General features: G+C 36.3%; 56 protein-coding genes (1 of these 56 running past the window's edge). 34 read left to right on the top strand and 22 right to left on the bottom strand.

What is annotated here, in order from left to right; translation table 11 throughout:
- The 6 genes from mutL to C8N46_RS07070 all read left to right on the top strand — a co-directional run.
- Nucleotides 1–1,659: the 3' portion of a DNA mismatch repair endonuclease MutL gene (mutL, locus tag C8N46_RS07095; protein WP_108114194.1), read on the top strand. It extends 204 nt beyond the left edge of the window; only the last 1,659 of its 1,863 coding nucleotides appear in the window; the start codon falls outside the window, past its left edge; the stop codon is at nt 1,657–1,659.
- A 3-nt stretch (nt 1,660–1,662) separates the two neighbouring features.
- The gene (locus tag C8N46_RS07090) at nt 1,663–2,451 is read left to right on the top strand and encodes a rhomboid family intramembrane serine protease (protein ID WP_211314478.1); all 789 of its coding nucleotides are present in this window, start codon (nt 1,663–1,665) and stop codon (nt 2,449–2,451) included.
- The gene (locus tag C8N46_RS07085) at nt 2,451–3,347 is read left to right on the top strand and encodes a rhomboid family intramembrane serine protease (protein ID WP_108114193.1); all 897 of its coding nucleotides are present in this window, start codon (nt 2,451–2,453) and stop codon (nt 3,345–3,347) included. The genes C8N46_RS07090 and C8N46_RS07085 overlap by 1 nt, the downstream gene beginning before the upstream one ends.
- 3 nt (nt 3,348–3,350) lie before the next feature.
- Nucleotides 3,351–4,388 carry an endonuclease/exonuclease/phosphatase family protein gene (locus tag C8N46_RS07080; protein ID WP_108114192.1) on the top strand — a complete coding sequence of 346 codons (1,038 nt, stop codon included), beginning with the start codon at nt 3,351–3,353 and terminating at the stop codon, nt 4,386–4,388.
- Between the two features lie 193 nt (nt 4,389–4,581).
- Complete coding sequence (locus C8N46_RS07075; protein ID WP_108114191.1) at nt 4,582–4,809, top strand: hypothetical protein; 228 nt, start codon at nt 4,582–4,584, stop codon at nt 4,807–4,809.
- 67 nt (nt 4,810–4,876) lie between these two features.
- Nucleotides 4,877–5,092: a hypothetical protein gene (locus C8N46_RS07070; protein ID WP_108114190.1), complete on the top strand. Its 216-nt coding sequence runs from the start codon at nt 4,877–4,879 to the stop codon at nt 5,090–5,092.
- Between the two features lie 9 nt (nt 5,093–5,101).
- Here C8N46_RS07070 and C8N46_RS07065 read toward each other — a convergent pair whose 3' ends face one another.
- From C8N46_RS07065 to C8N46_RS07030, 8 genes are all read right to left on the bottom strand, one after another.
- The gene (locus tag C8N46_RS07065; RefSeq protein WP_108114189.1) at nt 5,102–5,422 is read right to left on the bottom strand and encodes a DUF6122 family protein; all 321 of its coding nucleotides are present in this window, start codon (nt 5,420–5,422) and stop codon (nt 5,102–5,104) included.
- A complete protein-coding gene (locus C8N46_RS07060; protein ID WP_108114188.1) occupies nt 5,422–6,042 on the bottom strand; it encodes a WbqC family protein in 621 nt (206 codons plus the stop codon). The genes C8N46_RS07065 and C8N46_RS07060 overlap by 1 nt, the downstream gene beginning before the upstream one ends.
- A 98-nt stretch (nt 6,043–6,140) precedes the next feature.
- Entirely contained in the window at nt 6,141–7,703 is a 1,563-nt protein-coding gene (lepB, locus tag C8N46_RS07055; RefSeq protein ID WP_108114187.1) for a signal peptidase I, read from the bottom strand.
- A 90-nt stretch (nt 7,704–7,793) separates the two neighbouring features.
- Nucleotides 7,794–8,495, bottom strand: a complete 702-nt coding sequence (dapB, locus tag C8N46_RS07050) for a 4-hydroxy-tetrahydrodipicolinate reductase (protein WP_108114186.1) — start codon at nt 8,493–8,495, stop codon at nt 7,794–7,796.
- A 29-nt stretch (nt 8,496–8,524) separates the two neighbouring features.
- Nucleotides 8,525–9,157: a DUF5683 domain-containing protein gene (locus C8N46_RS07045; RefSeq protein WP_108114185.1), complete on the bottom strand. Its 633-nt coding sequence runs from the start codon at nt 9,155–9,157 to the stop codon at nt 8,525–8,527.
- Nucleotides 9,147–10,052: a ParB/RepB/Spo0J family partition protein gene (locus tag C8N46_RS07040; protein WP_108114184.1), complete on the bottom strand. Its 906-nt coding sequence runs from the start codon at nt 10,050–10,052 to the stop codon at nt 9,147–9,149. Before C8N46_RS07040 ends, C8N46_RS07045 begins: the two co-directional genes overlap by 11 nt.
- A gap of 5 nt (nt 10,053–10,057) precedes the next feature.
- Nucleotides 10,058–10,828 (bottom strand): ParA family protein, encoded by a 771-nt coding sequence (locus C8N46_RS07035; protein ID WP_108114183.1) that lies wholly within the window; start codon nt 10,826–10,828, stop codon nt 10,058–10,060.
- Between the two features lie 319 nt (nt 10,829–11,147).
- The gene (locus tag C8N46_RS07030; RefSeq protein ID WP_108114182.1) at nt 11,148–13,970 is read right to left on the bottom strand and encodes a M16 family metallopeptidase; all 2,823 of its coding nucleotides are present in this window, start codon (nt 13,968–13,970) and stop codon (nt 11,148–11,150) included.
- A gap of 267 nt (nt 13,971–14,237) precedes the next feature.
- Between C8N46_RS07030 and C8N46_RS07025 the strand changes: the two genes are divergently transcribed.
- The 8 genes from C8N46_RS07025 to C8N46_RS06985 all read left to right on the top strand — a co-directional run bounded on the left by C8N46_RS07025 (nt 14,238) and on the right by C8N46_RS06985 (nt 25,688).
- Nucleotides 14,238–15,929, top strand: coding sequence for an OstA-like protein (locus tag C8N46_RS07025; protein WP_108114181.1), 1,692 nt, complete (start codon nt 14,238–14,240; stop codon nt 15,927–15,929).
- 837 nt (nt 15,930–16,766) lie between these two features.
- Nucleotides 16,767–17,393 (top strand): hypothetical protein, encoded by a 627-nt coding sequence (locus C8N46_RS07015; protein WP_108114179.1) that lies wholly within the window; start codon nt 16,767–16,769, stop codon nt 17,391–17,393.
- Between the two features lie 144 nt (nt 17,394–17,537).
- Nucleotides 17,538–18,719, top strand: coding sequence for an aspartate aminotransferase family protein (locus C8N46_RS07010; RefSeq protein ID WP_108114178.1), 1,182 nt, complete (start codon nt 17,538–17,540; stop codon nt 18,717–18,719).
- A 508-nt stretch (nt 18,720–19,227) separates the two neighbouring features.
- A complete protein-coding gene (locus C8N46_RS07005) occupies nt 19,228–20,628 on the top strand; it encodes a tetratricopeptide repeat protein (RefSeq protein WP_108114177.1) in 1,401 nt (466 codons plus the stop codon).
- 170 nt (nt 20,629–20,798) lie between these two features.
- A complete protein-coding gene (locus tag C8N46_RS07000; RefSeq protein WP_108114176.1) occupies nt 20,799–21,746 on the top strand; it encodes a DUF368 domain-containing protein in 948 nt (315 codons plus the stop codon).
- 4 nt (nt 21,747–21,750) lie between these two features.
- Nucleotides 21,751–22,767, top strand: a complete 1,017-nt coding sequence (locus C8N46_RS06995; RefSeq protein ID WP_108114175.1) for a DUF368 domain-containing protein — start codon at nt 21,751–21,753, stop codon at nt 22,765–22,767.
- The gene (locus C8N46_RS06990; protein ID WP_108114174.1) at nt 22,742–23,503 is read left to right on the top strand and encodes a shikimate dehydrogenase family protein; all 762 of its coding nucleotides are present in this window, start codon (nt 22,742–22,744) and stop codon (nt 23,501–23,503) included. Before C8N46_RS06995 ends, C8N46_RS06990 begins: the two co-directional genes overlap by 26 nt.
- 121 nt (nt 23,504–23,624) lie before the next feature.
- The gene (locus tag C8N46_RS06985; RefSeq protein WP_108114173.1) at nt 23,625–25,688 is read left to right on the top strand and encodes a DUF349 domain-containing protein; all 2,064 of its coding nucleotides are present in this window, start codon (nt 23,625–23,627) and stop codon (nt 25,686–25,688) included.
- 492 nt (nt 25,689–26,180) lie between these two features.
- On the opposite strand, the gene mazG is transcribed toward C8N46_RS06985, so the two are convergent.
- Nucleotides 26,181–26,954, bottom strand: coding sequence for a nucleoside triphosphate pyrophosphohydrolase (gene mazG, locus C8N46_RS06980; protein WP_108114172.1), 774 nt, complete (start codon nt 26,952–26,954; stop codon nt 26,181–26,183).
- 67 nt (nt 26,955–27,021) lie between these two features.
- A complete protein-coding gene (locus C8N46_RS06975; protein ID WP_108114171.1) occupies nt 27,022–27,342 on the bottom strand; it encodes a hypothetical protein in 321 nt (106 codons plus the stop codon).
- Between the two features lie 143 nt (nt 27,343–27,485).
- On the opposite strand from C8N46_RS06975, the gene C8N46_RS06970 reads away from it, so the two are divergent.
- Together C8N46_RS06970 and C8N46_RS06965 are read left to right on the top strand one after the other, a co-directional pair.
- Entirely contained in the window at nt 27,486–27,929 is a 444-nt protein-coding gene (locus C8N46_RS06970; RefSeq protein WP_108114170.1) for a DUF1572 family protein, read from the top strand.
- A 232-nt stretch (nt 27,930–28,161) separates the two neighbouring features.
- The gene (locus C8N46_RS06965) at nt 28,162–28,668 is read left to right on the top strand and encodes a hypothetical protein (protein WP_245896757.1); all 507 of its coding nucleotides are present in this window, start codon (nt 28,162–28,164) and stop codon (nt 28,666–28,668) included.
- A gap of 75 nt (nt 28,669–28,743) precedes the next feature.
- Here the strand turns inward: C8N46_RS06965 and C8N46_RS06960 are convergent, their stop codons facing one another.
- From C8N46_RS06960 to ruvX, 3 genes are all read right to left on the bottom strand, one after another.
- Nucleotides 28,744–29,163 carry a DUF5606 family protein gene (locus C8N46_RS06960; RefSeq protein ID WP_108114169.1) on the bottom strand — a complete coding sequence of 140 codons (420 nt, stop codon included), beginning with the start codon at nt 29,161–29,163 and terminating at the stop codon, nt 28,744–28,746.
- A 153-nt stretch (nt 29,164–29,316) separates the two neighbouring features.
- Nucleotides 29,317–29,907 carry a peptide deformylase gene (def, locus tag C8N46_RS06955; protein WP_108114168.1) on the bottom strand — a complete coding sequence of 197 codons (591 nt, stop codon included), beginning with the start codon at nt 29,905–29,907 and terminating at the stop codon, nt 29,317–29,319.
- Nucleotides 29,908–29,915: 8 nt separating this feature from the next.
- Nucleotides 29,916–30,323, bottom strand: coding sequence for a Holliday junction resolvase RuvX (ruvX, locus tag C8N46_RS06950; protein WP_108114167.1), 408 nt, complete (start codon nt 30,321–30,323; stop codon nt 29,916–29,918).
- A 236-nt stretch (nt 30,324–30,559) separates the two neighbouring features.
- On the opposite strand from ruvX, the gene C8N46_RS06945 reads away from it, so the two are divergent.
- Nucleotides 30,560–31,279, top strand: a complete 720-nt coding sequence (locus tag C8N46_RS06945) for a hypothetical protein (RefSeq protein WP_108114166.1) — start codon at nt 30,560–30,562, stop codon at nt 31,277–31,279.
- Nucleotides 31,280–31,547: 268 nt separating this feature from the next.
- Nucleotides 31,548–32,363 (top strand): 2,3,4,5-tetrahydropyridine-2,6-dicarboxylate N-succinyltransferase, encoded by an 816-nt coding sequence (locus C8N46_RS06940; protein WP_108114165.1) that lies wholly within the window; start codon nt 31,548–31,550, stop codon nt 32,361–32,363.
- Between the two features lie 286 nt (nt 32,364–32,649).
- Here the strand turns inward: C8N46_RS06940 and C8N46_RS06935 are convergent, their stop codons facing one another.
- On the bottom strand, nt 32,650–33,414 hold the full coding sequence (locus tag C8N46_RS06935; protein ID WP_108114164.1) for a lipopolysaccharide kinase InaA family protein: 765 nt from the start codon (nt 33,412–33,414) through the stop codon (nt 32,650–32,652).
- A 162-nt stretch (nt 33,415–33,576) separates the two neighbouring features.
- Entirely contained in the window at nt 33,577–34,227 is a 651-nt protein-coding gene (locus C8N46_RS06930) for a hypothetical protein (protein ID WP_108114163.1), read from the bottom strand.
- A gap of 156 nt (nt 34,228–34,383) precedes the next feature.
- On the opposite strand from C8N46_RS06930, the gene C8N46_RS06925 reads away from it, so the two are divergent.
- Both C8N46_RS06925 and C8N46_RS06920 read left to right on the top strand, forming a co-directional pair.
- On the top strand, nt 34,384–35,466 hold the full coding sequence (locus tag C8N46_RS06925; RefSeq protein ID WP_108114162.1) for a glycosyltransferase family 9 protein: 1,083 nt from the start codon (nt 34,384–34,386) through the stop codon (nt 35,464–35,466).
- Entirely contained in the window at nt 35,450–36,022 is a 573-nt protein-coding gene (locus tag C8N46_RS06920; RefSeq protein WP_108114161.1) for a class I SAM-dependent methyltransferase, read from the top strand. The genes C8N46_RS06925 and C8N46_RS06920 overlap by 17 nt, the downstream gene beginning before the upstream one ends.
- 110 nt (nt 36,023–36,132) lie before the next feature.
- Here C8N46_RS06920 and C8N46_RS06915 read toward each other — a convergent pair whose 3' ends face one another.
- Nucleotides 36,133–36,693 (bottom strand): L-threonylcarbamoyladenylate synthase, encoded by a 561-nt coding sequence (locus C8N46_RS06915; protein WP_108114160.1) that lies wholly within the window; start codon nt 36,691–36,693, stop codon nt 36,133–36,135.
- Complete coding sequence (locus tag C8N46_RS06910) at nt 36,690–37,598, bottom strand: glycosyltransferase family 2 protein (RefSeq protein WP_108114159.1); 909 nt, start codon at nt 37,596–37,598, stop codon at nt 36,690–36,692. The genes C8N46_RS06915 and C8N46_RS06910 overlap by 4 nt, the downstream gene beginning before the upstream one ends.
- A 74-nt stretch (nt 37,599–37,672) precedes the next feature.
- Between C8N46_RS06910 and C8N46_RS06905 the strand changes: the two genes are divergently transcribed.
- Entirely contained in the window at nt 37,673–38,269 is a 597-nt protein-coding gene (locus tag C8N46_RS06905; protein ID WP_108114158.1) for a class I SAM-dependent methyltransferase, read from the top strand.
- A 6-nt stretch (nt 38,270–38,275) separates the two neighbouring features.
- The gene (locus C8N46_RS06900) at nt 38,276–39,226 is read left to right on the top strand and encodes a hypothetical protein (RefSeq protein WP_108114157.1); all 951 of its coding nucleotides are present in this window, start codon (nt 38,276–38,278) and stop codon (nt 39,224–39,226) included.
- A gap of 92 nt (nt 39,227–39,318) precedes the next feature.
- Here the strand turns inward: C8N46_RS06900 and C8N46_RS06895 are convergent, their stop codons facing one another.
- The 3 genes from C8N46_RS06895 to C8N46_RS06885 form a co-directional block, all read right to left on the bottom strand.
- The gene (locus tag C8N46_RS06895) at nt 39,319–39,912 is read right to left on the bottom strand and encodes a hypothetical protein (RefSeq protein WP_108114156.1); all 594 of its coding nucleotides are present in this window, start codon (nt 39,910–39,912) and stop codon (nt 39,319–39,321) included.
- A 153-nt stretch (nt 39,913–40,065) separates the two neighbouring features.
- On the bottom strand, nt 40,066–41,136 hold the full coding sequence (locus C8N46_RS06890) for a glycosyltransferase family 4 protein (protein WP_108114155.1): 1,071 nt from the start codon (nt 41,134–41,136) through the stop codon (nt 40,066–40,068).
- 1 nt (nt 41,137) lies between these two features.
- Nucleotides 41,138–41,893 carry a glycosyltransferase family 2 protein gene (locus C8N46_RS06885; RefSeq protein WP_108114154.1) on the bottom strand — a complete coding sequence of 252 codons (756 nt, stop codon included), beginning with the start codon at nt 41,891–41,893 and terminating at the stop codon, nt 41,138–41,140.
- 163 nt (nt 41,894–42,056) lie between these two features.
- On the opposite strand from C8N46_RS06885, the gene C8N46_RS06880 reads away from it, so the two are divergent.
- From C8N46_RS06880 to C8N46_RS20940, 4 genes are all read left to right on the top strand, one after another.
- Complete coding sequence (locus tag C8N46_RS06880) at nt 42,057–42,776, top strand: polysaccharide deacetylase family protein (RefSeq protein ID WP_108114153.1); 720 nt, start codon at nt 42,057–42,059, stop codon at nt 42,774–42,776.
- Nucleotides 42,777–42,828: 52 nt separating this feature from the next.
- The gene (locus C8N46_RS06875) at nt 42,829–43,542 is read left to right on the top strand and encodes an acetolactate decarboxylase (RefSeq protein WP_108114580.1); all 714 of its coding nucleotides are present in this window, start codon (nt 42,829–42,831) and stop codon (nt 43,540–43,542) included.
- A gap of 225 nt (nt 43,543–43,767) precedes the next feature.
- Nucleotides 43,768–43,926: a hypothetical protein gene (locus C8N46_RS20400; protein ID WP_158269099.1), complete on the top strand. Its 159-nt coding sequence runs from the start codon at nt 43,768–43,770 to the stop codon at nt 43,924–43,926.
- A 122-nt stretch (nt 43,927–44,048) separates the two neighbouring features.
- Nucleotides 44,049–44,177, top strand: coding sequence for a hypothetical protein (locus C8N46_RS20940; RefSeq protein WP_262498070.1), 129 nt, complete (start codon nt 44,049–44,051; stop codon nt 44,175–44,177).
- Nucleotides 44,178–44,453: 276 nt separating this feature from the next.
- On the opposite strand, the gene C8N46_RS06865 is transcribed toward C8N46_RS20940, so the two are convergent.
- Nucleotides 44,454–45,191 carry a glycosyltransferase family 2 protein gene (locus tag C8N46_RS06865; protein WP_108114151.1) on the bottom strand — a complete coding sequence of 246 codons (738 nt, stop codon included), beginning with the start codon at nt 45,189–45,191 and terminating at the stop codon, nt 44,454–44,456.
- Between the two features lie 50 nt (nt 45,192–45,241).
- On the opposite strand from C8N46_RS06865, the gene C8N46_RS06860 reads away from it, so the two are divergent.
- On the top strand, nt 45,242–46,063 hold the full coding sequence (locus C8N46_RS06860; RefSeq protein WP_108114150.1) for a glycosyltransferase family 2 protein: 822 nt from the start codon (nt 45,242–45,244) through the stop codon (nt 46,061–46,063).
- Between the two features lie 57 nt (nt 46,064–46,120).
- On the opposite strand, the gene C8N46_RS06855 is transcribed toward C8N46_RS06860, so the two are convergent.
- Nucleotides 46,121–47,215, bottom strand: coding sequence for a hypothetical protein (locus tag C8N46_RS06855; protein ID WP_108114149.1), 1,095 nt, complete (start codon nt 47,213–47,215; stop codon nt 46,121–46,123).
- Between the two features lie 312 nt (nt 47,216–47,527).
- Here C8N46_RS06855 and C8N46_RS06850 point away from each other — a divergent pair, with 312 nt between their 5' ends.
- The 7 genes from C8N46_RS06850 to C8N46_RS06820 form a co-directional block, all read left to right on the top strand.
- Nucleotides 47,528–48,952: a CCA tRNA nucleotidyltransferase gene (locus C8N46_RS06850; RefSeq protein ID WP_108114148.1), complete on the top strand. Its 1,425-nt coding sequence runs from the start codon at nt 47,528–47,530 to the stop codon at nt 48,950–48,952.
- Complete coding sequence (locus C8N46_RS06845) at nt 48,953–49,987, top strand: COX15/CtaA family protein (RefSeq protein ID WP_108114147.1); 1,035 nt, start codon at nt 48,953–48,955, stop codon at nt 49,985–49,987.
- A gap of 24 nt (nt 49,988–50,011) precedes the next feature.
- On the top strand, nt 50,012–50,527 hold the full coding sequence (locus C8N46_RS06840; protein ID WP_108114146.1) for an IS1096 element passenger TnpR family protein: 516 nt from the start codon (nt 50,012–50,014) through the stop codon (nt 50,525–50,527).
- Between the two features lie 130 nt (nt 50,528–50,657).
- On the top strand, nt 50,658–51,716 hold the full coding sequence (locus tag C8N46_RS06835) for a nucleoid-associated protein (protein WP_108114145.1): 1,059 nt from the start codon (nt 50,658–50,660) through the stop codon (nt 51,714–51,716).
- 141 nt (nt 51,717–51,857) lie between these two features.
- The gene (locus C8N46_RS06830; protein ID WP_108114144.1) at nt 51,858–52,760 is read left to right on the top strand and encodes an ABC transporter ATP-binding protein; all 903 of its coding nucleotides are present in this window, start codon (nt 51,858–51,860) and stop codon (nt 52,758–52,760) included.
- A gap of 17 nt (nt 52,761–52,777) precedes the next feature.
- Nucleotides 52,778–53,608 carry an ABC transporter permease gene (locus tag C8N46_RS06825; RefSeq protein ID WP_108114143.1) on the top strand — a complete coding sequence of 277 codons (831 nt, stop codon included), beginning with the start codon at nt 52,778–52,780 and terminating at the stop codon, nt 53,606–53,608.
- 299 nt (nt 53,609–53,907) lie between these two features.
- On the top strand, nt 53,908–57,671 hold a 3,764-nt coding region (locus C8N46_RS06820), incomplete at its 3' end, for a PKD domain-containing protein (RefSeq protein ID WP_146169750.1).

The following is a 57,671-nucleotide window of genomic DNA, read 5'->3' as shown; positions in this document are numbered from 1 at the left end:
GATGCGCGACTTTCCTTTGAGCGACATGCAACGTCCAAAATTCAAGCGGCAGAAGATTTATTCAATTTACATACCAAAGGGTTTCGTGGCGAAGCGTTAGCTTCCATTGCTGCAATTGCGCATGTGGAATTGCAAACGAAAACAACGGATGCTGAATTAGGAACGCGTATTAAAATTGAAGGCAGTAAAATCATTTCACAAGAAGTAGTTACAACACCAACAGGAACTTCAATTGCGGTTAAAAATCTGTTTTATAATATTCCGGCGCGACGCAATTTTTTAAAGTCTGATACGGTAGAATTGCGCCATATTATTGACGAGTTTCAACGTGTGGCATTAGCGCATTCTGACATAAAATTTGTGTTGTATCATAATGGAAATGAATTGTTTAATCTTCCTAAAAGTAAGTATCGTCAGCGGATTGTGAATATTTTGGGTGGAAAAACCAATGAAAAACTCGTTCCGATTGAGGAAGATACAGATATTGTAAAAATTAGCGGATTTGTCGGAAAACCCGAATTCGCCAAGAAAAGTAGAAACGAGCAATTTTTCTTTGTCAACAACCGCTTTATCAAAAGTCCGTATTTGCATCACGCGATTACAGCAGCATTTGAAGGTTTGCTGAAAGACAAGATGCAACCGAGTTATTTTATTTACTTGGACGTCAATCCGGAAACGATTGATATTAACATTCATCCCACAAAAACAGAAATAAAATTTGACGATGAACATTCGCTCTACGCGATGTTGCGTGCTACCGTAAAACATAGTTTGGGACAATTCAACATTGCGCCTGTACTCGATTTTGACCGCGACGCCAATTTAGACACGCCGTACGATTATAAAAACAAGCAAGTAGCTGTACCCAATATTCAAGTTGATAGAAGTTTCAATCCGTTTGCCAATGATGTAAAAACGCAGAAAAGTTCTAATACTGCTCCGCGTTATCAAAACTACAAGAAGGAATCTACCGAAGGTTGGGAAAGTTTGTATGTGGGTTTGGAATCGAAGTCGAATACCAATCAATTTCCCACAGAAAATATCGAATTTGAGTCAGAAGCAGTAACAAGTTCTTTGTTTACAAATGAAGAACCTCGTGAAACCTTGACCTATCAATTGCACCGAAAATATATTGTAAGTTCTATAAAATCAGGCATCGTGATTATTGACCAACATCGCGCGCATCAACGTGTGTTGTACGAACAATTGTTGCGAAATATCACCGTGAGCGAAGCTGTAAGTCAGCAATTGCTGTTTCCTGTAACGTTTACATTTTCGACAAGTGAAATTACGTTGCTAAAAGAAGTCAAAGAAAGTTTAGAAAACATCGGCTTTATGTTTAGCGATATTACAGAAGATACGATTGAACTTTCGGGAATTCCGTCCAATATTTCTGAAAGCGAATTACAGATTATCATTGAGCAAATGCTGAACGATTTTCAAGGAGAAATTCCCGATACAGGATTCAGTCAAACCGATGTTTTGGTAAAATCACTAGCGAAAAGCATGGCAATTCGTACCGGAAAAAAACTAGAAATCGAAGAACAAGAAGCATTGGTCAACAATTTATTTGCCTGTAAAGAACCAAGCGTTTCGCCGTTTCAAAAAACCATTTTCATCACCTTAAGCGTTGATGATTTAGATAAAAAATTTATATAAGCTATGATGCGGATTACAGATACTGTAAAACATTTAATCATTATCAATGTCATATTGTGGTTTGCTACCTATGTGTTAGGGCAACGCGGTATTGACATCTATACTGTCACTGCATTGCATTTTCCAGAAAATCCAAATTTTGGAATTTGGCAACCAATTACAAGTATGTTTATGCATTCCATGGCGAGTCCAACACACCTTTTATTCAACATGCTTGGATTGTGGATGTTCGGTTCGGCATTGGAAGCACGCTGGGGAAAAATAAAATTTCTCAGTTTCTATATGATTACAGGTGTTGGTGCTGGATTGGTATACACGCTTGTAAATTACTACGATGTACATACAGCACACAATATATTACTCGATAGTGGATTTTCTGTAACGCAAATTAACGAGTTATTTCAATCCTCTTATGAAGGTTTCTTGGCAAAACTTAATAGCTATGCAAATGCTGGTGTACTCAGTGAGGCACAAGCTGTTTATGATTACGGAAATTCCTTTTATAGTAATGCTGTTGGAGCTTCAGGAGCTTTGTATGGTATTTTAGTAGCTTTTGGCATGTTATATCCAAATGTAGAATTAATGTTACTCTTTTTGCCAATTCCAATCAAAGCGAAGTATTTTATTCCAGGATTATTATTACTAGATTTTATTGGAGGAATTACAGGTGGAATGAGCTTGTTTGGCGCTGGAAATATTGCCCATTTTGCGCATTTAGGCGGCGCCTTGTTTGGCTTCTTATTGATGTTGTATTTTAAGAAAACACAGTTTAATAAAAATCGTTGGGACTAATGGACACGAAGACACGTTTATTAATGATGTATCGCGGTTTTAATGCCTCTGAAAAGCTGATTGCGCTTAATATTACCATTTTTACGATTATGGTGATATTTAATGCTTTTTTTCGTTCTATTTACGGTACTCCACCAACTTTCTTTTATGAGTATTTTGCCATTCCAAAAGATTTAGGAGAGTTGCTTGTAAAGCCATGGACAATTGTTACGTATGCGTTTATTCACGCTGACTTTTTTCATGTGATTTTTAACTGTATCGGTTTGTATTTTACGGGGAAAATCTTTTATAATTTCTTTACTGAAAAACAATTCATCACCGTATATGCATACGGAATTTTCGCAGGAGCAGTTTTATTTTTGATTGCTTACAATGTATTGCCTGCTTTTGCAGAACAGCGTGCTGTATTGATGGGCGCTTCTGCAGCAGTATTGGCAATTATGGCAGCTGGCGCAACCTATGCTCCTAATTTAATTGTGAATCTTTTTGGAGTGTTGCCCGTAAAATACTGGATTTTGGCAATATTACTGATGATATCTTACATTGCAGCTATTGGACAAGGAAGCAACGAAGGTGGTCATTTTGCACACATCGGCGGCGCGTTGATTGGCTATTTATTCGTGAAACAACTACAAAAAGGCAATGATATTGGTATCGGATTTGAACGTTTTTGGGATAAATTGGTTGCCTTTTTTACACCAAAAAAGAAATCGCCACTAAAAACCGTATACAAAAACAAAGAAACCAAACGTTCTACTACAAAGAAAACGACACAAACAACCTCCGAGAAGCAACGAAAAATTGATGCTATTTTAGATAAAATTAGCAAATCTGGTTACGAAAGTCTGACCAAAGCCGAAAAAGACTTTTTATTTAAAGCGGGTAAGGACAATTAAATTATGAGCGAGCAGAAGAAGAAAAGATTGCGTCTTGTAAGTAGAGTCATCTTCTTCATTAATAGCGTGTTTGCGGCATTGCTATTACTTTCGTATGTATTGCCGTATGCCGTACCCAAAAGCTTTCCTATCCTTTCCGTTTTGAGTTTGTTGGTGCCTGTTTTTATCATGATTAATTTCATTTTTATGCTGTTTTGGATTTTGAATGTTCGAAAGCAGTTTTTGTTGTCGTTTGTCGTGCTGATTTTAGGCTACTCGCATGTGACTTCGATGTATAAATTCTCTGGAACGTTAACAGAGCCTACAGAAAACTCTTTATCCTTGATGAGCTATAATGTGCGGTTGTTTAATATTTACGATTGGATTCAAGAGGCACAAATTGACCAAAAGATTGTGGATTTAATCAAAGAAAATTCGCCTGATATTATCGCTTTGCAAGAGTTTCATCCGAATCAGCAAGAAGCTTTTGATTTTTATCCATATCAACATGTTGTATTGCGTGGAAAAAAGAAAAAAGCAGGACAAGCCATTTTCTCAAAGTTTCCGATACTACACAAAGGTTCTATTGAATTTCCAAACACATCCAACAACGCAATTTACATTGATATTGTTCGCCATACTGATACGATTCGCGTGTACAATTTGCATTTACAATCGTTGCACATCAATCCCAAAAAAGAAGAATTTTCACAGAAAAATTCGGAGCGTTTGTTGAAACGTATGGCAACGGCGTTTAAAATGCAGCAGACACAAGCAGAACTGTTCGAAATGAATCGTAAAAACTGTCCACACAAGAAGATTATTTTGGGCGATTTCAACAATACCCAATTTTCAAACGTGTATAAAACCATTAAAGGCAACATGAAAGATGCTTTTGTGGAAGCTGGAAAAGGGTTTGGTTCAACGCTCGATTTTCCGTATTTCCCGATGCGCATCGATTTTATTTTGACAGATGCTTCTTTTAGCGTGAATTCGTTTAAGACATTTTCGCAACATTATTCCGATCATTTCGCTATTAAAAGTATTATTTCATTAGATTGATTGTCTGGTGTGATTTTACGTTCGCTTTTCTCAATTTTTCGTGAAAAATCTTCCAATTTTACCGTCCGTTTACCGCTAGTTTATAAAACGTAGGTGCTACCAACCGCTATTTTATAAACCAAAGGTTACGCTTCTTGCTTCTAGTTAATGGCTATTCTACTTTCGATTCATATTAATTTTAAAAATGATTCTTATGAAGAAAAGAAATTTCAATTCGTTACCATTTAAAAAGGAAAGAATTTCCACTTTGACAAGCTCAAAAATTAAAGGCGGACTGGATAGTAAAAAATGTGTCTATTCGCACAAAACTGAGTGTAAAACGCTAAATGGTCATTCCGATCCATTTGTGGATTGCACGGTGACTTATTTGGCGTGTGTTACCGAACCTAGATTTTGTGGATTGTTTGGGCAAGAAGGATAATTATGCTTTACGCAAAAGTTATTCGATAAAAATTATCACATAGTAATTCAATAAAAAAGTTATTCAGATGAAAAAAAGAAATGCAAAATTACTACAGCTTAAAAAAGAACGAATTTCAACGCTTGCAAACGCACAAATTACTGGAGGCGTTAAAACAACTACTTGTGTTACCTATACGTATGAGAGTATTTGTAAAACGACACGCTGCGAAACGGAAGTGTATTTTTGTCCCCTTACTGTCGCAAATTGCCATACCGAACCTGGATATTGTGCAATTGACTAATGAAAACTGCTAACCTTCCAAAGACATTAGAAAACAGTCTGCTGAATCTGCCAAGATATGTAACAGCAACGCGATTCCGAAAACACGTGTTTTTGTAAAGAAAAGCATGACTACATAAGTGCCAATTGCATAGTAACTGTGCAACGGATGAAAGTTGATACTGCAACGATTCGGATCAAAAATTGGTGTTGCTAGTAAGTGATCTAAGTCGATTAACATTGCTAGTAGAAAGATACCGTAGACTGTTTTCCACTTTGTGCGATAAAAATACAGCGCTATAAATAGTGGAAAGATAAAATGCAATCCGTAATGAACACAAAATCGCAACATTACAAAACGGTTTGTTGTTCCAAATAACTGAGCGCATTGGTGCCTTCATTGAAAAGTAAATCCAAAATGCTCAGATTGGGGATAAAACCATATTTGGTATCAAAAACTTGTGTATAGGCTTCAAATCCGTGATTGGGTTCTTTTTTGACATCTACCAATTTTCGAAAGTCTTTTATGTCTGTTACTACAGATTGGTATTCCGTTGTGTGCGATGGCGAAACTTCTAATTGCAAACACTCATTGATAGCGTTTATGGTGTCCAAATTCAAGTCCATCAAACGTGTATATTTCTTTTCGAATAATGGTTGCAATTCGTCTTCGTAATATTCAAAAAACGGCGATGTTCGATACGCACTTTCGAGTGATTTCCAATGCAAGCGTTGCCAAGCTGTTTCGTTGGCAATTTCAATATCGCGATACTTTTGATGTTGATTTTTTTTGGAATGCTTTACAGGAACATTCAACATCAATTTTCCGTTCGCGCCATAAATATAGGTTCGATTTCGATAGGTTTGCTTCTGGAAATTATCTTCCATTTCATACACCAAATCGTCCGCCTTTGCGAATAATACGTAATGTGCAATGCTTGGGAAGTATGTTGGATGGACTATGAAACTCAATACTTTGAAGGTTTATCGGTTTAAATGTTTAAAAGTTTTCAGAGAAAGCATTTTCAAATTTTCAAATTGATACATTTTTTCATTGTTACATTGCTACATTATTTTGATCCTTCTCGTTTACGCTTACGATAATAACTAAACCCAAACCAACCTGCTAAAACGATTAAGAAATATGGAAAATAGGAAATAGGTTCGCCTTCACCGCTTACGGTGGTAAATAATCGATTCCAACGAATTTTGTTGAAGCCACTAGCATTGGTATCCCAACTCATCCAAATAAACGTTGGCTTTCCTAAGACGTGATCAAACGGCACAAATCCCCAACTTCTAGAATCTTGCGAATTTCCTCTATTGTCTCCCATCATCCAGTAATAATCTTGCTTGAACGTGTACGATGTAACCACTTCACCATCGATGAGAATTTGATTGTCTTTAACGGTCAAATTGTTTCCTTCGTATTCTGAAATGGCTCTTTTGTACAATGGAAGGTTGTCCATCGTTAACTCAACTTTTTGTCCAGCATACGGAATTTCGATTGGACCATAGTGATAGTTATTCCAATTGTACTTTTCTGATTTTGGAAAAATATTTGGTTCTCGTTGTCCTTTCGGAGTAATTGCCTTTTCTATACTTGATACGTTAGGGTGATTTTTAAAAGCTTGCGCAGATTGTTCTGTAATTGCAGAAAAGTAAACTTCGTTAGGTCTTCCCGTGGCACCAAAAGCATCTGTAATATCATATCTATCATGTAAATATTGCTTATTAAAACCTCGTCCTTTAGTCTTTACATAATAACTAAACTGCAACTTTGCTCTGTCTGGCAATTCGTTTTTCTTTCCATCAATGTATACGTAGCCATTACGTACTTCCAATTGATCACCTGGCAATCCAACACAACGTTTTACATAGTTTGAACGTTTATCTACAGGCTTTTCTACATATCCTGTCATAGCATTTATGTCTTCAAATTCATCTGCTGGCCAATTGAAAACTACAATGTCATTGCGTTCTATACTTTCAAAACCTGGAAATCTCCAATATGGCAATTGCGGCTCTTTCACGTAAGATTTGATTCCTGTTAATGGAATTTCATCGTGTACCATTGGCAGTGCAATTGGCGTCATGGGTGTTCTGGCGCCGTAATGTACTTTGCTTACAAATAAGAAATCGCCCACTAATAAGGTTTTTTCCAACGATGATGTCGGAATCACAAATGGTTGCATTACATACGTATGTACGAGCGTTGCTGCTACGACTGCGAACAATATAGACGCAACCCACTCGCCTGCTGTAGAACGTGGTTTTAAGCTTCTTTCATGTACATATTGTACATCTAATGCATAATTCACGTAGAAAATATACAAACCTAGTGTAAGCACCACTAAGATAGTTTCTGCACGGTCTGTTCGTCCAAAACTACGAATGGTTTCTACCCAAAGTACTGGAAATACAATCAAATTCACAATCGGAATAAACAATAAAATCACCCAATACCATTCTTTTGGTCGGTTGATGATGCGCATTAAAATAAACGCATTGTAAATTGGCACGGCAGCTTCCCAAGCTTTTCTGTCCGCTTTGATGTACAGCTTCCAAGTTCCTAAAAAGTGAATGAGTTGAACGACTAAGAAAAATAGTAAAAATGCTTGCGTAAACGTCATTTGTTGTATGTTTTTGAATGCTGCAACGCAGCAAATTTTGTTGGTTTTGTTACAAATATATATTCCTCAAATATATATGATTGATTTTTATTATATGTTTAACACGTCTTTCATGCTAAAAACACCTGTTTTTCCTTGAATCCATTCGGCAGCCACGACTGCACCGAGCGCAAATCCTTGACGGTTGTGCGCTTCGTGTTTTATAGAAATGGAATCTATAGCAGAAGTGTATGTAATTTCGTGTGTTCCTGGCACTTCTGGAATACGCTTTGCCGTGATGGGAATTTCATCGTCATTTTCGGCTTTGTCTAATTTCCAATGGTTGTAGTTGCTATGTTGCATAATACCTTCTGCCAACGTAATTGCCGTACCACTTGGTGCATCTAGTTTTTTGGTGTGATGAATTTCTTCAATAGTCACGTTGTAATCTTCCAATTGCGACATCATTTTCGCTAAATACGAATTCATTTCAAAGAAAATATTGACACCCAAGCTAAAGTTTGATGCGTAAATGAACGTACCGTTTTTTTCTTCACACAATGCCACAACTTCATCGTATTTTTCAAGCCAACCTGTAGTACCAGAAATGACAGGAATTTGTTGTTGAATGCAATGTGTAATGTTTTCAAAAGCGGCGGTTGGAATACTGAAATCAATCGCGACGTCAACGTTAGTGAAATCGTACGTAGTTATATTTCCCTGAATTTTATGAACAATGGTGTGTTCCCGCGAAAGCGCAATTTTCTCAATCTCCTTTCCCATTCGACCATATCCTAGTAAGGCAATATTCATAATAATTCGTTTTGAAAGGTGTGTCGAGGTTAAAATCTAAAGTTGAGTGTGAGTCCTAAGTTGCGATTAAAATCCACATCGTTTTGATCAATATGCGGGCGAACCGATAAATCGTCACTTACATTAAATTGCAGCAAATGCGCGTCTACATTGGCGTCTACAATATTTAACACATACGCAACCACTGTTAATAAGAGTGATAAATCGCGATTTCGCTGATAGAATTCTTGTGCATCAATTAGTGCATTGTTATCTACGACAATGTTTTGAAATTCGTCATCCGTAAACCCAGCCAAACGACGTTTGTACGCGCGACGATAGCGATTGTAGTTGCGATTGTTGTCTATATAAAAGTAAATTCCTGTTCCTAACGCGGCATATACAATCGGAATTTTCCAGTATTTTTTGTTGTATGCTTGTCCCAAACCAGGCAGAATAGCCGAGTAAAAAGCCGCTTTGGAAGGCGACAGCGGATCAATGTCTTTTTTTTCATCAAGTACAAGATCACTTTTTATTTTTAACGCAGATTCGTCTTTCTTGGTTTCGTCTGTTGTTTTTTCTTCCTTCGTTGTTTCTTTGGTTTCTTCATTTTTTTCTTGCGCCCATGAGAATTGGCAAGCAAAAACGATACAACACAACGCGATGATGATTTTATTTCCCACCTTTGATTAATTTTTTGATTCGTGTGAAATCTGCCTCAGAGTTGAACGGAATGGTGATTTTTCCTTTTCCATTTTTTCCAACTTTTACGTCTACGTTTTGTCCGAAATATTCTGAAAAATCACGAATTCCTTTGCGAACAAATTTAGGTGTTTCGTCAGTTTCTTCTGTAGAAACGTCTGTAGATGTACCTTCTTTATATTTTTTCACCAATGCTTCCGTATCACGCACCGATAGCGATTTAGAAACAATGGTTTTGTAAATGTCTAATTGGTCTTTGGTTTTTTCAATGTTCACCAACGCACGTCCGTGTCCCATACTTAGGAATCCGTCGCGCATGCCTGTTTGAATGATTGGATCAAGTTTTAACAGACGTAAGTAGTTGGCTATGGTAGAACGTTTTTTCCCTACGCGCTGACTCATTTGCTCTTGTGTAAGACTGATTTCGTCAATTAAACGTTGATACGAAAGTGCAATTTCTATCGGGTCTAAATCGGCACGTTGAATGTTTTCCACCAATGCCATTTCCAACGATTCTTGATCGTTAGCAATACGCACATAGGCAGGAATCGTTTCGAGTCCGATGAGTTTTGACGCTCTGTAACGACGTTCTCCCGAAACCAATTGGTATTTTTCAAATCCGAGTTTACGAACTGTAATAGGCTGAATAACACCTAATTCTTTGATGGAAGAAGCCAATTCGCGCAGTGATTCTTCGTTGAAATTGGTTCGTGGCTGAAACGGATTGACTTCAATTGTTTCAATAGACAATTCGACAATATTACCAACGACTTGATCTGCATTTTTATCAGAAACCGACGAAATATCATTTTCAGGGTCTTTCAATAATGCAGATAATCCTCTTCCTAATGCTTGTTTTTTTGTTGCCTTCGCCATAAATCTTATTTACCACTGTTTTTCTTAATCACTTCGTGTGCTAAGCTTAAATAGTTTGTGGCACCTTTACTGCTTGCATCGTAATTGATGATACTTTCGCCGTAACTTGGTGCTTCGCTCAAACGTACATTTCGTTGAATGATGGTTGAAAATACCATATCATTAAAATGTTTTTGCACTTCTTCTACAACTTGATTCGACAATCGCAAGCGAGAATCATACATCGTGAGCAACAATCCTTCAATATCTAACGCTGGATTGTGTATTTTTTGTACACTTTTTATCGTGTTTAATAGTTTTCCTAAACCTTCCAACGCAAAGTATTCACATTGAATTGGAATCATGACTGCGTCTGCGGCTGTTAATGCATTTAGCGTTAACAATCCGAGCGACGGTGCGCAATCAATTAGAATATAATCGTATTCATCTTTAATCTCAGCAATAGCTTTGCGCAACATGTATTCGCGTTGGTCTTTGTCAACCAATTCAATTTCAATTGCTACCAAATCAATATGTGCTGGAATGATGTCTAAGTTTGGTGAACTTGTTTCCATCACTACGTCTTTTGCTTGTACGGTATGCTCAAGCAGTTGGTACGTTCCTGTTTCAATGCTTTCCACATCAATACCCAATCCGGAAGTTGCGTTTGCTTGCGGATCGGCATCAATTAATAACACTTTCTTTTCAAGTACTCCGAGTGACGCTGCTAAATTTACGGAAGTCGTCGTTTTTCCAACGCCTCCTTTTTGGTTTGCGATAGCAATTATTTTGCCCATGTTTAGTTTGAGGATTTTGAGCGATAAAAATACAATTATTATTGAGTTAATGAAACGAAAATTATTAACAAAGATGATAATGTTTCGTTAAAGACTGATTAAAAGCGTAAGAAGTGTGAGTCCGTAGATTTTAAAAGCGATAAAAACGTGAGGTTGGTAGAAGTTTTTGGATTTAAAAAACTGTTTGAGAAACTTTAAAACGTCATTCTGAACTTGATTCAGAATCTTAGATTCGTAATCTCTCACTGTTATGGGAAACCAAATCAAGTTTGGTTTGACGTATGTCAACTTCTCAAACAGTTTTTCTTGTCTTATGATATTATTTTTCAGGATTGTGAATTCCTAAAATATAACCGCCCGTTGCGTATTTTTTGGCAACATTTTGTATATCTTCTGCCGTTATTTCATTGACGGATGCTTCGTATTTTAAAATTCTGTTTGGATTTCGCTTGGTATAATCTGTAGCATCTAAGTAACGCAACCAAAATCTATTTTTCTTTATTTGTTCTTTGTTTTCAAGCAGTGCTGCTTCTTTTACTTTGTTTACATCTTTTTCTGTTGGACCGTTTTCTACAATTGCTTGTAATTCTGCCAACGCAGCGTCTTTTAGCTTGTCTACATTTTCAGGTCCGCACGGAAATGAAATTCGCAAATTATACCAACCATACGGATGAGAACGTACACTTCCCGAAGCACTTGCGCCATACACGCCACCTTCTTCTTCACGCAATTTCTCAATAAGCTTAATGCTTAATATGTCTCCCAAAAACTGCATTGCTCTTGCATCTTTAGCAGTGTATTCCGCTTCTCCTTGAAAAATGATTTGCACAGAACTTTTTGGATCCGTTCCTTTTTCGATGATTTTTGTGTGTTTTCCCGTCAACGGTCTAAACGACGAATAGTTTGGCTCCTCATTAGAATTTTTCCCAGGTAAACTTGCCAAATATTTTTCAGCATAGTCTTGCAGCTTTTTCTCATCAATATTTCCAACAAAATAGAAAGTGAAATCGCCTGCATCGGCAAAACGCTCTTGGTATTTTTCGTATGCTAAATCATAATCGCTTGCGTCCATCATTTCAGGTGTTGGAAATCCTTGGTATCGCGGATTTTTTTCATTCATGAATTTCCCCATTTCAAATTGAAAGTAAAACTGCGGACTTTTCATAATGTTTGTTAAAAACCCTTTTTGCTTTGTGATGTACGTGTTGTATGCTTTTTCGTCTTTATTGAGTTTTGTAAAGTACAAATGTGTCATTTGAAACAAGGTTTCCAAATCTTTAGGCGTAGTACTTCCGTTAAAACCTTCTCTGTACGAACCAATATACGGAGAGACATTCGCTATTTTACCCGACATCATTTTTCGCAAATCTATTTTAGAGAAACCATTGACACCAGCTTCACCTAGTCCACCGTTTGCAAAACCAATTTTTTTGTATTCTTCATCCGTGTATAAAGAACTTCCACCCAAACTGTAGGCTGAAAATAGAATTTCATCATTTTTAAAATCGGTCTTTTTATATACGACTTTAGCGCCGTTACTCAATGTCATCGTAGTTACGCCAATAGACGGATTTGTACTTTTATTAATAACTTTTCCAGCATCAGGCAAATTGGAAATTAAGCTATTTCCAACGGCTTTATCTTCATAAGGTTTGATAGCTTTTGTTTTTACCTTTTTCAACACTTCCATCACTTGCGCTTCCGTAATTTTTGGTACATCGTCTTTTTCTGGTCCCGTCAACACAATTACGGTGTTGGTGTCGCGTAAATACTCATTAATTACACTGTTGACTTCTTCCAACGTAATGGTTGGTAATTGCTCTGTAAAGAACGCGTATGTCCACTCCATTCCTGGAATTGGCGATTCTTGTAAAAAGCTATTTACGTATCTGCTTGCAATTCGTGAAGATTCCATTTTGTTTCGGTCTTTATAGGCTTTTTCAAGTCCCGCAATCACATTTTTCTTAGCTCTTTCAAATTCTCCTTGACCAAAACCGTATTTTCGAGCACGTTCATTTTCTTCTAATAAGGCTTCCAGAGCTTTCAATTGTCCGTCAGCAGCTGTCATTGCCGTAGATTGATAGGCTTCTTTGGTACGTGCCCAAGTGCCACCGTGATAACTTGAACCGAATATAAATGGCGGATTTTCAGATTCTGTCAATTCACTCAAGCGATTGTTAATCATTTGCGTAAATAGATTTTGAATTAGTTGTTTTTTATAGGCATCTGTCGTTTTGATTTTTTTAGGAACGCCCCAATCTTTAAACAATACTTGCACACGCGCAAACGATGCTTCCTTGTCGGTTTCAATCGCAATCAAGGTTTCTTCATGATTTTTTACATTGTGCGTTACTCTTGGTTTCGGATTTACTGCTGCAGGAATTTTTCCAAAATGTGATTTTATTTTTTCTTCCAACACCGCAACATCTACATCGCCCACCGCAACAACTGCCATCAAATCTGGTCGATACCAATCTTTGTAAAATCGGCGTAAGCTTTCGTATTTAAAGGTTTCCAAGTTTTCTTTGGTTCCTATTGGCAAGCGATTTGCGTATTTTGAACCGTATAAAATTTTAGGCAAGTATTTTTGCAGCATACGCTCATCGGCTCCTTTACCTAAACGGTATTCTTCTAAAACCACACCGCGTTCGTTGTCAATTTCTTCATCCGTCAGCAAGGCATTGTGCGCCCAATCTTCTATGATTTGAAATCCTTTTTCTAATTTTTCAGGATCATCACTCGGAATTGGTAAAATATAGACTGTTTCATCAAAACTTGTGTACGCGTTTAAATGTGCGCCAAATTTGACGCCGATACTTTGTAAATAATCTACAAGTTCGTTCTTTTTAAAGTTTTTAGTACCATTAAAATTCATGTGTTCCATGAAATGTGCGAGTCCAAGTTGATCTTCATCTTCCAAAATAGAACCTGCATTGAGTACCAAACGCAGTTCAACTTTATTTTCAGGTTTTCCATTGTTTTGTATGTAATAGGTCAATCCGTTGGATAAGGTTCCTATTTTCACATTCGGGTCCGTTGGAATAGTATTGGAAGTACTTTGTTTCGATTGTGCGGCGACATTTTCTAAGCCAAAAACACTCAAAAAAAGAATGCTTCCCAACAAGTAAAGATATTTTTTCATGATTACGGTCTTGATTATTTATTAAGGTTAAATATATAAGATATTAGCAACGCTTCCCATAGCACTTGTATAATTTTAACATTAGTTTGTGAGGTTTTACCTAGTTTTTATAACAAAATCCTATTGTTTTTAATTTGAATATGTTGGAAGTTAAAAATTCACAATTTTTGATGTTTGCTGATAAAAAAGATTATTTTTGAGCGAATTTTTAACAGTTACACCATTTATACAAATACATTATTTTAGGTGTAATTTTGGATTGCTTTTATGAAGAAATTATTCGTTTTACTTTTTTTAGCACAAATCGCGTTTTCTCAAAATCAGCCAAATTCGGCAGAAAAAACCATCATTAAGATTGTATATGGTGGAAATTTGACCGTAAACGAAGAAAAATTCCCAGGCGCTAAAATATTTTCAAAAACCGACAAAGGACAAGTTCGCTTTGAGCATGAAGGCATGGATTTATGGTGCGACAGAGCAGTGTTGTTTCAAGAACGAAATTGGGTAAAAGCCTACGGAAATGTCTTCATCCAACAAGGCGATTCTTTAGAAATGTCGAGCGAATACATTGAATACGACGGCGATACCAAATTGGCGGTTTCCAAACGAAAAGTACGTTTGCAGAATCCTGATATGACGTTGACGACTGACACTTTGTATTTTGATAGAAACGTGCAAGAAGCTTATTTCAATACCAAAGGCATCGTAAAAGACAGTGCTTCTACCCTAACGAGCATTGAAGGGCGATATTTTATGAGCAAAAACAAATATCAGTTCCAAAAAGATGTGCAAATTGACAATCCTGAATACACGGTAAATTCTGCACAGCTTGATTATTATACCGATTCCAAACACGCGTATATGTACGGTCCGTCCACCATCAAAGGGAAAGAATACACTATATTTTGCAAGCGTGGATTTTACAATACGGTGACGGAAAAAGGCTATTTCGTCAAAGATTCTCGCATCGATTACGACAACCGAATCATTAATGGCGATAGTTTGTATTTTGAAAAAAGCACCAATTTCGCTTCCGCGACGAACAATATAAAAATTACCGACACTATTAATAAAATGGTTTTAAAAGGTCATTATGGAGAAGTTTTTAAAGCAAAAGATTCGGCATTTATTACCAAACGTGCAGTTGCGATAAGTTTGGTCGAAACTGATTCTATGTACATTCATGGAGATCGTTTGGTCGTTACAGGTCCCGAAACCAATCGTGTAATTCGCGCGTACAACAATGTAAAGTTTTTTAAGACGGACATGAGCGGAAAGTGCGATTCGCTGTTTGCGGATAACAATTCAGGAATTACCAAACTTATACGTCGTCCAATCATGTGGAATGGTGATAGTCAAATGACAGGCGATACTATTTTCCTGATTTCGAATGTAAAAACTGAAAAACTCGATTCGTTAAAAGTCATCAACAATTCTTTTATTGTGCAGAAAGATACGCTTGGCGAAGGCTACAATCAGGTGAAAGGTCAAAATTTGTATGGAAAATTCCGCGATAACAAATTGTACGAAGTTGATGTCATCAAAAACACGGAAGTCGTGTATTATATGTATAACGACAACAACGAATTTATTGGAATTGACAAAACCATTTGCAGTGCTATCAATTTGACGCTCAACGAAAATCAAATAGAAGACATTACCTTTTTTACACGTCCTGATGGCGTGATTTATCCAGATAAAGACTTACCTAAAAACGCTCGAAAACTTCGCGGATTTATTTGGCGCGGCGACGAACGGATGTATTCCAAAGATGATATTTTTGACGAAGACGATAATAATTTAATTCTTCCTGTCATTCGTGGTGTGAACAATCCGATGGATCCTTTATTGGAAGAAGAACGAAACCCGCAAGACAAAGCTTCCAAAGAAACACTCAAAGCACTTCCGCCTGACAAGGAAGAAAAGAAAAAGTTGCTTGAGCAGAAGAAAAAATTGTAGCACAACCCGATTCTAAAAAAAAGAAGGTTTTGAAAAAACAGGATTAATTTCTTGAAATTCAACACAAGAAATCTCATTCCTAATAGCTTACTTACTACCAAAACATTCAAAACCGTCAGTTAGATTCACATAATAAAAGTAATTCAAAACTAAGTATTCAATATTTAAAATTTCAAAATACTTCTCGATACAAAATTTCTGTGAAATTTCACTCGAAGTGACGATTGGGAACTTGAATTTGAACTCAAACTTACAACATCACACGTCACTTCGATTTCGATTTGTGAAACAAATTTGTATCGAGAAGTACTTTCAATTTTATAGGTTTATAAGATTAACTATTTAAATTCTTAATTCTAAAAACCTTTGATAATATTGCTGTAACAAAAACGTTTTCCGCTTGTCAAATCAAAAATATTATTTGATAAAACTATGAAAAAACTTAATCTGCGTCTACAGAATTACTTTTGTTTATTTTTTGTTATTTCTGCGGCAATATCTGGATTTATAGGAAGAATAATTAGCGATGTTTTTGATATCCATTATTATTTCATTTTTCCAGATGCAAACATGAATCTCGTTTCAGATATATTCATGATTATCTATTATATAAGCGCACTTACGTATTTATATTTTATGCTGCGTAAAATTAGGACTAGTATTACATATTCAATAATGCATCTTTTAAGCACAAGTACTCTTTTCTTTTACGGAAACCTACAACCGTTTGATTATAAAACAATTCTTATATTACAAACTATCGCAACTGCTACTTTTTTCTTAAATGTTTACTACACATTCAAAACATTAAATATTAAAAATAACAACCATTTTTAGATGAAAAAGGAAACCTACATTTTAATAATAATTTTATTCGTGTCTTTTAGTTCTTGCGAAACAAAAAAAGAACAAAGCCCCACAAAACAATCTAATAAAATCGATGAAGTTTCTATTCAAAAAAGGCATGATTCTTTAGATCAAATTCAAAAAATTAAAGAAGTCTTGAAGGAAAAAGATACGCATTCTTTAAAAAATGCCAAAGTATATAATCCTTTTCTCGAACTTGATATAGACGAAGTTATCGCGTACGATTATGAGACGCATATGGATACTGAAATGCCTTATATAATAGATAATAAAGGGAGATTGAATCCAACAGTAACAAAACAAAAAAACCTTACACAAACTCAAATCACAACACTAAAAATATTTTTAGGAAGTGTTGAAACCTACGGAAACGCTAAAGCCACATGCTATGAACCACATTTAGGGATTGTATTTTATAAAGATAAAAAAGTAGTAGCACATGTGAGTATCTGTATTTCTTGCAATCATTTAGCTTCTTCTTTGGAAATTCCTGCAACAACTTACAGAGGCTATAGAACTGACGGATTCAACCCAAAAGCTATAGAGTTTCTTAATGATTTTTGTCAGAGTTTAGAGTTTAGTTATTGTAAAAACTAAAATTAAAAGCATTGGTGTATTATCAAATTGATACATTAATAATCTTTCATTTTTCCAAAGACAGAAATCCGCATCAAAAATCTAAGCATTTATAACATGACACTTCGTATCTTTGCAACTTAGATTTTGAAGGAGATTCAGTTAATGAAGAACGATTTTTTTACATACCAAGCACAAACAACACCGCATCCGTTGGCAATGGAAATTTCACATGCAGACGGAAGTTATATTTATGATACGAATCAAAAAGCGTATTTGGATTTTGTAGCAGGTGTTTCGGCATGTAGCTTGGGACACAAACATCCGCGTGTGGTAAATGCCATCAAAGTACAGCTAGACCAGTATTTACATGTGATGGTGTATGGCGAATACATTCAAAAATCGGCGGTGGAATTGACAAAATTATTAGCCGCTCATTTGCCCAATCCGTTGGAAAAAACATACCTAACCAACTCAGGAACGGAAGCTATTGAAGGCGCGATGAAGTTGGCAAAGCGCTACACAGGACGCTCAGAACTCATTGCCGCAAAACATGCGTATCACGGAAACACACAAGGCGCCATGAGCGTGATGGGATTTGAAGAACGAAAAAGTGCGTTCCGACCATTATTGCCCGATGTGCGTTTTATCGAATTCAACAAGGAGGCCGATTTAGAGAAAATTACAACTAAAACCGCTGGCGTTATTTTAGAAACCATTCAAGGTGGCGCGGGATTTATTGAACCAAAAAATAACTATTTAGCAAACGTCAAGAAACGCTGTGAAGAAGTCGGTGCATTGTTGATTTTAGATGAAATTCAACCTGGATTTGGTCGTACAGGAACACTTTTCGGATTTCAAAACTATAATGTTGTGCCTGATATTGTGGTGATGGGAAAAGGAATGGGCGGCGGAATGCCTGTGGGTGCTTTTACCGCTTCCGCAGAATTGATGGATTCTTTGCATGACCATCCAAAATTGGGACATATAACCACGTTTGGCGGTCATCCAGTCATTGCTGCGGCGTGTTTGGCAACCTTAGAAGAAATCACAGAAAGTGATCTCATGGCACAAACGTTGGAAAAAGAAAAACTATTCCGTGAATTGTTGCAACACAAATACATTGAGGAAATTCGCGGAAAAGGATTGATGCTATCGCTCATTGTAAAAAACAGTGATATCGCCAATCAAATTATATTAGAATCGCAAGAAGAAGGATTGATTCTCTTTTGGTTACTTTTTGAGCCAAAAGCCGTTCGCATCACACCTCCATTAACGATTTCGGAAGAAGAAATTCGAAAAGGTTGTGACATTATTATGAAAGTTTTACGAAAAATGGAAGACTAAATCGCCAATGAAAACGTTAACAAATTTACATAAAGAGAACAGTAGTTTTTCTTTTCCGAAGTGTAGCAGGGATTTTTCGTTAAGAATTTCTGAAACCTTGGAAATCGAAGATTCATGAACTCCTTTAAAGAAAATAGTCAATAGTGAACTAAAAATTTAGAAAAATTCATGCGGTTTTAGTTTTTCCCTTAAAGAAAAACTAAAAACACCTCTGGAAATCGTAGATTCATGAGTTCAATAATCAAAAATATAAAACTCACGAACTAAAAGTGCCCTTTCTTTTGTTTCTTTTCTTTGGGCAAACAAAGAAAACGAACATAAGAACTAAAATTTTAAATTGAATAGATTTACTTTCAATCACCCTAAAAATCAACCATCAAACCATTAAAAAACAAGTACCAAAACGTAGTTGTTGATTACTTTGTTGAAAACAATTGGACAGGAAGTCTCAAATCAAACAGAACATCAACTACATTTAAAGTAACAGAAAATTAAAGCACAACTGCCTATGCTGTTTAGCTCTAACGAAGATTATAACCTTGCACTATCGAAGTTCGAATCGATGTTGAAAACAAACAATGTCTTCTTTTTTGACTCTGCTGAATTCGAAGAAATTACACACCATTATTTAGACGCCGGAAAAGTAGCTTTGGCTAAAAAAGCTATCAAAATTGGCTTGGAACAACATCCGAGTTCTGTCAATCTAAAATTGATGGAAATTGAATTGATGGTCTTCGAAAACAAACTAGATGAAGCCGAAAAATTATTGGATGGACTCTACAATTTGGAGCCTTCCAATGCTGAAATTTACATTCAAAAGGCAAACATCTATTCCAAAAGAGACGAACATTACAAAGCTATTGAATTATTAAAAATGGCGTTGGAATTCAGCGATGATTTGGCGGACGTCAACTCGTTAATCGGAATGGAATACTTATTCATTGACGATTTTAAAGAAGCGAAACGCTATTTTATGAAGTGTATGGAGTTGGATATTGACGATTATTCTTCGCTGTACAACATCATCTACTGTTTTGAATTTTTAGAAGATATCGATGGCGCTATCAACTATTTAAACGAATATATTGATCAAAACCCATACTCGGAAGTTGCTTGGCATCAGCTTGGAAAACAATATTACACTAAAAAAATGTATCCGGAAGCGTTGGCTGCTTTCGACTTTGCTATTATTGCCGACGATCATTTTATTGGTGCGTATTTAGAAAAAGGAAAAGTGCTGGAAAAGCTAGGAGAATACAACGAAGCCATCCATAACTATGAAATAACGTTGCAGTTGGACGACCCAACTTCATTTGCGTATTTGCGCATGGGAAAATGTTATGAAAAACTTGGAAACAACGAATTAGCCGTAAAATTTTATTACAAAACGGTGCATGAAGATCCGTTATTAGACAAAGGCTGGACAGCAATTACCGATTATTACATCCGACAAGAAAATTATCAAAAAGCACTCTATTACATCAACAAAGCAATAAATATTGATACGGAAAATGTTTTCTATTGGAAGCGAAGTGCCGAAATTCATCGCATGTTACAGTTGTATGAAGAAGCGGATATTGCCTACCAAAAAACGGTAGAATTGGGCAACTACGAACTATCAACGTGGATTGCTTGGGCAGATATTTTAAAACTCTTGGGCGAATACAACAACAGTACACATGTACTATTGCAAGCGTTGGAATTTTATCCTGACAATGCTAAAATTGAATACCGATTAGCAGGCATCTATTTCATTTTGGGCGAACAAAGTAAAGGAACATTTCACCTTAAAAATGCACTGCGAAACAACTTTAAAGAACACTTCATGTTTCAAAAGTTATTTCCAAGTGTCATGATGCGTGCGTCCGTAAAAAATATTATTTCAGAATTTCAAAAACCATCCACATAATTCCATACTTTTGCGTGTAGCGTTCATTTTGTAAAAAAATGAGCTCATCAGTCAACTACTTCAAGGATTATCTTGAAGAATTATGCTGATAAAACAGTTAAAAAATCGACGTCAAGCGTCGGAACATTGAAATCTCGATTATCGAGCAAAAACGAATAACTTAGCTACACATGAATAGAAATCTATTCGATTACATCATCATCACTCTCAAAGGTTTGGCAATGGGCGCGGCAGATGTAGTGCCGGGCGTTTCTGGAGGAACTATCGCTTTTATTTCTGGAATTTATGAAGAACTCATTACCTCTATCAACAATATCAATTTCGGATTGCTAAAAACACTTCGAAAAGAAGGGTTGAATGCAGCGTGGAAACAACTCAACGGGAACTTTCTATTGGCGTTACTTGTTGGAATCGGAATTAGTATTCTATCGCTAGCAAAGCTCATCAAAATTTTACTCAAAGACGAACCGATTTTATTATGGTCGTTTTTCTTCGGATTGGTGGTAGCAAGCATCCTATTCATCGGAAAAGAAATCAAAAAGTGGGATTGGAAAACCATCACAGGCTTTATCTTAGCTGCCGTTCTCGCCTACTACATCACCACACTTTCAGGAAGTGAAGCCACGGTCGATTCGCCTTGGTTTATGTTCATCGCAGGCGCATTAGCAATTTGCGCCATGATTCTTCCTGGAATTTCAGGTGCTTTTATTTTAGTGCTACTTGGCGCGTATGAACCTATATTGACTGCCATTGATACGAAAGATGTTAAAATCATTGCGCTTGTGGTTGCAGGTGCTGTCATTGGTTTGTTATTGTTTTCTAAATTGCTCAAATGGTTGTTCAATAATTTCAAAAACATCACGTTTGCAGTATTAACAGGCTTTATTTTAGGTTCGCTCAACAAAATTTGGCCGTGGAAAGAAGTCATAACTATGCGAATGAACTCTAAAGGTGAAGAAGTACCATTTTTAGAAAAAAGCATCTTACCCAATACTTTTGAAACCTTGACGGGAAAAGACAATCAACTTGTACTCGCTATTGTGTTGATGGTTGTCGGATTTTTAACTATTTTCATCATGGAAAAACTCGCGACTAAAAAAGACACAAAACACACATAAATTCATGGAAAACACACGAACGCTCAAAGACAAAATCTTATTAGTTGTCAAAGGTTTGGCAATGGGCGCAGCCAATAAAGTACCCGGAGTTTCGGGCGGCGTTGTGGCGTTTGTGGCAGGTTTTTACGAAGAATTTATTTTCTCGCTACAGCGGATAAATGGCAAAGCGTTTAAATTATTATTCAACGGACGCTTTAAAAGTTTTGGACGCTATATTAACGGACGTTTTTTAGGATTGCTGATTTTAGGAATGTTGATTAGTTATTTCAGTGTTTCCAAAATTCTAGATTATTTCATCCAACATTACAAACTCTATGTGTGGGCAGCTTTTTTCGGGATGATTCTCGGCTCCATTTACTACATCGGGAAAGATTTTAAACATTGGAATCAAGGCACCATTGTAAGTTTGTTAATTGGTGCAGCTGTCGGAATTGCCATTAGTTTGATGAATCCTGCCATGGAAAACGACCATTTAGGTTTTGTATTTATCTGTGGAATTATCAGCGTTTCAGGAATGACCTTGCCTGGACTTTCAGGTTCGTTTATCTTAATTTTACTGGGGAATTACGTCTTACTTTTGGTAGATTCGGTAAATGCATTGTACGATACCATTGCTGAAATGGCGCAAGGAAATTTTGACTTTATTTCCAATGCAAAACGTGTCCGCGAATTGAAAGTTTTGGGTGTTTTTACAGCAGGTTCGGCAGTTGGACTCGTTACGTTATCACATTTACTCAATTATGTTTTAAAACATTACAAACACATCACTACGGCGGTGATTATTGGGTTTATCTCTGGTTCGTTAGGCGTGGTTTGGCCTTGGAAAGAAGAAGTCTATAAAACCAATGAATTGGGCGTGCCTTTGCTAGACTCAAACGGACGAGAAGTTATTGTAAATTACCAACGTTTTATGCCTGAATTTGCTTCAAGCGAAACGTGGATTGCTGTATTTTTTATTGTATTTGGAATCACTATTGTATTAGCTTTGGATTGGTATGGAAAACGAACTAAACAGGTATAAATCACTTTTCGGATTGTTGGGAAGACACATTTCGTATTCGTTTTCGAGAGGTTATTTTTCGCGAAAATTCAAAAACTTACAACTCAACGATCATTTTTATACCAATTTTGATTTGCCTACTATTGAAGATTTTCCAAAAATTCTTCAAGAAAACCCCAATCTTAAAGGAATGAATGTGACGATTCCGTACAAAGAAAGCGTCATTCCGCACTTAGACCATTTACACAAAAAAGCTAAAAAAATTGGCGCTGTCAACACTATTAAAGTTTTGGAAGATGGTTCACTAAAAGGCTATAACACCGATTGCTACGGATTTAAAAAATCGCTCAAACCACACTTAAAAAGTCACCACAAAAAAGCACTCATTCTCGGTACAGGCGGCGCATCAAAAGCGATTGCTTTTGTGTTTGAAGAATTGAACATTGACTACAAATACGTTTCGCGGAAGCCAAAAAACAAACAATCAATTTCCTATCAAGATTTGAGTGAAAAAATCATGAAATCGCATCCAATTATCGTGAATTGTACACCGTTGGGAACATTCCCGAAAATTGAAGATTGTCCTGACATTCCGTACAAATACGTTTCCAAAGACTTTTTACTCTTCGATTTAATCTACAATCCGTCAGAAACCACCTTTTTAAAACTCGGACGTTTGCAAGGCGCACAAATTGTAAACGGTTATAAAATGCTCGAATTTCAAGCAGAAAAGGCTTGGAAAATCTGGAATTCTTAACTAAAATCATTCTTTTTACTGCAATTATAGCAGTTTCGCGTCTGTAAAACTTTGTGGTTTTATTTGTTGTTAGTATCTTCGGTACGTAAAAGCGTGAAAAAGAACCCAAACATTTTATATGATGTTAGAAGAAAAAGACGAGAATCTGCACGAAAATGCAGAAGGAAATTTAGAAGAAAAAGCGGCTGAATCAAGTGCTGAAAGCGAAGCTGAAGTTGAAAATGAACTCGAAACTGAAAGTTCTGAAACTGCAACTGAAAGCAAAGCAACTGAGACTGAAAGCGAAGCTGAAGTTGAAAACGAACTCGAAACTGAAAGTTCTGAAACTGCGACTGAAAGCGAAGCAACTGAGACTGAAACTGAGACTGAAACTGAAACTGACAGTGAGCCAACAAAGGATGAGCATAAAGATGCCGTAAATGAAGTGCAAGACAATGCTGCCGAAGATGCCGAAGACGAAAGTGCTACGGTACGTCACGAAATTCCGATGCTAGACTATCATTCCATGTCTATGGAAAAATTGGTGGATGAGCTTGAAAAATTGGTCAAAAACGAAAAAGTTCAAGCCATTAAGGAACATGTAGAAGGCATCAAATCGGAGTTCAGTCAAAAATACAATGAAGTTGTAGAACAACGCAAAGAAGAATTTATAGACGAAGGTGGAAACATTATCGATTTTCATTTTTCACTGCCTATCAAAGGGCGATTTAACGTTGCTTACAACGAATATCGCAGCAAACGCAACGATTATTATAAAAATTTAGAGAAAGATTTAAACGCGAATCTTGAAAAACGTTTAGCGCTTATTGAAGAATTGAAAGGTTTGTTGAATGTGGAAGAAAACATCAACACTACGTACAAACATTTTAAGCAAATTCAGGAAGAATGGCGCAATGCGGGTTCTATTCCAAAAGCGCAATACAATAATATTTGGCGTACTTACCATCATCATATTGAGCGTTTTTACGACTTTTTACACTTAAATAGAGATTTACGCGATTTAGATTTTAAGCGTAATTACGAAGAAAAATTGAAAATCATTGCGCGTGCAGAAGAATTGGCAAATGAAGAAAATGTCATTCATGCGTTTCGCGAATTGCAAAATTTACACCGACTTTGGAAAGAAGAAGTAGGACCGGTAGCGAAAGAATTACGCGAAGAAATTTGGAATCGTTTTAGCGAAGCTACGAAGGTTATTCACGATAAACGTCAGGAATATTTTAAAAATATTGATCAGGTTTACGAGCAAAATTTAGTCGTAAAAAAAGAAATTATTGCGAAAATTAAAGAAATTGCTGCTGGAAATTACAAAGTTCACAATCAGTGGCAAAACAAGATAAAAGAGGTTGAAAAACTGCGTGAAGCGTTCTTTAATGCTGGAAAAGTTCCGTTAAAAGTCAACGAAGAAACCTGGGCAAAGTTTAAGCAAGTTGTTCGTGAATTCAACGCAAATAAAAATGCTTTTTACAAATCGTTAAAGAAAGAACAACAAGAAAATTTAGCCAAAAAGATGGAGCTTATCGAATTGGCAGAATCCTTGAAAGATAGTGACGATTGGGCAAATGTGACGCCAAAAATGAAGAAAGTGCAATCCGATTGGAAGAAGATTGGACATGTACCGAAAAAGATTTCTGATAAAATTTGGAAGCAGTTTAAAAATGCTTGTAATCACTATTTTGACCGTTTGCATGCGCAGAAAAATGCTGCGAACGCGGAAGAAGTAGAAGCGTTGAAAAAGAAAGAAGCGTTTTTAGCAGAAATAGAAGCGTTTGAACTGTCAGGCAATGCAAAAGAAGATGTGGAAACGATAAAGGAAAAAATTGCCGATTGGAAAGCTATTGGACGCGTACCGTACAACAAAAAGAATATTGACAATAAGTTCAACAAAGTGGTGGACGGATTGTTTAAAAAATTAAACATCGACAAACAAGAGTCTGAATTGATTAAGTATAGCAATCGTTTGGAGAATTTGGACGATGCGAAAATCAATTCGGAGCGTATTTTTATCCGCCGAAAGATTGATGAAATCAAAGGAGAAATTCGTCAATTGGAGAATAATATGCAATTCTTCTCTGATGCTTCTGCCGACAACCCAATGTTGAAAAAAGTACATCAAGACATTGAAAAGCACAAGCAAAATTTAGCGACATGGAAAGCAAAATTGCAGCAGTTGCGTGAGCTTTGATTTTTTAAGTATTGAGAATTGAGATATTCGTATTTCGCATTTCGACAAGCTCAATGCTCAGAAAACAAAATATATAACAAGAAGCCGTTTCTTTTTGGAAACGGTTTTTTTATGTATGTTCTTTTTGTCTATCCTGCCGCTTGGACTGAGTTTGTTGAAGTAAGGCAGAAATCTATTTGATGTACGATTGTAGATTTTTGATTTACAATTTTTATGCTTGTTGCGAGATGCTGAATCAAGTTCAGCATGACGTTTGAATTACATTTTGTCTTTCCTGCGCAGGCAGAAATCTATTTGATGTACGATTGTAAATTTTTGATTTACGATTTTTATGCTTGTTGCGGGATGCTGAATCAAGTTCAGCATGACGTTTGAATTACATTTTGTCTTTCCTGCGCAGGCAGGAATCTATTTGATGTACGGTTATAGATTTTTGATTTTTTGTTTGAAACAGAACTAAAACCTAACACCCAAAACCCAACACCTAAAAAATCAAAGCTTCTTCGCTTCTTCCCAAAAAACGTCCATTTCTGCCAAAGTCATGTCGGCTAGTTTTTTATTGAGTCCCGCCGCTTTTTGTTCTAAGTATTGAAAACGTTTGATGAATTTTTTGTTGGTACGCTCCAACGCGTTTTCGGGATCAATTTTTAAAAATCGTGCGTAATTAATCATGGAAAATAAGACATCGCCAAACTCTGCTTCCATCGCTTGCTGATTGCCTTTTGCCACTTCTTCTTGGAATTCGGACAATTCTTCTTGCAACTTTTCCCAAACTTGTGTGGGTTCTTCCCAATCGAATCCGACGCCAGCTACTTTATCTTGAATACGATTCGCTTTTACCAACGCAGGCAAACTTTTTGGAACACCTTCTAATACTGATTTTTTGCCTTCTTTTAGTTTTAAATTCTCCCAGTTTCGCTTTACATCTTCTTCATCGTGTACCTCAACATCACTGTAAATATGCGGGTGACGACTGATGAGTTTTTCACAGATTTCATTAGCTACGTCAGCAATGTCAAAATCGTTGGTTTCACTTCCTATTTTTGCGTAAAACACAATATGCAAGAGTAAATCGCCCAATTCTTTTTTGACTTCTTCTAAATCATTTTCAAGAATCGCATCGCCTAATTCGTAGGTTTCTTCAATCGTTAAATGACGAAGCGTTTGCATGGTTTGTTTTTTGTCCCACGGACACTGCTCGCGCAATTCATCCATAATGGTTAATAAACGGTCAAAGGCAGCTACTTGTGCTTTTCTGGAATTCATATGTTGTAATCTATAAGAATGGTAAAATTACATATTTAATGTGAGTTCTTTCTAAAATAATCTAAAGCTATTCTTCCTCTTCTTCTGCTAACAAGGCTTCAAATTCTTCAAGCTTCAGCATCACTTCCTCTATTTTAGTATCGACTGTATTGGTGACTTTTAAGATAGCATATAGACCAAATAGGTTTAATGGAATATAAAAGACGAGCGCCCATTTTACCCAAGCATATTCCCAAAAAGAAATACACAAAATAATCACTATCGCTGTTCGTATCGCCCAGCCTACTAGTTTTCTTAGTCTAAATTGCCTAGACAGCTTTATGATTGATGCATAATCGTAATCTTCTTGGGTTTCATCTTCAATCGTGTATTCTATGCCATCTTCCATTCTTGCTATTTAAAATACCATATAACAAATGTACAATGGAATTTTCATTTTTAAGTAAAAGGTGTTTTAAAATCATTTAACACTACGTTTCATTGGAGAAGGCAGACAATAATTGTACTTTTAATTCATCAAAAAGACTTTGTATGAAAGCTTCCCTCATAAAATTATTCGATAGAGAAATTGACCGTTTGCATTATGAAATTGAACAATACAAAGACGAAACGGCACTTTGGAAAGTTGAAAAAAACATTTCCAATTGCAGTGGGAACTTGTGTTTGCATTTGATTGGCAATTTGAACCACTTCATCGGAAACATTATTGGAAATACAGGCTACATTCGCCAACGCGATTTGGAATTTAGCACGAAAAACACACCGAAAGCGACTTTATTGCAAGAAGTTTCAAGCGTTAAAGAAGTTGTCATTACTGCTCTTTCTAACTTCCCTGAAGAAAAATTACAAGATGATTATCCAATTGAAAAAGATGGAGAAAAACCAACATACGAATTGATGTTACTGCATTTGCTGTGGCATTTGAGTTATCATGTAGGGCAAATTAATTACCATCGACGATTGTTAGACAGTTAGACGTATTTCCGCAAAAGCGGGAATCTTTTTAGACTTGCTTAGATGCGTTAGCCTTTTAGCTCTATTATTTATGGTAATAAAAACTCGGCACATTGAGCCTGTAAAACTCGTGGCACATTGAGCCTGTCGAAATGTGGCACGCTTTATGCCTATACCTCAACAATTAACGTACGGATTTGCATTGTTGCTCAAAACTATTCCGTACATTTGAACTATTAAACTTATAACAATAATGAAAAAAACACTAATCGCACTGTGTATGCTTTTTGTAGCTGCATTGAATGTGCAAGCCCAAGAAGTAAAAGCTTCACAAGAAACAGAAGCTGAAAAGCAGGCAAGAGCCATGGAACTGATGGCTATTAAGATTGACATGGAAGTAAACAAAGAACTTTTCATGCAAGTGACACAAAATACGTATGTATCAGAAGAACCAAAAGCTGTAATTATGGCGATGATTGTTCCTGAAACGTACGATAACGCTAAAGCAAAACTTGAAGGAAATATGCCGCCAGATTTCAAGGTTACAAACAAAGGAGAAAAAATGATGAACGGCGTAAACGTAATTTACATGGAAGGAACTGCGGAAGCGCAAGGTACCAAAGTAAATAGTACGATATATTGCCTAAAGCGTGATGCTGATAGCTGTATTATGTTTATGGGAATGTCGGAAGTTGGTGCTGACAAAAAATACACAGACGCGATTGCTGCAGCTGCAAATTCTGTAGTAAAGAAACAGTAAGATACGTATCGCAAAACATAAAAAATCCAGCATATTGCTGGATTTTTTGTTTGACTAAACTTTGAAATGTGTGTGTTATTCTTCTTCTGAAGAAGCTTCTTCCTTTGCGGTAAAATCTGTAATTCCTTTTGAATGCAACAAATTATACCATTGAATTACTTTTTTAATATCGCTAGGATATACACGTGCTTCGTCGTAATCTGGCAATACTTCCGAGAAGTAATTGGTCAATACGTCTTTTGATTCTTTATGGTTGACAGACGTCACTGCGCCGTTTTCTTTTTGCTTTACCTTTTCTAAAACTTCGCCTAAAGGAACTTCCTCAGTATAGGTATAAATGGCGATTTCAGACAATAAACTTACATTGTGACGCAGACTCACCGAGATTTTCTTCCCATCTGACAATGATTCTGCCACAAAACCATTGCGGGTTTGTGTTTTTAACTCATACAATCCTGGTTTTCCAGAAATAGCTAATATTTTTTCTAAACTCATAGTATATATTTTCTACGTAAGGATGGCAAATATACATATTGTCCGTATTCCATCACTTTTTTTAACGTTATTTTTAGTGAAACTAAATTGTGATAAAAAAGCATCTTTCTTATCTCGCTGTAGCGCGAATAATAATACGATTTTTCTTAAGATTTAACGAATTTTCTTGGCATCTGGAAAGCGCATTTTATAATCTACTTTGATGCGTCCGCGCGAAATATTGGTCAATCTTCCTTTTAACAAACGTCTTTTTAGGGCAGATAGTTTATCAGTAAATAAAATTCCTTCAATATGATCGTATTCGTGCTGAATGACACGTGCTGCCAAGCCATCAAACTCCTCTACGTGCTTCTGGAAGTTTTCATCGTAATATTCAATCTTGATACTTTCTGGTCGGAATACATCTTCGCGTACATCTGGAATACTCAAACAACCTTCATTAAAAACCCAAGGTTCACCATCGCGTTCTACAATTTTCGCGTTGATAAACACTTTTTTCATGTCTTCAAGTTGCTTTCGTTGTTCTTCGTCAAGTTCTTCATCTTCAGCAAATCCAGTAGCATCTACCAAAAATAACCGAATGGGAAGTCCAATCTGCGGCGCTGCCAATCCAACACCATACGCATTGTACATCGTTTCAAACATATTTTCAATCAACGTATCCAAATTTGGATACTCTGGGGTAATTTCTTCTGCTACTTTTCGTAAAACTGGATCGCCATACGCGACAATTGGTAATATCATATTGTGTACTATTTGTATAGATACGATTGCAAAATAATTGTTGCACTTATCTCATCTATTAAACCTTTATTTTGACGTTGTTTCTTTTTCAATCCGCTATCAATCATGGTTTGAAACGCCATTTTTGAAGTAAAACGCTCGTCAACTCGTTTTATTGGAATTGTAGGAATGGCTTTGGTTAACAAGCGAATAAACTCTTGAATCAACACTTCACTTTCGGAAGCTTCATTGTTCATTTGTTTGGGTTCACCTACTAAAAACAATTCCACATTTTCTTTGGCAACATAGTCTTTCAAAAAAGGAATCAAATCGTGCGTGCGAACCGTCGTTAACCCAGAAGCAATCAATTGCAACTCATCAGTAACGGCTATGCCTGTTCGTTTCTTCCCATAATCAATCGCAACAATACGCGCCATAGAAATTTTTGGCAAAAATAAGGCTTAATATTGTAATGCGTAAAAAATTAGACGAATAATTACTGTAAGTAAGGGAATATTCGATTTTTTTAGACTTGTTAGAGTGTTAGACAAATCGTATTTCGGAAAACTGAGCTAATGTTCTCATTTTTAATTGAGATGAAGAAAATTGAATAAAAAATTAAAAAGTACTCTAAAAATTATTTCTTACATTACAACTTCATTAAACACTTGACATGAAACAGCTTACAGCATTATTAATGATATTTTTTTTAGTTTCTTGCGAAAACACAAAAAAAGAAGCTACAAATCGTGACATAACAAAACAAATAACAAAAACGGTCGATACGACGCAAACTCACTTCGCGACAACAACTACCTGGAATGCTTCCACAACCATCGGAGAAGCTACGGTATTGCGAACCAAAGAAGTTGATAGCATTAAAATTTGGTCAGAAATACAAGCAGTCAATGTTTTCGGATTTAAAAAAGATGTTCCTTTAGGCGATATTGTACAAGTGATTCCACTCAGTAAAAAACTTCCGATTCTTGGGCTGAAAGTGATGAAAACAACCAAAAGAGATGATTTTGAAGATGATATTTGGTATGAAGTTGATTTGGAAGCCATCCAAAATAAAGCATATTCCACTTTTCAGGGACCAAAAGAACGAAGCGATGAATATCCAATAGACTTGTTAGTCGTACATCCTGCCGTTAAAAATTGTACACTTTTGGAAAACCATCATTTCAAAACTAGCGATTTGCCAACAAACATCACCAATGAAATTATCAAAGGCGCATTAGATTTTGATAATGATGGATTGCCTGATGCTATCGTATGTGAATTTTGCTGCGAAAACAGAACTCTAGCTGACGAATGTGAGTATTTTTGCGGAGAAACGTATATAAAAGTGAAGGGTGAATGGATACTAATTAACACTTCACAACCTGCATAATTTATAAAAAAAAGTTAGGTCTAATACTAATAAAATTGGTATTATTTCTCTTGGGGTTCACATATACAAAAAGTTTTATATGTGCAATCAAGTAATTACTGAGACAACTGACTTTTTTATTGAAAAAATGCAGGAAAAATTGCTATCAAAAACCATTCTTAAGAAATATTTTTTTTAACATAAAAAAGATAGAAAGTGTTAGATACTTAAAAATTTGCTGAGAATTTCCTTGAAGGTTTTATCTTTGTGTCTCAAAATAATTTAAAATATGACTGCATTACAAAAAACCATTGAAAACGCTTGGGACAACCGAGATTTGTTAAAAAATGACGACACACAAGCCGCAATTCGACAAGTAATTGACTTGTTAGACGCAGGAACATTGCGTGTTGCTGAACCAACTGCACAAGGTTGGCAAGTAAACGAATGGGTAAAAAAAGCAGTTGTATTGTACTTTCCTATCCAAAAAATGGAAACCTTGGAAGCGGGAATTTTTGAATTTCACGATAAAATTCCACTCAAAAAAGGTTACAAAGAAAAAGGAATTCGCGTGGTTCCACATGCCATTGCACGTCACGGAGCGTATGTTTCCAAAGGTGTGATTATGATGCCTAGTTATGTAAATATTGGCGCGTATGTAGACGAAGGCACGATGGTAGATACGTGGGCAACCGTTGGAAGTTGTGCGCAAATTGGTAAAAATGTACACTTATCTGGCGGTGTCGGAATTGGCGGTGTGTTAGAACCTTTGCAAGCTGCTCCTGTCATTATTGAAGACAATGCCTTTATTGGTTCACGATGTATTGTGGTAGAAGGTGTTCGTGTGGAAGAAGAAGCGGTGTTGGGCGCAAATGTTGTCTTAACTGCTTCAACCAAAATTATCGATGTTACGGGTGATGAACCTGTAGAACGAAAAGGCGTAGTTCCTGCGCGTTCAGTAGTCATTCCAGGAAGTTATACGAAAAAGTTTGCTGCGGGAGAATACCAAGTTCCATGTGCGTTAATCATTGGGAAACGTAAGGAAAGTACCAATAAAAAAACTTCTTTAAACGACGCCTTGCGTGAGCATGATGTAGCGGTGTAGATTTTTTCTAGACTGTTCTTAGATAGTTAGACTCTTAGATATTTAGATATTTTGAAACACTATCCTAAAATGATAAGAGTCTAAAAATTCAAAACAAAGCGTGTCAAAAGCAAAGTTTCTAGAGTCATACTTTTTGATTGAAGATTTGAAAGCTATCAACTTATTTGTTATTTGTAAAAGAATGTTCTGTGTAACAAAACGTATCTTAACATGAAAAAATGGTCTCAATAACAAACTTTGAATCCTTGAATTTTTAAATCTTTGAATTGAGCGTAGCGAAGCGTGTCTAACTTCGTTTCCGTTTCAAATATTTTTTCTTTAAATACTTCTTGCGATTGATTTTTCGCTTAAATGCCTGACTGTGCTTGAGTAAAATATCCTGGACTTCATGCAATTCTTCGTTTGCGAGTTCGGCGTAGCGTTTGCTGATGATGTGAATCATGAGTTTGGACAACCACAAACGCTTCAAGTTTTCCATGCGTTTGTCTAAATTCATCGGTTCAAAGCGCATTCGGTTTAAATCGATTAAGTAAAAATCGTATTCCTGTCCGTTCTTGACAATCAACGTATTTCCTGGCGAATGGTCTAAGAAATTGATGTTATTTTCGTGTAATTGAAAACAGAATTCGGCAAATCGTTCCAAAATAAAACGACGATTTTCAAACAACGGATCGTGAATCAACGCGCGAAAGTCAAAATCATAGTCAATATGCGCGCTTACATAATAACTTTCCTTCAAACCAAAAGTGCCATGATTTTCAATATATGCAATCGGAAATGGCGTTTTGATACCAAAAGACAATAATTTTTCAGCATACTCAAATGAACGTTTCGCTTTGGAAGGTCGCAAAAACTTATACACAAAACTATTGAACAATTTTGGCACACGAAACGACTTAACATTAATCGTTTCCTCATTCAATTCGAACGATTTAATGACATTTCGCTCACCTTTCGTAACATATTCTCCTTCCGTTTCAAAATCGTGAATACAACGCAAAATAGCCGCTTTTTGATGTTGATAGTTGGGATGAATGTGTACCGTTTGCATAGTTTCGGGATATTTTTCAAAGATATAGAAATACCGTGATTAACATAAATTTGCTGTATATTTTATTCAAAATCAGATTTTAATTTTTAAAAAATACATTCTCTGAAAAATAATGACTTACCATAAACTATAATGACCAAAACGCAATACACTAGCTAATTTTCATCGAACTAAGACTCCGTGATAACCATGTCTTAGTTCGTACACTTTTCCAGTTAGCGCACTGATTTCAAGGATTTCAACCATTCCTGATTCCTTTCCATTTCTATTTTTTTTACTCGTTAATTTATTAACAATCGTGTACAGATATTCTTTTCGCTTATCATCAAATGAAAGTGTAGGCAACTCACGACCGTATTTTGTTTGCGTTAAATGTTTAATTCCAATTTCAATAGCTTGTTGAACCGTAATAAAATCGCAATCTCTTTTCTCCCAGACAAATTTTGGAATAAAATCCAGTTCAATAGGCTCGTACAATTTTTGTTGTTTACTTATTTTAACCCAAACTCCAGAACGAACTCCTTCAACTTTTGGATAGTCAAAATGCCAAAAAACCAATATCCCAATCCAGTTTTTTCTGATTCGGTGATTTTTTTTTAGAAGTTTTGATTTTTTATATCCAAGCCTGTTTGCAGGAAGTAGATAATATGAAATGTTTTCTGTGGGTTTGAAATATGTAAACAAATCTTTTCCTACTGACTCAATCAAGTACTTTTCAGATAAGTCTAGTATGTCTTCCGTTTTTAATCGTTGCGCATGTATTTCAATCGTAAATAAAAATATGACGATGAAAATAGAATGAATTTTGTTCATTGGTTTTTTTCTCAAAATTCAGACTTATTTTATCGCATGACAAGGAAGAATGAGTGAAAAGCAGTTTTTATTTAGACAAATACCTGAAGTAAAATTTTAAGAACAGCCGAAAAAATAATATTTTGCACGCAACGCCTAGATGCAATTATTACATTCATGAAAAAAATATTAATTATACAGAACAAACGTATTGGAGATGTGCTGATTAGTTCTGTGATTGCCAATAATATTAAAAAACTATTTCCCGAAAGTCGCGTGGATTTTATGGCGTACGATTTTACGAATGGCGTTTTAGAAAATAATCCGAATATTGACAGGATTATTCCGATTAATGAAAAGGAATTGAAGAAGATTCCGAACCTCATCAAAATGATTCGCAAAGTTCGGAAAGAGCGTTACGACATTATTTTTGATCCGTATTCCAAATTGCAAAGTCGCCTAATTTGCTATTTTTCAAAAGCCAAGTATCGCATCGGAAATAAACGAAAACATAAAAAATTACCACTTCCCTTCTACTCGCATCCTATCAATTTGTTGGACGAAAAAACACAGAATTGTGGAAAAGCGATTGAAGATAGAATCAACTTGATTACAAGTGTTTTTCCGCTAGAAAACCCAGATTACGAACCTAAAATCACACTTCGCGAAGAAGAAAAAGCATATCCAAAGTTAGATGCCTATTCAAATCCTGTCATTATGCTGGGAATTTTGGGAAGTACACCGCAAAAGTCGATGCCGTATGAATATATTGCTGAGATTGTGGATTATGTAGCGTCCAACTACAAGGTGCATTTGTTGTTTAACTATGCGCCGCATCAAAAAGTGGAAGCGGATAAAATTTATGCGCTTTGTCAACACAAAGAAAGTATCATTTTAGACATTTATGAAGACAGTATTCGCGGTTTTATCCGACTGATGAATGCCTGTGATTTGATGATTGCGAACGAAGGTGGTATTGTGCATATTGCCAAAGCTTTACAAAAGCCAACGTTTACCATATTTTCACCGTATGTCAACAAAGATCATTGGGCGAGTTTTGAAGATGGAAAATTGCACGAATCCATTCATTTATTAGAAGAAAAACCAGATTTATTTGATACTTTTACATTCGAGGAACGTAAGAAAATTGAGGAAAATCCACACACATTATACAAACAGTTGACGCCAGAAATGATTATTCCGAAGTTGGAAAAGTTTTTAAAATTACACTCAAAAAAATCGCATGAATCTACTAGATAAATTTCATAATTGGCGCCGAAAACAACGCTGGAACAAGCAATACCGAAAAGGTCGCTGGGACAATTTGCGCAATCCGATTGAAGCAGAACGCTACGGAACGATTATAAAATTTATACAATCGTATGGAAAAAAACAACCAAGTATTTTGGATTTAGGCGCAGGCGAAGGTGTGTTGAACGAATATTTAGACGCTAAAATTTTCAGTTATTTTATGGGCGTCGATTTTTCTGAAGTTTCCATTCAAAAAGCAAAAGCGAGAAACTTTCCGAAATCGGAATTTGTGACGGCAGATATTCACAGTTTTACACCAAGTCAGAAATTTGACGTGATTATTTTTAACGAAGCGTTTTATTATGTGCACGAATCTGAGAAGCAAAATGTGCTGGACAGAATGTTAGCGCATTTGACCGACAACGGAATTTTAATCGTTTCTATTTACCGCGAAGGTATTGGCTGCTGGGAATATTTTGACAAACTCAAACAACTAGATTTTACCACAGTCACCACCGAAAACGAGAAAACCTATTGGAAAATTGGCGTGTATGATGTTTCTTAGGTGTTAGGTGTTAGGTTTTGGGTATTGGGTGTTTTTTAAAAAATCATCAATCGCAAATCAATAATCGACAATCGTAAATCGTAAATCAAAAATCGACAATCGTACATCAATTACTTCCTAATAATCTTAATTTCTCCGTTGGAACGCAATTGTATGATAGTAGACGGTTTTGCCGCTTTTTTGTCATCTTTCAAATTCACAATATAATCTACGCCGTTTTTGATATCATTGCTGATTTCGTCAAAGCTTTTTGGCGTTGGTTGTCCACTAATATTTGCCGAAGTAGACACAATTGGACGTTTGAATTTACGTAACAATTTTTGACAAAATTCATCATCAGGAATACGAATGGCAAGTGTATTGTCCGCAGCAACTAAGTTTTTAGCAATTCCGACAGGATTATCATAAATAATCGTCGTTGGTTTGTCTACAGCTTCTAGCAAATCGTACGCAATTTCGGGAATCTCTTCAATAAAACGTTCAAGCATACGCGTATCGCTTACCAAACAAATCAGCGCTTTGCTTTCTTCCCTATTTTTTAAATTGTAAATTTTTTGAACGGCTTCCGGATTTGTAGCATCGCAACCCAATCCCCAAACCGTATCTGTTGGGTATAAAACAGTGTTTCCCAACTGTAATTGTGCTAAGGTTTTTTCAATTTCTTCGTTCATGAATCAAATCGAATTTGCTGTTGTTGTTTTAATGATTTTGATAAATGTGCGCCTTTCCAAACCAACGAAAGCATAAACCACTTTTTTGGTTTTACGAGAAAGCTTAGACAAAAATACGCACGAATAAAGAGATATTTTAGGTATGAATAATTTTTTTTTATCACATACAAATGTGAAATCATGCCTTCTTTGCTTATCGCTTTGGAAACGCCCGTACTCACACCTTGATAGTGTAAAATTTTTGCTTCAGGTACTAAAACACTAGTGTAGCCTGCTTTTCGCAAACGGAAACAGATGTCCATTTCTTCAAAATAGAGAAAAATATTTGTGTCAAATCCGCCTACTTTTTCAAAAGCTTCACGTCTAAAAAACATAAACGCGCCGTTGACAAAATTTACGATTACAGGCTCCGTATATTCTTTTTTTCGTTTTGGAAATTGTTTTGACCAATTCTTCTCTAAAAAGCTTCTTCCTAATACTAATTTCCGAATGCCTTTATCGTGGTCAAACGAAATCACGTGCTTATTATGTTCATCGTAATTTTGTGCTGTGGTAACGCCTACTTCGGGATGCTTTTCCATATAATCAAACAAAATTGACAAACCATCGTTAAGCAACATTGCGTCATTATTCAAAAACAACACATACTTTCCATTGGTAAATTGCGCACCAAACATATTTCCGCCACCAAAACCTGTATTGATAACACTTCGATGCAAGGAAATTCCAGCTTGTTTTGGGAAGTTATTTTTCAAATGTGCAAAATCGGCTGGCTTGGAATTATTATCCACCACCACAATTTCGTACGATAGCGAAGTATTGGTGTGTTTTACAACGGAATCAATACATTCCAACGTATATTTTGCCGTATTGTAATTGATGATAACTATGGAAATATCCTTCATAAGTAGAGTAATTACACAAAACTACATAATTTTAGGTTGAATTTTATACTTTTGCGAAAACACAAATTACAATTATGGGACTTCGCTCACGATTTAAGAAATACCTTTTACATAAAAGGTTGCCGATAGAAACCTACGAACCTATCAAAAAGACGAAACCAGCAAACATCAAAGAAATGGTGACGGCTTGGGAAGGACTGGAATTGATTATTGAAGATATTTTAGAACGTTTCAACATCGGTCGCGATTCTTGTATTGAATTTGGTGTAGAATTTGGCTATTCTGCGGTCGTTTTTTCTAACTTTTTTAAAGAAGTAAAAGGAATTGATATTTTTATCGGAGACGAACATACCGACCATAAAGGCGACCATTACGAAGCTACCAAAGCGTCTTTAGCAGACTATAAAAATATTGAACTCATTAAATCCGATTACCGCGATTGGATTGCCAAAGATGACAAACAATACAACTTTTCGCATGTAGATATTGTCCATAATTACAAAGAAACCTACGAATGTGGTTTGTGGGCAGCGCAACACAGCGAATGCACTATTTTTCACGATACCGAAAGTTTCCCAGAAGTGCGCAGAGCTGTGATTGACATTGCGAAAGCGACAGGAAAACACGTGTACAATTATCCACATTGCAACGGATTGGGAATTGTTGTGTAATTACTTTTGAAATCGCCAAAAAAAATACTCGTCATCGCACCTTTTGCCTTTGGGTACACAGCGCATATTCACAAGGCTTTGCAACAGTATCCAAACGTAGAAGCGTCCATTTTATATTTGGACAAACCTGCGTTTCAGTATAAAAATGCGTTTCACAAAGCACAAAATTTTTTCTCGAAATTATTCTTAGGAAAGAACTTAAAAAAGACCTTTGTTTCTGACCGTATCAAAGCTTCGGTTCGTGAATTGGCAATGCAAGACATGGTTTTCATCATTCGCCCAGATATGTTGTCGGATGCTGTTTTGCAATTCATAAAGAATCACACAGAACAATTTATTGCCTATTATTATGATAGCACGCGTCGCTTTCCGCGAAAAGTGGATATTATTCCGATGTTTGATAAAATATACAGTTACGACCGATTGGATGCAGAGAAATACAATTTAGAATTTTTGACGAATTATATTTTTGAAGAAAGCAATCACGCGCAATTTGACTATCAATTTTTTAATATTTCTACCAACGATTACCGTTTTCCACTGCTTGAAAATCTCGCAAAATACTTGAAAAAGAACGATTGGAGTTATAACATTCAAGTTTACAACGGAAGCGAAATGCCTGCAGACTATGTAGAAATCATCACGACGCAAAAATCCATTCAAGAAGTGTCACAACTGATTCAAAAAGCTAAGATTATTGTGGAAATTCAACGCACCGAGCAAGTTGGTTTATCCTTCCGCATCTTTGAAGCCTTGGGACATCGTAAAAAACTCATCACCACCAATAAAGACATTGTGAATTATGATTTTTACCATCCGCAAAACATTCTTGTGGTTGATGAACATGCTATTGAAATTCCTGAGAATTTCGTGACTTCTCCCTACATGGAAATCGACGAGAAGATTCTTTCCAAATACAAAATAGAAAATTGGGTACAACCGATTTTTGAATTATAAAAAAGAGGCTTTTAGAAAATTTCAATCTTCTAAAAAACCTCTTTTACTCTAAAAACTAAATAATTGATTTATGATATTTTTTTCTCGCTAAACTACTGACGTGTATACGTTAGAATAGCACCACCTTGATAATCTACAGTACTTCCATCTGGCTGGAGAATTGGGTTGTTTGGAAAAAAGAAACCTTGAAAAGGAAAATTGAATGTCAATGATTGATTGTCATCAGAAAGTGTTCCTGAAAAAAGCAAGTTACCATTAAAACAGTAATTTATCGTATTGCCGTCTTGCGTATAGTTTATCAATAAACCATCGCCAATCAAACAATTGATTAGTTGCGAAAGATTTCCATTTCCGTCATCCATTACTTGAAACATTACATTATTCAAAGTCGGATCTTTTGTTCTAAAATCTGTCCCAAACACTAAGGGATCTGCCTGACAGTTATATTCATCTTCTAATTCTGTGGAATACACGCCGTCATTGTTCCCGTCTATTGGACTTTCAATAACAAAACTGGTACGTTCCCAAGTGGTTCCCATGATGTCGGGTGTGGTAGTGACATCTATCACACATTCTGGTTCCGTCTGATTGTTAGCTGCTTGTTGAGTTAAATCAGATCCTACATCATCTACACTACAGGCTAAAAAAGTTATCAAAACAACTAAACTCAATACAAATTTTTTCATAAAATACAGTTTTAAATCTATTACTTAGATGTTTAATTTTAAAAAAGGTTGCGTGTGTTTTTTTTGAATCAAGATTCAAGAGTCAAGATTTAGGACGCAGGATACAATACAAAAATATCAAATACTCTACACTAAACTTGCCGAAGTGAACACCTAAAAAAGCAATTCCCTATACACTTCCGCATATTTCTTGGCAGTTTCGTTCCAATCAAAGCTTTTGGCACGTTGAATGTACGCACTTTCGTAAGATTGTTTATTGGTTTCAAACGTATGCATTCCATTTTCAAAAACGGTTGCCATATATTCTGCATCATAGGTATCCCAAAAAAACGCATGCTCGCCACCAATTTCAGGTAAGGATGTTTTGTTGGATAAAAACACTGGTTTTCCAAATCGCATGGCTTCTATTGGTGGAATTCCAAAACCTTCTCGCAGCGACGGAAATACAAATGCCGTACAGTTTTGTAAGTAATATTGCTTTTCCAAATCGCCAATTTTTCCCGTGATGATGACACGCTTTTGCAGATTGTATTTTTGAATGGTTTCTGCCAATTTTCCATTGGCGTATTCGGTATTGTTATTTCCGGAAAGAATCAAATTATAATCGGGCAACAAGGCCAACATTTCCACTAAAGTGTGAAAATTTTTTCGCGGTGTAAATTCACCTATGCTAAACAAATACGGTTTGTCGGAAACCAATTTCGGCTGATAGTTTTCAGGAAGCGTCACTTCACGAATCGGATTTCCGTTGTAAATCACGTATTCTGGCACATTCGGAACGTCAAAATATTGATGAGTCGATTGTTTTGCAAAGTTGGAAATATAGGTAATCGCGCTGCTTCGTTCGAGTTTTTCACGAAAACGGACATTGCGCTCGTGGTTCATGTCGCTCGATTCTTCTTCGATAAAATTCACATCATGTACCGTCAACAAGTACGGAATATCGTGATAGGGTTCAATCTTTATGTTTTGATTGAGCGAATGCCACAAATCGTATTTTTCACGAATACGCAACAACGGATAGCGACGAAAAGATTGATACTTTTTATAGTCGAAATACGCTCCGAATTCGTCTTTGAGTTTGCCGATATCTTTCGCGTGAAGCGTTAGTTTAAAATCGTCAATTTGTGCTTCGTACAAACCTTTTATCAAATGATAATTGAATTGCCCAAAGCCAAAATGCAAGTTCTTAATATTATGCGATTCTAAAAAAACGTTTTTCATGTTAGTCTATTTTTCGATACATCGTCCACAATTGCAAATAGCGCTTAAACACTGAAAACGCGTGAACGTAACATAAAATAAAACCTTCTTTTCCGTCCAAAATTCCCAATCGCAAAAAGTACTGATGCACAAAGCGATACCACGGACGAAAGAAGAAATGATACGCATTCGGGCGCACATTTTTTTTGTACAACGCTTCTGCTTGCAAACGACTGTAGTGACTCAATTTTTGATTGTAATTATCAAAATTTTTATAGGTTTGATGTTTAACCGCGTGCTTGAGTTTACCAATTTTTTCAGTGGTTTCAATCGTTTCGTGGACCGGTTTTCCGTTATAGCGACCGTATTTTTTATGAAATAAGCGTACCGAAATATCCGTTTGAAATCCGCTGTATTTCATCCGTTTTCCCATAAAGTGAAAATCGCGTTTAACGTGGTAGACTTTAAATGGATTTTCTGAATTTACCGTAGCGACAATTTCATCCGCCAACGCTGTTGGAATTTCTTCGTCCAAATCAAAAAAGGTAATCCAATCGTGCGTAGCTTGGTCTATCGCAAAGTTTTTTTGGGATGAAAAATCGTCAAACGTTCGCTGAATTAAAGTGACGTTGTGTTTTTTAGCAAGTTCTACCGTGTTATCGGTGCTAAACGAATCAACAATGATAATTTCGTCCGCAAACGACAATTGTGCAATATACTTTTCAATATTGTCTTCCTCGTTATACGTAATCGCTAAAGCACTAATTTTTCTATTCATATAAAGAAGAAGCTTCTTTTTTTATGGAACTTTGATGATGAAAGCAAAAGTACTAATTTTATAAAGATTACCATGTGCAACGATGAAATCATGAAAAGAATCTTATTTTTGAAAAGCAATTTTTGAATCATTCCATCTTTTAATCTTTCAATTCCAAACAAAAATGCCCAAACTGCCCATTTTAATGTATCATGCTGTAACGACGGAAGCTTCTAAAAGTGTCGGTTTGACGATTTCGACGGAAAATTTGGAAGCGCAATTTCGGTATTTGCACGAAAACGGTTATACAAGTTTGCATTTTAGCAATTTACAACAACTCAAATCGCCTGCAGATTTCCCTAAAAAAGCCGTCATTATTACCTTTGATGATGTCTATGTAAATCAACTCGAATTGGCGTATCCGTTATTGCAACAATATGGTTTAAAAGCCTGTTTTTACATTCCGTTTCAATATGTTGGCGGCGTTGACGCATGGAATACAGGAACAGAAAATATCATGTCGGTTGCTCAATTGAAAAGCATGGATAAAGCCACAATCGAACTCGGATTGCATTCCTTTGCACACAAAAAATACGATCAACTTTCAGAAGCAGCAATTGAGGAAGATTTTGAAAAATGCAAACAGTTTATCGTCGAAAATCAGTTGAATGTCAGTAATGTTTTGGCATATCCGTATGGAAAATTTCCACGAAAAAATCCAGAACAAAAAGCATTTTTTGAAACATTGCACAAACACAAAGTCGCGTTTGGTTTGCGCATTGGAAATCGCGTGAATCGCTATCCTTTTAAAAACAAGTACGAAGTGCAACGTTTGGATATCAAAGGCGAAGATTCATTGAAAAAGTTTGCTTCCAAGTTGAAACGCGGGAAATCTTTTTTTTAGTTTAAAAGTTTATATGTTTAGGAGTTTATTTTACATGACAAATATGAATCGTATGAGAATCATTTTAGGAATTTGCACTTTTATTTTTTTGGTGAGTTGTGAATCGTCTTCCAAAGAAAAATACACAACGTATGACGACGTAAAAATCGTCAGTGCCATGAAAAATGTGATGTGGAAAGGCGAATTGCAAGGAAAAATACAATTGGATACGATTGCTACTAAAAAAGGCTTGTACGGTATTGGTCCGCTGAGTTATTTGCAAGGCGAATTGCTTATCAACGATGGAAAAAGTTATGTCTCTAAAGTAACTTCCGATTCAACCATGAATGTTGAGGAAACTTACAACGTTTCCGCACCGTTTTTTGTATATGCGAATGTGAACAATTGGATGACGATTCCGTTGCCTTATGAGATAAAAACAATCAAAGATATTGAAGCACTTGTGGACGAAGAAACGAAAACCTTCAAGCGTCCGTTCGCATTTAAACTTAAAGGAACTGTCAAATCGGCTACGATTCACATTCAAAATCTGCCGAAAGGCACCAAAGTCAGTTCACCAAAAGAAGCGCATCAAGGTCAGACAAATTATGAGTTAGCCAACGAAGATGTAGAAATTATTGGCTTCTTCTCTACCGAACATAAAGGTATTTTTACGCATCACGATTCCAACATCCATCTACATTTAATCACAAAAAACAAAGACAAAATGGGACATTTGGACGCGATGGAAATTGATAAAATGCAGTTGTTTTTACCTAAAAAGTAAGATTTCAACTTGTGAATTGAAAACTTTTAAACGTGTACAAAAGTAGTATTTAAAAAAGTTTCAATAAGTACAACTCCTCTCGCAACACATTTTATTTCAATAAGTTATATTTTTTAAAAATCTTTCTAAAAGAAAATTCATTTTATAAAACGAAGGCAAAATGGATTGTTTTTCGCGTTTTTTCAGTCTTACTTTGGAAAAGAATTAATCACAAAATATTTCATTATGAAAAAAAGAAACTTACAAAAATTATCATTGAATAAAAAGGCAATTTCTTCTTTGGAATACACCAAAGTTAAAGGAGGAGAAACAAGACACACAAACTGTACAATTTGCTGCTGGGTAGATGAAACTTATCCATGCGGATCGTATATGAGCTGTTAATTTGAGCAATTTTACCTAAACTTTAATTTAATACTAACAACACCAATTCTACATTATTTGCAACACATAAACTTGTTCACTTTGCATGATTGTAGAATTGGTACACACTAAAACTAATGAGCATGAAAAAACAAAAACGTACATTATTGAAATTAAACAAAAAGTTGATTGTGGATATGTCGACTCAAAAAACCATTAAAGGTGGAAAAACTGCATGGTGCTGGGTTTCATTTGGTCATTGTCCGCGATAAACGACTGAATTATTAAAGCCGAATTGCACAAAATAGATTTGTGTGATTCGGTTTTTTATTGGAATAAATTTTCAGTCCGATTTTGTAATGCCTCCATAATTTAGAGGCAAAAGAGCTCTCGTAAAAAGAACTCTTTTGGTAGTAATAAAAAAGGGGTAATGTATTTAGAAAAATACACTACTCAAAATTACGATTAATCGGTGGTCCCGTTATTTTTTTTAGATAAATGAAGGGTAATTTGTAGACGAATAGTACGAAACTACATGTAACATTGTTTTATCGCATGCCTTTTTTGAGCAATATCAGTTTTACGTAGCGCGAAAAAACACCATACGCATTGATACCAGCCACTGCCAAACCTGGCACGCCATCCATAAATCCACGTTTTACAATGTATTCATGAAAAAAACGATACATCGGCTTGAAGGCTAAATGAAAATAGGTTGCTTTTTTGCCTTTTTCCAACATGCGTTCCGCCTGAAACCACGCGTATTTGTCTTTTTTACTGATGTAATGCAACAAGCCTTTGTAAGTGTAATGCAACACTTTGTTTTTGAGCTGTCCAACTGAACCGTCCACAATCAATTTTTCGTGTACATTTCCTTCAAAATGGCACTTTTCACGAACGACCAATCGCGTTACGTCATTGTTGTGATAATACAAAAACCGATTCATGTAAAAATGTGGAAAATTCAATTTATATGCCGTATGTTTTCCCGATTGCATCGCTTGCATAATTTCTTGCTGTAGCGGATACGTAATGCGTTCGTCCGCATCTAAAAACAATACCCAATCGCAGGTAGCAAACTGTAACGCGTGATTCTTCTGATTGGAAAAATTATCAAACTTGCGTGAAATTACTTTGCAATCGTGCGCTTCTGCAATCGCAACCGTTTCGTCCGTACTAAGCGAATCTATCACAATAATTTCATCTGCAAATTGCACCGAATACAGCGCATCTTTCAGATACAACGCTTCGTTATACGTAGGAATTATGACAGATAGTGTTGGCATGATAAATTTAAAACACAAACTTACTAAAAAACTTTATCTTTGCACTCGGTATGACAACAATAGACACTTCCATTATCATCAGTACGTACAACTCTCCGGAGTGGTTGGCAAAAGTTTTACACGGATATAACAATCAGACGTATCGCTTGTTTGAAATTGTAATTGCAGACGACGGTTCCAAGCAAGAAACCATTGATTTGATTGACGAAATCCGCAAAGAAGTCTTTTACCCAATTGTACATGTATGGCATGAAGATAACGGTTTTCAGAAATCGCAAATTCTCAACAAAGCGATTGTCAAATGCAGCACGCCGTATATTATAATGTCGGATGGCGATTGCATTCCGCGTGCCGATTTTGTAGAGCATCATGTAAAGCATCGTGAAGAAGGTTTTTTCCTTTCGGGAGGATACTTTATGTTGCCGATGAATATTTCGAAACTGATTACCAAAGAAGATATTTACGAAGGCAATTGTTTTGATGTGAAATGGTTGAAGAAACACGGATTGAAAGCTTCGTTTAAAAATAATAAACTCACTTCCACAGGATTAAAATCGCGCGTACTCAACACTATTACGCCCACAAATGCCAGCTGGAACGGACACAACGCTTCGGGTTGGAAAAAAGACATTGTTGCCATCAACGGCTTTGACGAACGCATGCAATACGGCGGACAAGACCGAGAACTCGGCGAACGCTTGATGAATTACGGACTGAAAAGCAAGCAAATTCGCTACAGTGCGGTTTGCGTACACTTAGATCACCCGCGTGGGTATAAAAATCAGGAATCTATTGATAAGAATTTGGCAATTCGGAAGACTACCAAAGATGAAAAGCGGAAGTGGACGGATTTTGGGATTGTTAAAAAGTAGTATTGAGATTTTTTTGATGGGGAAAGGCTGCGCTTTTTTTTCATTTACTAATTTTTTTTAACCTTTCACTACATAATATGAAATGTCGATTTTATCATCTTCCAAATCTAATTCTTTATTAACCTCATTATACTCTATTTTTTCAATATAGTTTGGTTCAATTTCAATTTCAGCCATTCCTTTTTTATTAAAATCTCGAGCGAGTAATTCCCATTCAAAGACTATTTTTGTTGAATTGATTTCTGGCAATAAAGAAATTTCGAAAAATCTATTATCTTTCTGTATCAATGGAGTATTATCTTTAGGATGATAGGTAATGGTCTTATCCTCATCATCTATAAAAATTGTTGTTGATAGTTTTGGGAGTATTGGATGTCCATCATCAAGATGACTGACACCTTCTTTAAAAAATATCATCAAACGCCAATCTTCTAAAACTACTGCTCCCTTATTTTCCATTATCAATTCAAAATCTACCCAAGATTTGTTTACTTGATTAAAATTAAACGGGTCCAATAGGATTTGACTAAAATTTAATAAGTTTTCATTGGAATTTAGACTTTCAATTAATAATTGTGAATCGGTTTTGGTTGTCATTTTAAACTTTGTAATAGTTTTTTCATAAACTGGATTCAAAGTCAATGATTTTTTTAAATCATTAAAAGAAATATCAAAATCAAATCTTCCTCTTTGCCCTATTCCATTTAGATACCAATTATATGTATCTTGATTATCTTCGATTAAATCTACAATATCCTCCCAACAAAATAGCAATATTTCAAAAGAACCATTTTTTTGATTCTCGATATCCTTTAATCTGACAAATTTTTCGATTTTAGCATCTTTATTTGAAGTAGTAGCAATTATATATACAGCTAAATTAGGTTCAAATTTTTTAGCTTTAATAATTTCCTCTATGATTTCTGATTTGGTAAGTTTCGCACTAGAATAATCATCCTTACCTTTTGCTTGTATTCCCCAATATCGATTTTCCCCTTTAGGTATACCATACACATCAACTCCTGCTTGATTTTGTCCCAAGCGTCCATTCTTTTTTATTTTATTTGGAATTTCCCATATCTCACCCCAAAGCTTTTTACAAAGAGATTCAAAATCCTGCCAATTTTCAGGCTTTCCAATTGTTTTCTTCATTTAATTAGTTTGAAATGATAAATCGATTAATATAAATTTAAATTTTCAAGAATTTAACTATTTCTAAAACTACAATATTCCTACAAAAAACCAAAATCATTTTCAAATTATAAATTGAAACCAACTCACAACAGAAAACCCACAACTGAGCGAAGCGAAAAAAACAAATTAACAAATTGACAAAAAACAAATCGACACTTCGGCAAGCTCAGTGCAGGCAAAAACGAATAACAAAAAACACCCAAAAGACCTTCATACATTCGAAAAATAAAGAAAACATTCGTAAATTTGCAATCCAATTTACCGCAGTGCATGAATTACAAAGAAGCCTTACAATCCAACATATTTTCAGTCATTTCTAAAGCAGCGTCCGAATTACAGTTAGAAACCTATGTAATCGGCGGTTTTGTGCGCGATTTTCTCCTAAAGCGCGGCGATGCAAAAGATATTGATATTGTGGCAGTTGGAAGCGGTATTGCACTCGCGAAAAAAGTGGCTTCGCTCCTGCCGAACAAACCAAACGTGCAAGTGTTTAAAAATTATGGAACTGCCATGATTAAAACGAAAGACATTGAAATTGAGTTTGTAGGCGCACGCAAAGAAAGTTACGAACGCGGCAGTCGAAATCCCGCAGTGGAAAACGGAACTTTGCAAGACGATCAAAACCGTCGTGATTTTACCATTAATGCACTCGCGTTGAGTCTGAACGAAGACAGTTTTGGAGACTTACTCGATCCGTTTGGCGGTTTGCAAGATTTGGAAAATAAGCGAATTGTCACGCCGTTAGATCCAGATATTACCTTTTCGGACGACCCGTTGCGTATGATGCGCGCCATTCGTTTTGCAACACAATTGAACTTTACCATAGATCCGGTTTCGCTAAAAGCCATCACTCGTAATTGCAAACGCATTGAAATCATTTCTAAAGAACGAATTGTCGTAGAATTGAACAAAATTCTCATGAGCGAAACGCCTTCTATCGGTTTTAAACTGTTAGAAAAAACGAACCTGTTACCATACATTTTACCAGAATTAGTCGCGCTGAAAGGCATTGACGAAAAAGAAGGACAACGTCATAAAGACAATTTTTATCACACACTAGAAGTTGTTGACAATATTTCAGAAAACACGGATAATGTATGGTTGCGTTGGGCAGCGTTGTTGCACGATATTGGAAAAGCTCCGACAAAAAAATTCAATAAAAAACAAGGTTGGACCTTTCACGGACATGAATTTATAGGTGGAAAAATGGTGTACAAACTCTTCAAGCGTTTGCGCATGCCGTTGAATGAAAAAATGAAATTCGTGCAAAAGATGGTCACGATGAGTTCGCGACCGATTGTGTTATCGCAAGACAGTGTTACGGATTCTGCCGTGCGTCGTTTGGTGTTTGATGCAGGCGAGCATGTAGACGACTTAATGACACTTTGCGAAGCAGACATCACCACGAAAAATCCAAAGAAATTTGAGCGTTATCACAACAATTTCAAAATGGTTCGTGAAAAAATTGTGGAAGTGGAAGAACGCGATCACGTGCGTAATTTTCAGCCACCAGTTTCGGGTGAAGAAATCATGCAGACCTTTAATTTGAAACCATCCCGAGAAATCGGCATTATAAAACACGCAATAAAAGAAGCCATTTTAGAAGGCGATATTCCGAACGAATACGAAGCGGCACGCGAATTTATGATTGCCAAAGGAAAAGAATTAGGACTTGTTGAACATATAGAACGATAAATGAAGAAGCATTTTCACACCATCGCAAAAGTCACGTTAACTTTAGTGTATATTGTTATCATTGCGGGCGCTGTGGTGCGTATGACAGGCAGCGGCATGGGCTGTCCAGACTGGCCAAAATGTTTTGGCTATTACATTCCGCCAACGGAAGAAGCGCAATTGCAATGGCAACCGAATCATTTTTATGAAGATGGCATGGTGATTATTGTGGACGAAACCTTGCAAGTTGCCAAAGAAGATTTTACCACAACGACTGCGTTTAACGCTGAAAATTGGGAAACCTATACCAAACACGATTACGCTAAGTTTAATGCGTTTCATACCTGGGTTGAATATATCAATCGTTTGTTTGGCGCGTTGGCTGGATTGGCAACTTTACTACTATTTGTCGGTTCGTGTTGGTATTGGAAAGAGCAAAAAGTCATCACCATTTTATCATTTTTTACCGTTGCTGGAATGGGATTTCAAGCTTGGTTGGGAAAAACAGTGGTCGATTCTAACTTAGCGCCGTTTAAAATTACGACACACATGATGATGGCATTGTTGATTGTTGCCGCATTATTATACATTGTTCACGCCACATCCGCCAAAATAAAAACACACAAAGCGGATGCGACATTTACCAAATTGCTCTATGCTTCTATTGTGTTGACAGTGATTCAAATTGTGTTAGGAACGCAAGTACGACAGTTTGTAGACGAGCAAGTAAAAATTGTGGGCGAAACGGCAAAATCACTGTGGTTGGCAACTCCGGAGTTGGATTTTTACATTCATCGAACGTTCTCTATCGTGGTTTTATTGGTGAATATTTGGTTGTTTTACCGATATAAAAAACTCGCTTTAGGCTTCACTAAAGTCAATTGGGTATTGGTTTTATTAGTGTTGGAAATCCTTTCGGGAATTGCCATGTACTACTTCAATTTTCCATTCGGAACCCAAACGATTCACATCGTATTGGCGACGATTCTTTTCGGAATTCAATTTTATTTAATCTTAGAAGCGCGGAAAGCACAAAACAACGCAGAAAGTTTGTAAATTTGCTGTCCAATTTTAATGAGCATGATTTTTAGATTTAGAATAATACTTGACGCAACAGAAGATGTTTTTAGAGACATCGAAATAGAAGAAGAAGCTACGTTTGAAGACTTCAGCAATGCCATTACGCAGGCTTTTGGCTTTGACGGAATGGAAATGGCGTCTTTTTACACAAGTGACGACGATTGGAATCAAGGTGAGGAAATTTCACAGTTTGATATGGGCGATGGAGACAATCCTATCTTATTGATGAATGAAACAACGCTCGACAGTATTTTTTCGGAAGACCAAACCCGTATGATTTACGTGTACGATTTCTTGAATATGTGGACGTTTTTGATAGAATTGGCAGAAATTGCAGAACCGATGAATGGTATTTTGTATCCGAACCTGTTATTTTCACACGGAATTTTACCCGACAGCGCTCCCGATAAACAGTTTGAAGCAGACGAAGACGAAGATCCGTACGGATTTGATGATGACGATGATTTAGACATCAACGACTACGACAGCTTGAATTTCGACGAAAACTGGAACTAGCTTCGACGAGCTCAGCTACCAGCTTCGGTAAACTCAGCTGTCTCAGTTTTCAGTTTTCAGTTCTCAATTTTCAGTTTTCAGCATCCCGCTAACAACTAGTAACCAGCAACAAAAAAATCACACCTAACGCATGATTAATTTATACAGCGCACAAATTAATGACATTTCTATCCACAAGGTTGGAAATAAAAGCAGAAACGAAAATGTATTTCTTTCTTCAGAACCGTACCAATTAACGGACGAAATTACGCCATTATTGAAAGAATATTTTTTTAAACCCTTTCGCGATAAAGAAGAAAATTACTTTCAGTTTGTCAATGAAGTCGATTTGGAATTCAATCAACTGTACACGATTGTAACGGATATTTTCAACGATCCTTCGAGTGTTCATGAAAATTCTAAAAAAGTAGCTTCGTTATTGTTTGAACAATCACAACATCCGCATATTAAAAGTGGTGAAGTGTATGTAGGACATTTTGAAAATGTGGTGATTGACAATGAGAAAGTAGATGCTGTGGGAATTTTTAAATCGGAAATCAAGCACGATTTTTTACAGTTTGAAGAAAAAGGCAACAACTTAGCTGTGTTGTTACAACAAGGTGTTTCGCTGAATAAACTGGACAAAGGCTGTATCATTTTCAACGTTAAAAAAGAAGAAGGGTATAAAATTTTGTCGGTAGACAGCAATAAATACGATACCAAATATTGGCTCGACCATTTTCTCGGCGTAGATGTGTTTGAAGATGAAAACTTTTACACGAAAAAATACCTAAAGTTCTGTCAAGATTTTGCAAAAGACGTGGTGTTTCCTGCGGAAGATAAAAAAGAAGAAGTCATGTTTATGAACCGCGCGGTGAATCATTTTGCGAAGAATGATACCTTTGAAGAAACCCAGTTTTTAAACGATGTCATTGAAAATCCAGATTTGATTCCAGAGTTTAAGCATTATAAAGTAGAAAAAGGACCAAAATACAGCATTGAAGACATTTCGGAGTTTCCAATTGCCAATAAAGCGGTTTCTTCGGCGCGAAAAAGCATCAAGAATACGATTAGTTTAGATACCAATATTCAAATCAAAATGGACTTTATCAATCCAGAATCGGCTGAAAAATTTGTCGAAAAAGGTTGGGATGAAGAAAAGCAGATGTATTATTATTTGGTGTATTTTAACAAAGAGCAGAAATCATAAATAATAGAAAGCCTTTACCGCGAAAGTAAAGGCTTTTCTTTTTTGCTTCAATAGTATAAAATTCATGAATGCATTAGTATCTTGTAACAATTTTTCGTTTAAGTCGTCAACTAAATACAATCAATCAAAAAACTATATATCTTGGAAACAATCCTCTCACTGCAAAACCTGAGTAAGAATTACAAGAACGTTAAAGCAGTACAAAACCTCTCATTTACCATAGAAAAAGGAAATGTGTACGGCATTTTGGGACCGAACGGAAGTGGAAAATCGACTACGTTGGGAATGGTCTTAAATGTGGTCAACAAAACTTCTGGAAACTTTAAATGGTTCAACGGAAATGTGGCTGTACACGATGCTTTGAAACGCGTGGGCGCAATTATAGAACGTCCAAATTTTTACCCGTACATGACCGCTTATGACAACTTGAAGCTGGTTTGTAAAATTAAAAGTGTATCTACCAATAAAATTGACGAGAAGTTAAAAATTGTTGGACTTTTAGACCGAAAAGACAGCAAATTCAAAACATTTTCGTTGGGAATGAAACAGCGATTGGCGATTGCTTCTGCGCTGTTGAACGATCCTGAAATTTTAATTTTGGACGAGCCTACCAACGGACTCGACCCGCAAGGAATTCATCAAATTAGAGAAATTATCAAAGAAATTGCCACGCAAGGAACTACTATTTTATTGGCTTCGCATTTATTAGATGAAGTAGAAAAAGTATGTTCGCATGTGGTTATTTTACGAAAAGGTGTCAAAATTTATTCGGGTCGCGTAGATGAAATGGTGGCTAGTCAAGGATTTTTTGAATTGAAAACTGACAAAGAAGCCGAACTTATTGCTATTTTAGAAAAACATGAATCGTTTGGGAAAATAACCAAAGAAGAAGGACTTATCAAAGCCTTTTTAACCGCACCACTAAGTGCTTCCGATTTTAACAAAGCTATGTTTGAACAAGGCATTGTGTTATCGCATTTAGTCAATCGTAAAGAAAGCTTGGAAGAGCAATTTTTACAACTTACCGAAAATCAATCCAACTAATTTATCCCATCACGACTATGTTACGTTTATTACAAATAGAATTTCAAAAACTTTGGCTTAATCGAACGAGTAGAATACTCATCTACGTTTCGTTTGTGTTTCCACTTTCCATATTGATTCTCTCTACCATACGAATTAATTTCTTTGGTATGTTTGTCATTGACCTTTCGGAAACTAAAATTTTTCACTTTCCGTACATTTGGCATATCACGACATTTTTTATTGCCTTTTTCAAATTTTTCTTTGCCATTGTCGTCGTCTCCATGATTGGAAACGAGTACAGTCATCGCACCCTAAAACAGAACCTTATTGACGGTTTAAGCAAAAAAGAAATCATTCTTTCCAAGTTTTATTTCATTCTTGCCTATACAACTTTGGTAACGCTCTTAGTATTTATCATTACTGCAAGTATCGGAATTGCCAATACGCCATCGGCTGATTTATATTTAGACACCATATTTCAAGGTACTGAGTTCATCTTAGCCTATTTTGTAAAACTCTTGACCTTCTTTAGCTTGTGTTTATTTGTAGGTGTTTTGATAAAGCGTTCGGCATTTGCATTAGGATTTTTATTTGTCATGTTTATTGCCGAATTAATCCTTTATGGGTTGTTCCGATTCAAATGGTACAATTATGAAACTTCGAATGAAATCATGCAGTTTTTCCCGTTCACAACCATGTGGAATTTAATTGACGAACCATTTACCAGAATGGGCTCTATACACAGTACAGAAGAATTTTTTGTGACGGACTTCAACGTATATTGGTACGAAGTTGCCATAGCCATTGTTTGGTTGATTATTTACATTACAGCATCTTATCAAATCCTCAAACGAAGAGATTTATAACAAAATACATACAAATTGGACAGATTTTACAGAAAGAGCGGAGCAATTCGCTCTTTTTTTGGTTGCGAATTATTATATTTGACGCCTGTTGAGTATGGAAAATTGCTATGAAATATTCTGTCGTAAAAATGCGCTCTATTCCCAAAATACAAATTCAGAGTACGTTTATACAATCGTATTTCTCTCCTACTCTTTTTTTAAAAATCGTCAACAATCATAAAATCAGATACTAAAAATTCTGTAAAAGAGTTATTACACAGGATTATAAAGCGTTTGCGCCGAAAAAATATCAAGTTCAGATGAAAAAAATTTTACTATTCATTCTTATCGTTGTACCAACTATCATTTATGCCCAGGGAGAAGCGTCTAACTGGTATTTTGGAAATAGTGCCGGAATCCGATTTGACCCAGTTACCTTTGCCACAACGCCTTTAACGGATGCTTCACCACAATTTCAAACCAGCGAAGGTTGTGCTACTATTTCTGATGTAAATGGAAATTTACTGTTTTATGTAGGTTCACGAAGCAATCAAAATGATCAGCAAGGAAACATTTTAACTATTTGGAACAGAAATCACCAAATAATGCCAAACGGAACGGATATTTTAGGAAGTTCTACCAGTACACAAGCGGCTATCGTAATTCCACAACCTGAAAATCCTAATCGTTATTATGTTTTTACAGTTGACGGATTATTTCCTGGAGAAAACAATCCCGCTAATTTAAGTGGATTTAATTACTCCGTTGTAGACATGTCGCTCGATGGCGGTTTTGGAGATGTTCTTCCTGCCGAAAAAAACCTACCAATCCTTCCAAGATCATCCGAAAAAGTAACGGCTGTTCGAGGCGACGGAAACTTTTTTTGGGTACTTACACATTACGTGGATACTTTTTATGCCTACAGAGTAGATAGCACAGGATTTTCTCTTGCGAGTGAAGTTACGTCCCAAGTCGGACCAGTTTTGTCTGAAGCAGGCTATCGTAGTAATTCGCAAGGATATTTAAAAGTTTCTCCTGACGGAACAAAAGTAGCCATGGCAAACTATTCTGATGATGATGATGCTAGCAACGGTCCTGGAAATATTTTCATTTTTAGTTTTGATCCTGCAACTGGACAAGTTGGAAATGGTGGTGCTGTAGAAGAAATCTATACTGGAGATTCGCCGTATGGTGTTGAATTTTCAGCAGAAAGTAGAAAACTATATGCTACGGTATTAATCTCAGGAAATCAATCTACCTTACTTCAATACAATGTCGAAAATCCAATTGGAAGTATTGCTGCAACACAAACACTAATCAATGGTCCCAATAGCAATAGCCCCGGAGCTTTACAATTAGCGATTGACGGACGAATTTATAGAGTCATCAACGGCTCTAATTCACTACACTACATCGCAAATCCTGAACTCGATGGTGCTGCTGCTGGATACAATACTGCTGGTGTTCCCATTGGAGGAACCGCTGTTTTCGGGTTGCCTCCGTTTATTACCTCTTTTTTCTCAGCTAGTATCAACTTTCAAGGAACATGTTTAGGAAGTCCAACCGATTTCTCTGTAAATACTTCTAGTACTATTGATAATATTTCTTGGGATTTTGGCGATGGAAATACGTCTACACTTGAAACACCTTCACATTCATACACTGCCGCAGGAACATATACGGTTACAGCACAAATTACCAGCGGTGTGAATACTCAAAATTTCTCTACGGATATTACAATTAGCGAAACACCTACCGCAAATCCAGTAGACGACCAACTCATCTGCGATGACAATAATGACGGATTTTGGACGCTCGACTTAGCTGCGTTGTCAACAAATGTACTAAATGGACAAGACGCTACATTGTTTACGGTAACCTATCACGCAAATCAAGCAGATGCTGATACAAATATGAATCCGCTCACAAGTCCGTACACCAACCAAACTGCGTACGGATTGGAAACCATTTTTGTTCGCATCGAAAACAACAACGATACGGATTGTTTTGACACCACTTCTTTCGATTTTGATGTGTTTGATCAACCTACAGCAAATTCAGTCATGGATTATGAGCTCTGTGACGATGCTACCGATGGCGATGACACCAATGGTTTTGCTACCTTCGACCTTTCTACTATTGATACTGAAGTTTTAGTCGGACAAGACCCGATGCAGTTCAACATTAGCTATTATGCAAACCAAACAGACGCTGACGATGCTATGAACGTCTTGGCAACTACTTATGTAAATACCTCTGCTGGTGGAAATCCGCTCGTTGCACGAATTGAAAATGTAGACAATCCAAACTGCTACGATACGGTACAATTTAATGTGGTAGTGAATCCGCTTCCGATTGTTTTACAACCTGTTGCCCTACAACAATGTGACGATGATACAGATGGAATATCTGATTTCAACCTAACAGAAGCAAACTCTTTACTATCCAATGATGCTGCTAACGAAACATTCACCTATTACACAACTTTAGCAGACGCACAAAACGCTACGAATCCTATCACAAATGATACAGCTTACAACAGTGGGAATGGCGGATTGGTACATGCACGAATTGAAACCGTAAATGGTTGCTTCCGTACTGGAGAAGTCAATCTACTAGTAGCAACTACGCAAATTCCAGACACATTCCAGCTCAACTATGAAGTCTGTGATGATGCACTTATAGATGGTGACAATACCAACGGAATCGCTGCTTTCGATTTTAGTGATGCAGATGCGCAAATCAACGCGCTATTTCCTATGGGACAAAATTTGACAATCACTTACTATGAAAACTTTACAGATGCCTTAGCAGAACAAAATGCCATTGCTGACATCAGCAACCACCGAAACGATGCCTCTCCAAATGTTCAAAACATTGTGGTGCGAGTAGACAGTGAAACGAACAACTCTTGTTTAGGTTTGGGCGAACACATTACGCTTACGGTAAATCCATTGCCTAATACAAATACAATTACAGACTATGTTGCATGTAGTGACATTCCAAATCAATTTACTTTCGACTTAACCACAAAAGACCCAGAAGTCATCAACGGACAAGCGAATATCAGCGTTACCTATCATGAATCGCAAGCAGAAGCTGACAACAACACAAACGCTATCACAAGTCCGTATACAACGTTTCCAAGAACAATTTACGTACGCGCGGAAAACACGGTGACAAACTGTGTCAATACCGAAATGACGTTTGAACTCATCATCAATGAAAATCCTATAGCAAATATGCCAACCGATTTAATTGTATGTGATGAAACTCCTTTTGATGGTTTCACTGCTGTAGATTTAAACATAAAATCGGCTGAAATTGCAGGAACACAAACTGACGTTTCCGTTCAATACTTTATCAGTCAAGCGGATGCAGATAATAATGTAAATGCATTAGCGTCTCCATTCACAAATACAGTAAATCCACAAACCATCTTTGCGCGTGTAGAGCACGGAATAACTGGATGTTACAGCACCACTAGCTTTAATATTGATGTGAATGAAGCTCCTATAACTAACACTCCTACTCCACTCGAATACTGTGACACGGACAACGACGGTATCGGCATCTTTAATATCAGAAGCTCTGAGAGTGAAATCACAGGTGGTGTATTACCAGGTCAAGTCACAGTGACCTACCACGAAACTCCAGAAGATGCAGACAACAATGTCAATGCACTCGCTGATACCTATAGCAACATCAATCCGTACAATCAAACACTGTATGTACGTGTGGAGAATGTCCTTACGGGATGTTACAATGTAGTGTCACTCGCGTTAATCGTGCATGATTCACCAGAGATAGCCGCACTCGATACCCTAACCTTAGCGGAATGTGATGATATTACTGGAGATCAAATCGCACAATTTGATTTAACACAGGCTCAGACTGACATTCTAAACGGCGAAGACCCAATAACTCATACAATTCGTTACTATAACACCCAGGCAAATGCCATCGCTGGAACTGCCGCAGGCGAGATAAACAATCCAAATGCCTATAGCAACATTCCACCGAGTCCACAAATCATCTGGGTACGCGTGGAAGACCAAGTAACAGGATGTTTTTCTATTACCAA

The organism is Kordia periserrulae (genome assembly GCF_003054265.1).
GTDB classification, from domain to species: domain Bacteria; phylum Bacteroidota; class Bacteroidia; order Flavobacteriales; family Flavobacteriaceae; genus Kordia; species Kordia periserrulae.
This window is presented reverse-complemented; position numbering and strand designations above follow the sequence as displayed.

Bases quoted from the DNA above. Each gene is read 5' to 3' on its own strand.
- C8N46_RS07015 (WP_108114179.1), top strand. From the start codon at position 16,767: ATGAAAAAGGAAACCTACATTTTAATAATAATTTTATTCGTGTCTTTT.
- C8N46_RS06850 (WP_108114148.1), top strand. From the start codon at position 47,528: ATGAATTACAAAGAAGCCTTACAATCCAACATATTTTCAGTCATTTCT.
- C8N46_RS06875 (WP_108114580.1), top strand. From the start codon at position 42,829: ATGAGAATCATTTTAGGAATTTGCACTTTTATTTTTTTGGTGAGTTGT.
- C8N46_RS06965 (WP_245896757.1), top strand. From the start codon at position 28,162: ATGAAAAAAACACTAATCGCACTGTGTATGCTTTTTGTAGCTGCATTG.
- C8N46_RS06930 (WP_108114163.1), bottom strand. From the start codon at position 34,227: ATGAACAAAATTCATTCTATTTTCATCGTCATATTTTTATTTACGATT.
- lepB (WP_108114187.1), bottom strand. From the start codon at position 7,703: ATGACGTTTACGCAAGCATTTTTACTATTTTTCTTAGTCGTTCAACTC.
- C8N46_RS06910 (WP_108114159.1), bottom strand. From the start codon at position 37,598: ATGAAGGATATTTCCATAGTTATCATCAATTACAATACGGCAAAATAT.
- C8N46_RS07040 (WP_108114184.1), bottom strand. From the start codon at position 10,052: ATGGCGAAGGCAACAAAAAAACAAGCATTAGGAAGAGGATTATCTGCA.
- dapB (WP_108114186.1), bottom strand. From the start codon at position 8,495: ATGAATATTGCCTTACTAGGATATGGTCGAATGGGAAAGGAGATTGAG.
- C8N46_RS07090 (WP_211314478.1), top strand. From the start codon at position 1,663: ATGATGCGGATTACAGATACTGTAAAACATTTAATCATTATCAATGTC.
- C8N46_RS20400 (WP_158269099.1), top strand. From the start codon at position 43,768: ATGAAAAAAAGAAACTTACAAAAATTATCATTGAATAAAAAGGCAATT.
- C8N46_RS06990 (WP_108114174.1), top strand. From the start codon at position 22,742: ATGGAAAACGAACTAAACAGGTATAAATCACTTTTCGGATTGTTGGGA.
- C8N46_RS06935 (WP_108114164.1), bottom strand. From the start codon at position 33,414: ATGCAAACGGTACACATTCATCCCAACTATCAACATCAAAAAGCGGCT.
- C8N46_RS06865 (WP_108114151.1), bottom strand. From the start codon at position 45,191: ATGCCAACACTATCTGTCATAATTCCTACGTATAACGAAGCGTTGTAT.
- C8N46_RS06920 (WP_108114161.1), top strand. From the start codon at position 35,450: ATGAATCTACTAGATAAATTTCATAATTGGCGCCGAAAACAACGCTGG.
- C8N46_RS07000 (WP_108114176.1), top strand. From the start codon at position 20,799: ATGAATAGAAATCTATTCGATTACATCATCATCACTCTCAAAGGTTTG.
- C8N46_RS06860 (WP_108114150.1), top strand. From the start codon at position 45,242: ATGACAACAATAGACACTTCCATTATCATCAGTACGTACAACTCTCCG.
- C8N46_RS06840 (WP_108114146.1), top strand. From the start codon at position 50,012: ATGATTTTTAGATTTAGAATAATACTTGACGCAACAGAAGATGTTTTT.
- C8N46_RS07010 (WP_108114178.1), top strand. From the start codon at position 17,538: ATGAAGAACGATTTTTTTACATACCAAGCACAAACAACACCGCATCCG.
- C8N46_RS06970 (WP_108114170.1), top strand. From the start codon at position 27,486: ATGAAAGCTTCCCTCATAAAATTATTCGATAGAGAAATTGACCGTTTG.
- C8N46_RS06940 (WP_108114165.1), top strand. From the start codon at position 31,548: ATGACTGCATTACAAAAAACCATTGAAAACGCTTGGGACAACCGAGAT.
- C8N46_RS06960 (WP_108114169.1), bottom strand. From the start codon at position 29,163: ATGAGTTTAGAAAAAATATTAGCTATTTCTGGAAAACCAGGATTGTAT.
- C8N46_RS07080 (WP_108114192.1), top strand. From the start codon at position 3,351: ATGAGCGAGCAGAAGAAGAAAAGATTGCGTCTTGTAAGTAGAGTCATC.
- C8N46_RS06890 (WP_108114155.1), bottom strand. From the start codon at position 41,136: ATGAAAAACGTTTTTTTAGAATCGCATAATATTAAGAACTTGCATTTT.
- C8N46_RS06885 (WP_108114154.1), bottom strand. From the start codon at position 41,893: ATGAATAGAAAAATTAGTGCTTTAGCGATTACGTATAACGAGGAAGAC.
- C8N46_RS20940 (WP_262498070.1), top strand. From the start codon at position 44,049: ATGAAAAAACAAAAACGTACATTATTGAAATTAAACAAAAAGTTGATT.
- C8N46_RS07025 (WP_108114181.1), top strand. From the start codon at position 14,238: ATGAAGAAATTATTCGTTTTACTTTTTTTAGCACAAATCGCGTTTTCT.
- def (WP_108114168.1), bottom strand. From the start codon at position 29,907: ATGATATTACCAATTGTCGCGTATGGCGATCCAGTTTTACGAAAAGTA.
- C8N46_RS06985 (WP_108114173.1), top strand. From the start codon at position 23,625: ATGTTAGAAGAAAAAGACGAGAATCTGCACGAAAATGCAGAAGGAAAT.
- C8N46_RS06925 (WP_108114162.1), top strand. From the start codon at position 34,384: ATGAAAAAAATATTAATTATACAGAACAAACGTATTGGAGATGTGCTG.
- C8N46_RS06995 (WP_108114175.1), top strand. From the start codon at position 21,751: ATGGAAAACACACGAACGCTCAAAGACAAAATCTTATTAGTTGTCAAA.
- C8N46_RS07065 (WP_108114189.1), bottom strand. From the start codon at position 5,422: ATGTTGCGATTTTGTGTTCATTACGGATTGCATTTTATCTTTCCACTA.
- C8N46_RS06905 (WP_108114158.1), top strand. From the start codon at position 37,673: ATGGGACTTCGCTCACGATTTAAGAAATACCTTTTACATAAAAGGTTG.
- C8N46_RS06915 (WP_108114160.1), bottom strand. From the start codon at position 36,693: ATGAACGAAGAAATTGAAAAAACCTTAGCACAATTACAGTTGGGAAAC.
- C8N46_RS06855 (WP_108114149.1), bottom strand. From the start codon at position 47,215: ATGAAGAAAACAATTGGAAAGCCTGAAAATTGGCAGGATTTTGAATCT.
- ruvX (WP_108114167.1), bottom strand. From the start codon at position 30,323: ATGGCGCGTATTGTTGCGATTGATTATGGGAAGAAACGAACAGGCATA.
- C8N46_RS06975 (WP_108114171.1), bottom strand. From the start codon at position 27,342: ATGGAAGATGGCATAGAATACACGATTGAAGATGAAACCCAAGAAGAT.
- C8N46_RS07005 (WP_108114177.1), top strand. From the start codon at position 19,228: ATGCTGTTTAGCTCTAACGAAGATTATAACCTTGCACTATCGAAGTTC.
- C8N46_RS07085 (WP_108114193.1), top strand. From the start codon at position 2,451: ATGGACACGAAGACACGTTTATTAATGATGTATCGCGGTTTTAATGCC.
- C8N46_RS07035 (WP_108114183.1), bottom strand. From the start codon at position 10,828: ATGGGCAAAATAATTGCTATCGCAAACCAAAAAGGAGGCGTTGGAAAA.
- C8N46_RS07075 (WP_108114191.1), top strand. From the start codon at position 4,582: ATGAAGAAAAGAAATTTCAATTCGTTACCATTTAAAAAGGAAAGAATT.
- C8N46_RS06845 (WP_108114147.1), top strand. From the start codon at position 48,953: ATGAAGAAGCATTTTCACACCATCGCAAAAGTCACGTTAACTTTAGTG.
- C8N46_RS06880 (WP_108114153.1), top strand. From the start codon at position 42,057: ATGCCCAAACTGCCCATTTTAATGTATCATGCTGTAACGACGGAAGCT.
- C8N46_RS06835 (WP_108114145.1), top strand. From the start codon at position 50,658: ATGATTAATTTATACAGCGCACAAATTAATGACATTTCTATCCACAAG.
- C8N46_RS07030 (WP_108114182.1), bottom strand. From the start codon at position 13,970: ATGAAAAAATATCTTTACTTGTTGGGAAGCATTCTTTTTTTGAGTGTT.
- C8N46_RS06895 (WP_108114156.1), bottom strand. From the start codon at position 39,912: ATGAAAAAATTTGTATTGAGTTTAGTTGTTTTGATAACTTTTTTAGCC.
- C8N46_RS06825 (WP_108114143.1), top strand. From the start codon at position 52,778: ATGTTACGTTTATTACAAATAGAATTTCAAAAACTTTGGCTTAATCGA.
- mazG (WP_108114172.1), bottom strand. From the start codon at position 26,954: ATGAATTCCAGAAAAGCACAAGTAGCTGCCTTTGACCGTTTATTAACC.
- C8N46_RS07070 (WP_108114190.1), top strand. From the start codon at position 4,877: ATGAAAAAAAGAAATGCAAAATTACTACAGCTTAAAAAAGAACGAATT.
- C8N46_RS06945 (WP_108114166.1), top strand. From the start codon at position 30,560: ATGAAACAGCTTACAGCATTATTAATGATATTTTTTTTAGTTTCTTGC.